Here is a 57,671-nt window from a genome sequence, read left to right on the forward strand (position 1 = left end):
AATGACGGCCACGCCGCGCGCGACCGGCCCCATCGCCGCGACGCACGCAAGCAGACAGTCATTGTTGAACTGATGCGCGTTGCCCTGCGTGACCACGACGCGGTCGATGCCGAGCCATTCCATCACCTGCCGGTAGTCGTCCGGACCCGGCGTGCCCTCGGGCACCGGTGGCCCGCCGGCTTCGGCCGGATAGTCCGGCAGGTAGAGGTGCATCTGGGTGTCGGTGGCACCCTTCGGCAGCACGGTCTTCGGCGTGTCGCCGGAAAGCTTACGGACCAGCATCGGCGTTCCTATTTGAGGGCATATTCGGCAAGCGCGTCGCGATTGATCTCGATGCCAAGTCCCGGGCGGTCGGGAATGACGACGACGCCGTTCTCATGCTCGATCGGTTCAGTTACCACCGCCTGCCGGAACGGATTATGCGTGCGGTCGAATTCCAGGATCGGCTCGATCGGATCGCGGCGCGGCGGATTGGGCGGAAGTGCCGCCATGAACTGGAGGCTCGCGGCGATCTGGACGGCGGTGCCCCATACATGCGGCACGAGGCGCACGCCGTGGATCGCCGCGAGATCGGCCACCTTGCGCATTTCGGTGAAGCCGCCTGTGCCGCAGATATCCGGCTGGATGATATCGACGGCGCGGGTTTCCAGCGGTTCTCGCATGGCGTAGCGGCCGTGCCAGGTCTCGCCGCCGGCGACCGGGATAGGCTGGCCGGCGCGCACTGCGTGATATGAGCCGATCTGCTCCGGCAGCACGGGCTCCTCGAACCAGTCGATACCGTAATCCGCCGCCCGGTTGCCCAGTTCGACCGCCTCCAGCACGTCATAGCCGTGATTGGCGTCGATCATCAGCCGCATGTCGTCGCCGATGGCCTCGCGCACGGCGGCAATGACCGCAAGGTCTTCCTCGACATTAAAGCCGATCTTGATCTTGGCCGCGTGGAAGCCTTCCTTGCGATAACCCGCGACCTCGGCCGCAATGTCGGCGACACGGTCGACACCCTCCTTGCGGAAAGAGCCTGTGGCATAGGCTTTCACGCTGTCACGCCAGCGCCCGCCGAGCAAAATGGAAACGGGTACGCCGAAGCGCTTGCCCTTGATATCCCACAAGGCGATGTCGATGCCGCTGAGCGCGGTGACGGTCAGCCCGCGCTGCCCCTGATCGCGTAGGGCGTTGTAAAGCTCAAGCCAGATCTTTTCGGTTTCCAGCGGGTCGCGGCCGAGAAGCCATTTCTCGTAGGCCTTGACCACCGCGGCATTGGGCAGGGCAGGGCCCAGGCACTCGCCCCAGCCCGTGGTGCCATCGTCGCAGACGATCTCCACCAGGCAGTGCTGTCGGCGGTCGAAATACATCGACGCGCTTTCGAACACCTGATCCAGCGGATGGTCCAGCACATGCGTGCGAACGGCGGCGATCTTCATGGGAGGTACGGCTCGATCAGCCTGGCGAGCATGGCGGTTTCCTCAGCGGTCAGGTCGACGAGGGGTGCGCGCACCGGTCCGGCATCGAAGCCGATGAGGCGCACGCCGGCCTTGATGGCGGAAACCGCGTAGCCCTTGTTGCGGTTGCGGATCTTCATGAATGGATAGAAGAAGTCCTTGAGGATCGCTTCCGTGCGCTCCTTCTTGCCGGCGCGCAGGGCCGTGTAGAATTCCTGGGCCAGGGCGGGCACGAAATTGAACACCGCCGAGGAATAGGTGGTAACGCCCGCGCCGAGATAGGCATCGGCGAACAGCTCGGCGGTCGGCATGCCGCCGAGGTAGGTCAGCCTGTCGCCCATGGTCGCCGTGATCTGGCGGACGAGGCCGATATCGCCTGAACCGTCCTTGAAGCCGACGAGGTTCGGGCAGGCTTCGCAGAGGCGGGCCAGCGTATCGGCCTGAATGATCGAATTGTCGCGGTTATAGACCATGACGCCGATGGATACCGCGTCGCAGACCGCCTTGATATGCGCGTAGAGCCCGTCTTGCGGCGCATCGATAAGGTAATGCGGCAGGAGCAGCAGGCCGTCGGCGCCGGCCTTTTCGCTGGCGCGGGCAAGCTCGACGGCGATCTTCGTGCCGTAACCGCAGCCGGCCACGATCGGGGTATCGCCGGCCGATGCCTTCGCCACCCGCACGATTTCCGGCACCTCCTCAGGCGCCAGCGAGAAGAACTCGCCCGTGCCGCCGGCAGCGAACAGCACGCTTGCCTTGAAGCCCGACAGCCAGCCGACATGCTCCGAATAGGCTTTCGGATTGAATCTGTCGGCCTTGTCGAAAGGCGTGACGGGGAAGGACAGAAGGCCGGCGCCGAGCGCGACTTTCAGGGCTTCGGGTTGCAGGGGGGCTGGCATGGGTTTCGCGATCCTGAATCTTGGGCCTGATGCCCTTGACGGGCAATGCTTTTCATTGGCGGATGGCTGGTCGGGGTGCCGCCGCGACGGGCCGCCCCCGACCCTGATGGGGCCATGTGAAACGTGCCGCCATCTTAGCCATCGTCATACGTAAGTCAATAAGTTGTATGATAACTTTGAGGTCTAGCCGCGGCGCAGCATGGTGCGGTAGCGCTGTTGGCTGCCTTTCAGATGAATGCGCATGGCCTCCTGGGCCGCTGTCTCGTCCTGTGCCGAGATGGCGTCGGCGATTCGCCGGTGCTCCGCCTGGATGCGGGCAAGATAGTCGCCGGGCGTGTGTTCCACGTCGCTGTCCTGCAGGGACGTGCGCGGAATAACGTTCCTGCCCATCACTTCGAGGAATTCGCGAAAGCGCGGATTGTTGGTCGCGTCGGCGATTGCCAGGTGAAAGGCGAAGTCCGCCTCGATGGTCGGCTCGCCGCGGGCGATGTGCTGACCGATCTCCGACAGCCGCTCGTGGATCGCTTCGTCCTGTGCGGGAGAGCGGCGGGCGGCAGCAAGGGACGCGGCTTCCACCTCGACGGCGGTGCGCAGCTCAAGTACCTCAATAATTGAGGAAATTCGCGCTGGATCGAAAGAGCGGAACGGCTGGCTGGCCGATGGCTGGTTGGAAATGACGAAGACGCCCGCACCCTGCCGGGCTTCGACGAGACCATCCGCGCGCAGCGACGCGATCGCCTCGCGAATGACCGTGCGGCTGACCTCGTATTGCCGCGTCAGGCCCGCCTCGCTGGGCAGTCTTTCGCCGGCCAGGATTTCTCCGGCCAGGATCGCGCGCCGCAACTCGCCGCTGACCTTGGCGACGAGATTCGTGCGCCCGCGCGTCTTAGCCTGCGCCGGCCTCTCGTCCTGTTTCGTCGCTGAATGTTCCAAGACCTGCTTCACCGCCTTGTTCTTGCTCGTTCCGCCAATGGTCCCGCGCCCCTGCCAACTGTCAATACAAGTCACGCCAGGCAGCACGATCGTCTGTTGACGGGGTGTCGACAACATGTAATATGACATTCGCATTTACATATGACAAGATGATGCGGCGGCGCGGTCATGCTGCCGAACTTGTCGCGACAATCCGCGTTTTCGCATCTGGGAGGAGAGAGAAATGCGACTAGAAAAGCTGCTGCGCGTAACTGCGCTCGCCGGGACCCTCGTGGCGCTCGCCGGCGCGTCGGCGATTGCCGCGGACTGGCGCGGCTGGAACATCCATCCGGAAGGCTATCCGAACACCGTCGCCCTCGAGCAGTTCGCCAAGGACGTGGCGGAGAAGACCGATGGCCGGGTAACCCCGACCGTCTATAACGGCGGCGTGCTCGGTTCGCAGCCGGACGCCATCGAGCAGACGCGCAACGGCGCGCTCGACTTTGCCAACTTCAACCTCGGACCCATGGGCCCCATCGTTCCGGCCACCAACGTCCTGTCGCTTCCCTTCCTCTTCACCGGCGTCGACCAGATGCACAAGGTGATGGACGGCGAAATCGGCCAGCGCTTCTCCGATGCCATGGCAGAACAGGGACTGGTGGCGCTTGCCTGGTACGATTCCGGCTCGCGCAGCTTCTACAACACCCGGCAGCCGATCCAGACCCCCGCCGATCTCGCCGGTATGAAGGTGCGGGTGATGAACAACGATCTCTACGTGCAGATGATCGACCAGCTTGGGGGGAACGCCACGCCGATGGCCTATGGCGAAGTCTATCAGTCGCTGAAGACCGGCGTGATCGACGGCGCGGAGAACAATTACCCCTCGTTCGAATCGAGCAACCACTACGAGGTCGCCAAGTTCTATTCGATCACCGACCACCTGATCATTCCGGAATGCGTCTGCATCGCCAAGGCGAGTTGGGACAAGCTTTCTCCGGAAGACCAGGAGATCGTGCGCCAGGCCGCCATCGACTCCGCCACCCTTCAGCGCAAGCTTTGGGAGGAGCGTTCGGTCGCCAGCCGCCAGAAGGTCGAGGAATCCGGCGTCAAGGTGAACGAGGTGCAGGACAAGAAGGCCTTCCAGGAAAAAATGGCTCCGGTCTATGCCGCCTTCATCAAGGCCAATCCGGACCTCGAGGAGTGGATCACCGCGATCCAGTCCACCAATTAAGCAGCCTTCCACTCAACTGGCCCGGGAGCGTCGCTTCCGGGCCTTTCTTTCCTGTCGGAGTTTGCCTTGAGCGTATCTCAGGAGGCCGGCGATGCCGGTCCGAAGATAGATGCCCGGCCGGCAGCCGAGAAAGTGCTCGACTGGCTTACCTGGGCATGCATGGTCGTCGCCGGAACCTTGCTCGTAATTCTGGTTGCGATCTTCGGCTGGCTGGTCTTCGGCCGCTATGTGCTGAACAGCACGCCGACATGGGTGGAACAATGGTCGCTGATCATCGTCGCCTATGTCACTTTCCTTGGGGCGGCCGTCGGTATTCGCAGAGGCACCCATCTCAGCATCGATTTCGTGCGTGAGGCGATGCCGGGTGCCGTTCGCATCCCGCTGCATCTCCTCAGCGATCTGATGATGATCGTCTTCGGCGCCTTCATGGGCTGGCAGGGCTGGCTGCTCGTCGCCACCAACGTCAACCGTATCGTGCCGCTGATCAACATCTCCGAAAGCTGGCGCGCCGCTCCGGTGATGGTCTGCGGCATCCTTATCGTCCTCTTTGCCTCATTCGACATGCTGGCGCGCATTCAGCGCGGCATCTCGCGCGGAGTTTGACTTACATGGGGCTTCTCATCCTGTTCGGCCTCTTCTTCGGCGCCATGATCGCCGGCGTACCGGTCGCCTTCGCGCTCGGCATCGCGACGGTCGCGGGCTTCCTTTACGAAGGTCTGCCGCTCTTCGTCGCGTTCCAGCGCATCCTGTCCGGCATATCCGTCTTCTCGCTGCTGGCCATTCCCTTTTTCATCTTCGCCGGCGAACTGATGCTGCAGGGCGGCATCGCCAACCGGTTGGTGCGGTTGGCTGCCGCCGCCGTCGGCAGCCTGCGCGGCGGCCTCGGCATCGTAAACGTGGCCTCGTCGATGCTCTTCGGCGGCATCTCCGGTTCGGCGGTGGCGGATACGTCGGCGCTGGGTTCGATCCTGATGCCGGTGATGAAGGACAAGGGCTACGATGCCGACTATGCGGTCAACGTCACGGTGACGTCGTCAATCGCCGGCGTCGTCATCCCGCCGAGCCACAACATGATCCTGTTCGCGGTGGCCGCCGGCGGCGTGTCGGTTTCCAAGCTCTTCATCGCGGGCATCGTACCGGGCGTGCTGATGTGCCTGTGCCTCGGCGTCGCCGCCTATATCGTGGCCGTCAAGCGCGGCTACGGTTCAGAACCCTTCCCGGGCTTCACGGTGCTCGCCGGCAGCTTCATCGTCGCGCTGCCGGGTCTCTTCACGGCGGTGATCATCGTTGGCGGCGTGTTGTCCGGTATCATGACGGTGACGGAATCGGGTGCCTTCGGCGCGATCTATGCCCTGGCCGTGACCGCGCTCGTCTATCGCGAGCTGAGCTGGGAAGGCTTCAAGGCGGCGGTGGCCGGCGCCGTGCGCACCACGTCCCTGGTGATGATCCTCGTCGGCTGCGCCTCTGCCTTCGCCTATCTGCTGGCGCTCTACAGGGTGCCGGAACTGCTGGCCAGTGCGCTCACTTTCGTCTCCAGCGAGCCCGTGGTCATCCTGCTGATGCTCAACCTGATCCTGCTGGCACTTGGCATGATCATGGACATGGCCGCGCTCATTCTGATCTGCACGCCGATCTTCCTGCCGGTGCTGCGCGATCTCGGCATGGACCCGGTGCAGTTCGGCATCATCATGATGATGAACCTCGGGCTTGGCCTGTGCACGCCGCCGGTCGGCGCCTGCCTTTTCGTCGGCTGCGTCATAGGCGGTGTGAAGATAGAGAACGCGGTCAAGACGATCTGGCCCTTCTATCTGGCGATTTTCGTGGCATTGATGTTGACCACCTACGTGCCGGCGATATCCCTGACGCTACCCGGACTGTTCGAATGAGGAATGACGATGTTGAAACGACTGCTGATCACCGGCGCAAATGGCGGGCTGGGCAGGATGGCGCGTGAGCGCCTCGGCCATATCGCCGAGACGATCCGGCTGTCGGATATCGTGGCGCCCGCGCCGGCGGGTGAAAGGGAGGAGGTCGTCGTCTGCGATCTGGGAGACATGGATGCCGTGATGAGCCTGGTGGAGGGCTGCGACGGCATCCTGCATCTGGGCGGAATTTCGGTCGAGGACACGTTCGACAAGATCCTCAATGCCAATATTGTCGGCGTGCACAACCTCTACGAGGCGGCCCGCAAGACCGGCAAGCCGCGTATCTTCTTCGCAAGCTCCAACCACGCCATCGGCTTCCATCGCCAGGACGAGTACCTGGACGCCTCCGCCAACCTGCAGCCCGACGGGCTCTACGGCGTTTCCAAATGCTACGGCGAGGCGATGGCCTCGCTCTACCACAACAAGTTCGGCATCGAGACGGCGATCGTGCGCATCGGCTCCTGCTTCCCGGAGCCGGTCGACCACCGGATGCTGGCGACCTGGCTGTCGTTCGACGATTTCGTCTCGCTCGTTGAATGCATCTTCCGCGCGCCGCGTCTCGGCTGCCCGATCATCTACGGGGCGTCGGACAACGATCTATCCTGGTGGGACAACAAGGCGGCGCGCTATCTGGGCTGGCGGCCGAAGGACAATTCCTCCCGCTTCCGCGACAAGATCGAGAAGACGGTGGCAAAACCACCCGCCGATGCTGTGCAGTCGGTCTATCAGGGCGGCAAGTTCGTGGCCGATCCGATCTTCGAATGAGGCGGATCGTCGAATAATCTGATATAAGGATGCCATCTTCGTTCGAGGAGATCGAAATGGTATCCGATCCCGGCACGCCGACCCTGGATCAGCTCCAGGTCCTTCTGGCTGTCGTCGACGCGGGAAGTTTCGCAGGAGCGGCACGCAGCCTCAACCGCGCGACGTCGGTCATCAGCTATTCCATCGCCAATCTGGAAGCACAGCTCGGGCTGACGCTTTTCGACCGGGAGACGACGCGCAAGCCGCGGCTGACGGACGCGGGGCGCATGATGGTGGCCGAGGCGCGGACCGTCGCCAACGGCGTCGACAATCTGCGGGCAAAAGCGAGGGGCATCCTGCAAGGGCTCGAAACCGAGTTGCACCTGGCGCTTGACGTGCTGATGCCGGAAGACAGGGTCGTGGATGCCCTGACCAATTTTCGCGAACAGTTCCCCACGGTGACGCTGCATCTGCATACCGAGGCGCTGGGGGCGGTGACCAAGCTGGTTCTCGACGGCGTGGCGCGGCTTGGCGTCAGCGGACCTCTGGAAACGGTGGATCGGATCGAGAGGATCGGCATCGGAGGCGTACGGTTGATCCCCGTTGCAGCGCCGCAACATCCCCTGGCACTGGCCGGCCGAAACCCGCCCGGTGCCGGGCGGGAGGAAGTCCAGCTTGTTCTGACCGACCGCTCGGATCTGACGGCGGGCCGGGATTTCGCGGTTTTCAGCACCCGAACCTGGCGACTCGCAGACCTCAGTTCCAAGCATATGCTGCTGAAAGCCGGCATCGGCTGGGGCTACATGCCGGAACCGATGGTGAGGGAAGACCTGAAGACGGGTCGGCTGGTCGCGCTCGACATGCCTGAGGGCAAGGGGCGGGACTATGTCTTCAACGCGATCTACCGGATGGATACCCCACCGGGGCCGGCGGGCTTGTGGCTCATCGAAAGGTTTCTCGGTCAGGAAGCGTGACCCGCCGAAAGCTCACAGGCTCCCGGGAAAATGCCCGGGGAGCCTGTGGAGATGGCGAGGCAGGCGAGGGGCCGCCTTTCCGTCAGGTCAGGCGCCTGTCAGGTCAGGCGCGGCGGGCGTCGAGGCTCAGCCGTCCGGCGCCGAAGGCGACGATCTGCAACAGGCCGCCGGCGATCGAGATATTCTTGAAGAAGTGGATGAACTGGTTCTGGTCGCTAAGATCGAAGTGGAAGGCGAAGGCCGCTGCCAGGGTGAACAGCGCCATGATCGCCGCGACAGCGCGTGTCCGGTAACCGGCAATTAGCGCAAGGCTTCCGATGATCTCCACCGCCAGCGCTGCGATATAACCGAGCGTCGCAAAGGGCAGGCCGGCCGATTCAATATAGGCGATCGTTCCGGCGGGGGCCTGAAGCTTCGAAATGCCGGAGAGCAGGAACAGGCCAGCGATCAGCACGCGGCCGGCCAGCGGCACGATGCCGTCGAGCGTCCTTGAGATTGCCGTTTCGGTGCCATGGGAGTGAGCGAGAGCGCCTGAATTTGCCATTTCGATATCTCCTCTGAATGAGCGCCCGTCCCGGGCCGCTTCGATGAGGGAAATATGGCATCGCCATGCTTTGCGAAAAACAGGGATAATATCTTCCGTTTCGTTCGAAAAAATAGAAAAGAAAATAAAATATCTGCTGGTGCTAGCGAGCCCCGCCCGCTTGCGGCAGGAGCTGTACTGATCCTCAGCTCTTTGTGCTATCGAGGTTCCAGTAGGAGCCTTCCTTGCGGCCGATATGGCTGATCATGATGTCGATGACGGGATCGATCTTGCCCTCGGCAATAGCTTCGGCCATTTCGACATGCTCGCGATACGACTTGTCCATATGGTCCGGATGGCGGCCGAGCCGGTTCCTGAGCGCAGCCATCTTGGCGGATATTGTCTGGTAGGCATCGTCGAGGAAGCTGTTGCCCGCGTGGTCGAATAGCTTCTGATGGAAATCCGTGTCGAGCTGTAAATAGAGCCGGTCGTCGCCGGCCGAACGCGCCTTGGTCATGTCGTTCACGACCCTGGCAAGGCTCTTGGCCAGGCCTTTCGGGTCGCGCTCCATAGCCTTGCGAAAGGCGGTGGTTTCCAGGCTGACGCGGACGTCGCAGATGTCGAACAGCGCATCCCGGTCGAGCTTGAAGACATAGGTGCCGCGCTGTGGCTCGGTGTGGACAAGGCCTTCCAGTTCCAGCCGCGCGAAGGCCTCGCGCACGGGCGTGCGGCTTACGCCGAGCCGGCTGGCGATCTTCGATTCCGAAAGCGCCTCGCCCATATCGAGATCGCCGTTGACGATCTCATCCCGCAGGACATCGGCAACCTGCTCGCTCAATGACTTCGGTCGTTGAATTTTCAGCATTTTCCCCGGCCCGTTCAATTCAGCACGCTTATAGCGCCGATCGTTCCTCAATCACAGCATTCTACTCTATTGACACACTGTATGCCAGTATGTCAGTTAAATGACCGCTAACAAGGCGGGCCGGAAGAACGCCCGTCGATCCTCGGGAGGGGTGGATGAGGCGCATCGAAGAAGCGCTGGTTACGGTCAACAGGGCGCTCGTCGCCGCAGCACTTGCGGCGATATTCGCCATCGTCTTCGTCAACGTGATCGGCCGCTATGTGTTCGGGTCTTCGCTTTCCTGGGGCGAGGAAGTGGCGCGCTTCCTGATGATCTTCGGCGCTTTCGCTGGCGCGGGACTCGCGCTGCGTGAGGGACGGCTGGTCGAGATCGACCTGTTCGTCTCGGTGTTTCCCGAGAGGCTCAACACGATGATCCGCTGGGGCGCGGTCGTCGTCATGGGGCTCTTCATGGCGCTCGTCTTCTGGTTCGGCGCGCGCTTTGTCGCCTTCGGCTGGCCAAAAGAGACCATGGCGACGGGGATTTCGCGCGGCATTCCCTATCTCGCCATCCCGACCGGTGCGGCACTCTTCCTTTGTCATCTCTTCTTCTTCGCCCGGCGTTTCGTCTCGCGCGACTTCGAGAGCGACGGCGATTATCCCGGTCAGGACGGGTGAGCGGGATGGCGAAGGTTCTGATCCTGCTGTTCTTCGCGACGCTTGCGCTCGGCATCCCCGTCGCCTTCACCATGGGTATCGCCGGCATGGCGGCGATCCTTGTCGACGGCGCGCTCAATCCGCTGATCATTCCCCAGCGCATGTATGGCGGTATCGACTCCTTCCCGTTGATGGCGGTCCCGTTCTTCATCCTCGCATCGGAACTGATGACGGCCTGCGGCCTGACGACGGCGCTGCTGCGTTTCGCCAACGATCTCGTCGGTCATATCCGTGGCGGCCTCGGCCATGTGAACGTGCTGGTCTCGATGCTGTTCGCCGGTATTTCCGGATCCGCGCTTGCGGATGCGGCCGGTCCCTCGGCCATCGTCATGCGCATGATGCGCCGGGCGGGATACGAGGCGAACTATGCCGGTGCGCTGTCTGCGGCGACCGCCACAATCGGCCCGATCATTCCACCGTCGATCCTGATGGTCGTCTATGCCATCGCCGACAGTCGCGTGACAGTAGCGGGCCTGTTCCTAGCCGGGATCCTGCCCGGGCTGCTGCTCGGTCTCAGCCTTGCCGCAGCCAATCATTTCGTCTCCGTTCGCCACGACTATCGTGGAAGAACCCACCGGGCATCCGCATCGGAGATCCTGTCGAGCGGTATCGCGGCGGGACCTGCGATCCTGATGCCGGCGATCATCCTGGGCGGCATCCTCGCAGGCGTCTTCACGCCGACGGAGGCCGGAGCCGTTGCGACCGCCTATGCGCTGGTGCTCGGGCTCGGTCGCCGCACGCTGTCGATGTCCGCTCTCTACCGGGTGCTGGTGCGCGCTGCGGTGACGACGTCGTCGGTGCTGATCATCGTTGCCATGGCCTCGATCTTCGGCTGGCTTCTGACCTATGCGCAGATCCCCCAGACTCTGGCCGGCGCCATTTCCGGACTGACGCAGGAACCGCTTGCCGTGCTCTTCCTCCTCGCCGGATTTGCGCTCGTCTGCGGCCTGTTCATCGACACCCTGCCGGCTCTGATCATCCTGACGCCGGTACTGAGCCCGATTGCGGCGCAGTTCGGCATCGACCCGCTGCAATTCGCGATGATGCTCGTGCTCAACCTGACGATCGGCATGATCACGCCGCCGGTCGGCCCCGTCCTCTTCGTCATCGCGACCGTGGGGCGCCTTCGCCTTGAAGGCCTGTCGCGCGCCGTCCTGCCGCTGCTTGCGGCGGAACTCATCGTCCTGCTGCTGGTCATTCTCATGCCGGCGGTGAGCACGGTGGTGCCCCGGTTCTTCGGATTTGCCAACTGACCCATCAGGGAGGAGAAACTGATGAGAAACCTGTCGAAATTCCTGAGCGCGACGGCAGCGCTCGCCATTGCCGCCTCAACGGCGGCGGCGCAGGCCAAGGAGCTGAAATACGCTCACTTCCAGGCGGCCGACCTGGCATCGCCCAAGCAGGCCGCCGCACTTGCCTTCGAAACCTGCGTGGAAGGCAAGACCTCCGGCGGCATCGACGTTCAGGTCTATCCCGCCTCGCAGCTCGGCGACGGCAGCCAGGTGATCGAGGGGCTGCAGCTTGGCACCATCCAGATGGGCGTCGTCCATGACGGCCCGATCTCGGCTGTCTACAAGCCCTTCGCCGTGCTCGCCATGCCCTATGTCTTCGACGACCAGGCGATGGCCTGGGCGATCATGGATGGCGCCTTCGGCAAGGAAATGTTCGAGGACATGCGCAAGGAGACCGGCATTCGCGTGCTGGGCGTGGCCGACAACGGCGTGCGCAACTTCACCAATTCCAAGCGTCCGGTCGCCGAACCCGACGATATGAAGGGCCTGAAAATCCGCGTCCAGACGGCGCCGGTGTGGACGAGGCTCGTGGAGTCCCTCGGCGCATCCGCCACGCCGGTTCCCTGGCCCGAGCTTCCAGGCGCGCTGCAGCAGGGTGTCGTGGACGGGCAGGAAAACGGCGTCACCAATATCGTCGACGCGTCGCTCTACCAGCACCAGAAATACGTTTCCCTCGACGGGCACGTGTTCTCCTGGCACGCCTACATGATCGCTGACGCGTTCTACGAAGGCCTGACTGATGCCGAAAAGACGGCGGTCAACCAGTGCGTGGAGATCGCCAAGGTCATCCATCGCGGCATGACTGCGGCCCAGGACGCCAACGCGGCGACGATCCTCGCCGCCAAGGGCATGGAAGTGGTGCCCGTCAGCCCCGAGCAGAAGGCGAAGTTCCGCGAGCTTTCCCAGCCGGCGGTGCGGGAGTTCATCGTCGGCGAGATCGGCGAGGACTGGCCGAACAAGCTCGACGCGGCCGTCGCAGCCTATCGGGACCAGTAAGATGCGGGCGGAGACCGATATCCTTCAGAAGGTGCCCGTGGCCGCCGTGCTGGAGCCCGGCTATGCGGACTATTCGACCGAAAGGGCGACCCTTCGTCCCTTCGGCGCGGATATTCTGGCGGTGGCCAGGGATCAGGATGCGGTCTCCACCCTCAAGGATCGCAACGTCTTTGCGGTGCTCGTTCGCGAGCGCCGTATCGACCGGGCTTTCTACGAGGATTTCCCGAGCCTTCGGCTGATCGTCCGTTACGGGGTCGGCGTCGACAATGTCGATGTCAAGCGGGCGTCCGAACGCGGCATCTACGTCGCCAACATCCCCGACTATGGCGCCGAGAACGAGGTGAGCGACCACGCTGTGGCGCTCTACCTCGCAGTCGCCCGGCGCGTCGTCAGCCGGGATGCCGAGGTGAGGGCGGGAGCGTGGGGCGTCGCGCAGGCAAAGCCGGTGCCCGGCCATCGCGGGGCGACGCTCGGGCTGATCGGCTTCGGACGGATCGCCAGGGCAGCCTGCACAAGGTTCAGGGCGCTCGGCTTTTCGCGGGTGCTCGTCAGCGATCCTCATCTGGATGCGGAAACCGCCCTCGCATGGGAAGTGGAGAGCGTCGATCTCGGCGACCTGTGCCGGGAGGCCGACGTCGTCAGCCTTCACACGCCACTGACGACGGAAACCCGACATATCCTTGATGCGGCACGCATCGCGTCGATGAAACAGGACGCCATCGTGCTCAATGTTTCGCGCGGCGGGCTGATCGACGAGGCGGCGCTCGCCGATGCCTTGATCTCCGGCCGGCTGTTCGGCGCCGGGCTCGACGTCTTCGAGCAGGAGCCGCCGGCACCAACCAATCCATTGTTCAAGGCACCCAACACGGTGCTCAGCGACCATTGCGGCTGGTATTCGGAAGCCTCCGTCAGGGAGCTCCAGACCAAGGCCGCGGAGGAATTGGCGCGCGTGCTTTCAGGGCATGCGCCGCGCAACTGGGTCAATCCCTGGTGAGCAGGGCCTGACCTTCAATCCGCACGCCAATCGGGCGGACAATCGGGAGAAAGCGAAGATGGAGCTCAACGAGCTGATCGCGGGTTTCCGCGAAACAGCGACGGCATCGGTTGCCGATGCGGTCGACAAGATCACCGGCAAGAAGGGATATCTCGACCAGGCGATCAAGCCGCGGATCAACGACAAGAAGGTCGTCGGCCCGGCCGTAACGGTGCTTGAGGGACCGACCGACGAATTCGTACCGCCGCAGCATGCGCTGGACGCGATCGATGAATCCGAACCGGGTTCGGTGATCGTGATCTCGATCTCCGGCGAGGCGAATGTCGCCGTCTGGGGTGGCCTGATGACGGCTGGAGCGGTCGCCAACAAGCACGAGGGCGCGGTGCTCGACGGCGCGGTGCGCGACATTACCGAAATCCGCCGCGACTACGACTTCCCCGTCTTCGCCCGTTCCGCCTCGCCCGGCACCACGCTCGGCCGCCACAAGACGCTGGCCGCCAACGTCGCCGTACCGATGGGAGATGTCATCGTGCGGCCGGGCGACATCGTCGTCGGCGATATCGACGGCGTGGTGGTGGTGCCGCGTACCCACGCCGAGGAAGTGCTTGCCATGGCGCGCGAGATCGATGCGCGCGAGCTGGAGCAGGCCAGGTTGATCATCAAGGTGGGCTCGTTGCGCGAGGGATTGGCCAAGTACGGGCGGATCTAGAACTGGCGGCAAGAGGGAGGAGAAGATGAGGAAGATTGCCATGCAGGCCATCGCGCTTGCCCTGCTGACGGGCGGCGCGATGGCGGAGGAGAAGGCGCCGGATCTCGAGATCGTCGCCGAGTGGAACAGCCTTCCCTACAAGGTCGAGGATGCCAACATCCGCAGGGCCTGGGAGGAAAGCGATATCCACGGCAAGGCGCTGATTCAGGGCGTGAAGCTCGACAGCGCCGGGAACATGTACGTTTCGACGGCCCGTTGGGGCGGCGCGGCCATTCCCGCGACCCTGTCGAAGCTGGTGAGGGAGGGTGACGGCTGGGCGCTGCAGCCCTTCCCCTCGGAGGCGATGAACGCGGTTGAAAATGCCGCTGGCCTCAAGGCCGTGCTCGGATTCGAGATCGACCGCAACGACGTGATGTGGATCCTCGACCAGGGCCATGTCGCGGGCAAGATGAGCGAGGGCGACGCGAAGCTGGTGCTGTGGGACCTGAAGGCCGGCAAGGAAATCGGCCGGTATGTCTTTCCCGCCGACCAGGCCGATCCGAAATGCTCGTTCCTCAACGACCTCGCGGTCGATAACGACACGGGCTTCGCCTACATCACGGATAGCGGCATCTTCTGCAATCCGTTGCATGGCGGGCTTATCGTCTATGACAGCAACACGAACTCCGCGCGGCGCATCCTTGACCAGTCGAAATTTACCAACAACGAGCCGAATTTCTTCTTCAATATCGACGATCGCACGGTGCTGAAGAATGGAGGCATGCAGACAGGCGCCGACGGTATCGCGCTGTCGGGCGACAAGGATACGCTCTACTGGACGAACCTTACGGGCAACACGCTCTACAGCCTCGATACGGACCTCCTGCGCGATTTCTCCACCTCCGAAACGGTGCTCGAAAACGCGGTGAAGACCGTCACCAGCCTGCCTTCAAACACGGACGGCATGACGGCCGACCGGGACGGCAATGTCTACATGACCGCGCTGACGCTCGACGGGCTGATGAAGCTCGACGGCAAGACCGGACAGTTGTCCCGTCTCGTCCATCATCCGGAGATGAACTGGCCCGACACGCTGGCCTGGGGGCCGGATGGAGCACTCTATGCCGTCTCCAACCATCTTCATGTCTGGGTCGACGGCGACATGAATTTCGACGATCCGGCCATACCGAACTTCCGGATCTGGAAGATCCCGCATGTCGGGGAAAGCTACACGAAGCCGTAACCTCCCAAGCAAACTGGCCGCGCCTGTTGAGGTGTTTCTCGGGCGCGGCCGCCTTTTGAAACGGGACCACCGATGACACCTGAAATCGTCTGCCTCGGCGAGCCGATGCTCGAATTCAACCAGCAGCCGGACGGGCGCTATCTGCCCGGCCATGGCGGCGACACTTCGAACTGCGCGATTGCCGCAGCGCGCCAGGGTGCGCGCGTCGGCTACCTGACGCGGATCGGGCAGGACGCCTTCGGCGACGAATTCATGAGGCTCTGGGAGGACGAGGGCGTCGATACCGTCTGCGTGGAACGGGACGAGAGCGCGCATACCGGCATCTATTTCGTGACGCATACCCGGGACGGTCACGCCTTCAGCTATTTTCGCGCCGGCTCGGCGGCAAGCCTTATGACGCCGCAATGGCTGCCGTCCGACTACGTCGCCTCGGCTCGCGTTCTGCATGTGTCCGGCATCAGCCAGGCGATCTCCGAAACCGCCGCGGACACAGTCTTTGCGGCGATAGAAGCGGCGAAGGCGGCGGGCACGCTCGTCTCCTACGATACCAATCTCCGGCTCAAGCTCTGGCCGCTCGACCGTGCGCGTGCAGTGATCCATGCCGCGATGAGCTGCGCGGATATTGCCCTGCCGGGCCACGACGATGCGCGGCAACTCACCGGGCTGGATGCGCCGGAGGACATTGCGGAGTTCTATCTGCGTCTCGGGGTTGGCATCGTGGCACTGACGCTCGGTTCTGAAGGAACTCTCATCGCCACGCCGGAGGAACGGCGGCGCATTCCCGCAAGAAAGGTCAAGCCGGTCGATGCGACCGCTGCGGGTGACACATTCGACGGCGCGTTCCTCGCCGAACTGGTGCGAGGGGCCGACCCGTTCGAGGCGGCGCGTTATGCGAATGCGGCGGCCGCTCTTTCGACGCAGGGCTATGGCGCGGTCGCACCGATGCCGCGCCGGGCTGAAGTGGAAGCCTTTCTGGCGGAAGGAGACGCATCGTGAGCAGGGTCTGCATCGTCACCGGCGGCACGCGGGGTATTGGCGCCGGAGTGGCAAGGACGCTGGCGGCCAAGGGTTGGCAGGTGGTGGCCACCGGGGTTAGCCGCGAGGAGGTGGAAGGTTTTCTCGCCGGCCTCGATGCCGATTTGCGCAATAGCGTGACGGCACGCGTCCTCGACGTGACGAACGATCTCGACGTGCGGAACTTCTTCGCCGATCAGGCGCGTGTTGATGGCCTGGTTAATTGCGCGGGCATCCTGCGGCGCGGCGAGGAATACGATCTGGAGGTTTTCCGTCAGGTCGTCGAAGTCAACCTGACGGGAACGATGCGCATGTGCGTCGCGGCCCATCCCTTCCTTGCCGAAACGGGCGGCGCGATCGTCAACACAGCCTCCATGCTGAGCTACTTCGGCGGGCCGCAGGTGCCGGCCTATTCGGCGTCCAAGGGCGGCGTGGCGCAACTGACCAAGGCGCTGGCCGTGAAGTGGGCGGCGGACGGCATCCGCGTCAATGCGGTGGCACCCGGCTGGATCGAAACGGAGATGACGCGAGGCCTGCGCGAAGACAAGGCGCGGGAAGCCGGCATCCTGTCGCGCACCCCGCTTGGTAGGTGGGGACAGGCGGGTGAGGTCGGCGCGCTCGTCGCATGGCTCCTGAGCGAAGAGGCAAGCTTCGTGTCAGGCGCCATCTATCCCGTCGATGGCGGATACGCCGCCGCTTGAGATTTGCATCCGCGAAGAAGTGGAGGGTGACATGCCACTGACGGACAAGGACGAAAATCCCCGCATTCCGTACCAATTGCCGTTTCCGGCGGATGCGCAACAGGAAATAGTGGTGCCGCAGGCGATCCCCGAAGACGACCGTGTCTGGGTGCCGCAGGCCGAAAACGTCTGGTTCCGTCCGCTTTGCCTGAACCGGAGCCAGGGCTACTGGGTGAACCTCCTGAAGGTGCGGAAGGCCGGCGCGCTTTCCCGCCACCGCCACCCCAACCCGGTGCACGGTTTCGTGCTGAAAGGCAGATGGCACTATCTGGAGCACGACTGGACGGCCGAGGCGGGCGGTTACGTCTACGAGCCGCCGGGCGAGACGCATACGCTGGTCGTGCCCGACGACGTGGAGGAAATGATCACGCTCTTTCAGGTCAATGGCGTGATGTATTACGTCGATCCGTGGGGAAAGCATCTCGGTTACGAGGACGTCTTCACCAAGATCGACATGTGCCGGAAGCACTATGAAGCGATCGGCCTCGGCCGCGATTACGTCGACCGGTTCATCCGGTAAGGCTGTGAGAAGGGAGCGCGGCCCTGATGGTTCAAACCATGGGCAGGGCCGCGCGCCGGAGTCTAGGGTTAGAATCCATCAATTTGGCTGAAATGGTCGAAGCGGATTTGTGCGGATACGAGGAGCAAGCCCGCAGGAAGGCTAAAGCCTTTCAAGGGTTTGCGACAAAGTAGTCCGTGCGGATCCGTCCGATCCAAAGGACGATCGAGCTGACTTCGAGCTGCCGCGTCAAAGCCCTCGACCGGGGGAATAACCCCGCTCTTCGAGCTTTTCCTTCCATCTCTCGTCATCTCGAACGCCATTCCAGTCAAATTTATGAGTCCTGACCCTAGCGGCCGCCCATGCTGGCCTTGATCTGGGCTTCGATCTTGCTGAGATTGAAGGAACCCGGTGTCTGGCTGGGCGGATAGTCGTTCATCGTCTGCAGGAACCTTCCCGCCAGCACCTGAAGCGGCGCGAGCACGAAGACCCGGTCGAGGAACCAGTCGTTATAGGTCGTGGCGTTGTGCTGCGCCCGCTCGAACGGGTCGCGCCGCAGGTTGAACAGAAGCGGCACGCGCAGTTCGGTAAAGGGCTCGCGCCACACGCCGAAGGCCTGACCGCGGTTTTCCAGGAAGACTGCCTTCCAGGCATCGTAACGGGCCGCGACGACCTGGCCGTCGTCATTGACGTACCAGAACTCGTGGCGAGGCGATGCCTCGACGCCGCCGGTGAGATAATCGAGCTGGTTGTAGCCGTCGATATAGTTGCGATACTGGCGACCGTTCAGTTCGGTGCCTTCCGCCAGTTGCTGCTTGATTTCCTCATTGCCGGCGATCGCGGCGAATGTCGGCAGCCAGTCCTCATGGGCGACGATACCATTCAGCGTCTTGCCCGCCGGGAACTGGCCGGGCCAGCGGATGAAGGCGGGAACCCGGTAGGCGCCTTCCCAGTTCGAGTTCTTCTCGCTGCGGAACGGCGTCGTGCCTGCGTCCGGCCAGGTGTTGTAGTGCGGGCCGTTGTCCGTGGAATAGAAGACGATCGTGTTTTCGGCGATGCCCAGGTCGTCGAGCTGCTGCAAGAGCTCGCCCACCATCATGTCATGCTCGACCATGCCGTCATGGTATTCGTCGCCGTCCGGCCCCGCGATGCCGGTGTGCTCGTCCTTGACGTGAGTGCGGAAGTGCATGCGCGTCGCATTCCACCAGACGAAGAACGGTGTGTCGGCGTCGTGCTGGCGCTGGATGAAGTCCTTGGCGGCGGCAAGCGTTTCCTCGTCCACCGTTTCCATGCGCTTCTTCGTCAGCGGGCCCGTATCCTCGATGCGCTGGGTGCCGTCGCCGTTCGCCCAGGTATGCAGCACGCCGCGTGGGCCGAACTGCTCCCGGAAGGTCTTGCCGTTCGCCAGCACCATGTCGCCGGGATAGTCGCGGTTCTCCGGTTCCTCCTCGGCATTGAGGTGATAGAGATTGCCCAGGAACTCGTCGAAACCGTGCATGGTCGGCAGATGCTCGTCGCGGTCGCCTTGGTGGTTCTTGCCGAACTGGCCGGTGGCATAGCCGAGGCTCTTCAAAACGGTGGCCATCGTGACGTCGCTTGCCTGCCAGCCTTCGGCGGCGCCCGGCAGGCCAACCTTGGTCATGCCGGTGCGGACCGGCACGTTGCCGCCGATAAAGGCGGCGCGCCCGGCGGTACAGCTCTGTTGGCCGTAATAGTCGGTGAAGGAGAGGCCTTCGCTCGCGATGCGGTCGATATTTGGCGTGTTGTAGCCCATCATGCCGCGGTTGTTGAAGCTGATGTTCCAGGTGCCGATATCGTCGCCCCAGATCACGAGGATGTTCGGCTTCGCCTGATCCTGGGCATGGGCGGTGCCGGCAAGCGCCAGCGCCAGCCCACAGGCTCCAAGGAGCCTTGGCAGAAAACGCATAACAACGACCTCCCGTTGATAAATTGATCAAATGGGAAAATGCCCGGTAGCGCCGGGGTGTTTTTATCTACGGGGTCGATGCTAGCATATTGAGGACGTTGGGGCAGATTAGTTTGCGGCCGGGAAGAGGAACGTGACCGTGAAGCGGGCGCCGAGCCCCTCCGGGCCACTGGCGGGGCTGTCGGCCCAATAGCGGAGGCCGCCCTGCAGGCTGACCGGCTGTTCGCCGAAGCGTACGATCTTGCTCACCATGGCGTTGAGCGGGATGGACCATGCGTCGCTTTCCCAGTCATAGGTCGATTCCGTGTTCAGCGTGAACGTCCAGGCATCCGGCGTGGTGTAGGAGAGGAAGGGCTGCAGGTAGGTCGAGTTCACGTCGCTGCGCGAACTGTCGCCGGCGAAGGACCAGATCTGGTTAGCCAGCATGCCGACCGTCCAGGGACCGGACTGCTTCAACACCACGCCGGTGGGGCCGGCCCCCCATTTTTCCGAACTCAGGAGGCTGTCGGTTCCCGTCGGCAGCAGCAAGACCGGGCCAAGACCCCAGATGATGCCGCCGGGTCCCGGCTCCTTGGGGGAAAGAAAGAAGCTCTGCGTTGTGTCGCCGAGACCGAACTGGGTCCCCGACAGGCCGGCGATATCATTCTGCCAGACCACCGGCAGGATGGTGCGCGAAATGATGTTCCAGTCCTCGTTGATCGAAATCGGTATGACGGGTTGAATGTTGAGGGCCGCCTTGTCCCCGTCATTCGGTCCGTAACCGGTGTCGTAATTGAACTGGAAGGGAACGCTGATCAGTGAGGCGACCGGGTTGGAAAGCTTCTTTGCAAGATCCGCATCCTGCGCCATCGATGCGGCGCTACAAACGCAAAGCCCGGCCAAAGCGATAAAAGACTTAAGCAAAATCCTGTCCATCCGCGCTGCTCCATCATGCCCGCACTTGCCGGCACCAGATTGCATCGTTCAGTTGTGTCGCTTCGCCGCAATATTACGTAGCGTTATCATGACGGAATCGCGACGTGATTTGCGGAAGTCGTCATGGAATCCGACGCTTGATGGTTTTTTTGGGCCGACGTGTAACGGTTTTGCCGCACTTGTTTTGCGGTCGCTTATCCATTGTAGATTGTTGGCAGTCGGCAGGTTGGAGGGGCAGATGGCGGCTGGGGCGGGTGAGTGGATCGAGAAGTTCGCAGGTCTGAAACGACTTCCTCAGGACCTGAAGGACGATCTGGTCGACGGCAGCCAGGTTGTCAGCGTGCCGGCCGGTACGCAGATCTTCGCCCCCGGCCAGTCGGCGGACAATCTGCTCCTCCTGCTCGATGGCACGGTGCGCGTGCAGCAGCGCTCGGAGACGGGGCGCGAAGTGTTCCTCTACCGCGTGCATGCGGGGGAAAGCTGCGTGCTGACGACCGCATGCATGCTGGCCTTCGAGGACTATTCCGCCGACGGTCTCGCCGAGACGGACGTGACGGCCGTCGCCATCCCGCGCAAGACCTTCGACGACCTCGCGGCGCGCTCCGCCGTCTTTCGCGAGTTCATCTTCAAGGCCTATTCCCGGCGCATCACCGATCTCTTCACCCTCATCGACGACATCGTCTTCCAGCGCATGGACGTGCGCCTTGCCGCAAGGCTGCTGGAACTGGCGGGCGACCAGGACACCGTCAAGGCGACGCACCAGTTTCTCGCAACGGAACTTGGGACGGCGCGCGAGGTCATCTCCCGCATCCTTTCCGAGTTCCAGCGCCGGGGCTGGGTGGAGCAGGCGAGGGGCGAGGTCCGCCTCGTCGGGCGGGTCGGACTCGAGCGTCTCGCGAAATCCGCCGGAGAACGGTGACCATGTCACCGTCGGATTGCCCTGCCATGTGAGAAACTCCGTCATCTCGGTTCCGTAAGGAGGGCAAGATGACTGTGAACATGGGAAAGGCCGATCGCAGCATCCGTCTGGTGGTGGCGGCCGTATTGCTGGTTGCGGCATTCACGTCCGAAGTCGCGTCGAGCGGCGCGCTTCACTGGCTGGCCATCGCGGTCGCGGCGGTTTTCGCGCTGACCGCGCTTGTCGGCAACTGCCCTCTCTACAGCCTCGTTGGCATCAGGACCTGCCGGGTTTCCTGAAGCCGGCCCCGAAAGCCGGGAACCTTTCGGGCGCAAGTCGTTTCAAGAAAACAGCCGTCGGGCGCAGGCGCAGGGCCTTTGACCCTCGCGGCCCCGCGTGGCTGCGGATCAGGAGGAAACTCACATGAGCTACGTTACCCACCCCGAGGTGAAACCCGAAGTCACCGGCTTCTTCGATCCGGCGACCAATACGATCTCTTATGTGGTCAAGGATCCGGCTTCGAAGTCCTGCGCGATCGTCGACAGCGTCATGGATATAGACTATGCGGCCGGCCGCATCAGCTATCAGCACGCCGACGAGATCATCGAGTTCGTGCGCAGGAACGACCTCAAGGTCGAATGGCTGATCGAGACCCACGTCCATGCGGATCATCTTTCTGCTGCGCCCTACATCCAGCAGAAGGTTGGCGGCAAGCTTGGCATCGGGCGCAACATCACCATCGTGCAGAACACCTTCGGCAAGATCTTCAACGAGGGCACAGAATTCCAGCGCGACGGTAGCCAGTTCGACCGTCTGTTCGACGACGGCGACACGTACAAGGTCGGTTCGATGGAGTGCCTGGCCATCCACACGCCCGGCCACACGCCGGCCTGCGTCACGCATGTGATGGGAGACGCGGCATTCGTCGGCGACACGCTGTTCATGCCGGATGGCGGATCGGCACGGGCGGATTTCCCGGGCGGCGATGCAGGAACGCTTTACGATTCTATTCAGAAGATCCTGAGCCTGCCGGACGAAACGCGCCTGTTCATGTGCCACGACTACGGCCCGAATGGCCGCGATATCCAGTGGGAGACGACGGTCGGCGACGAAAAGGCGCACAACATCCACGTTGGCGGCGGCAAGACCAAGGAAGAGTTCGTGAAGTTCCGCACCGAGCGTGACGCCACACTCGACATGCCGAAACTCATCATCCCGTCCCTGCAGGTGAACATGCGCGCCGGCGAACTGCCGCCGCCGGATTCCGATGGCAAGCGCTACCTGAAAGTGCCGGTGAATGCGCTTTGAGCGAGCTTTCCGGGCGGTTGAACTGCCCGGATCGCCTTTCAGCCGGCGTTGAGGAGGAACGCACAATGGACGTGAAGAAGATTTCCGAAGCGCTTTCCGTAAGCGCTCAGCTTAGCGCGGCCGACCTTTCGGCGGCGAAGCTGGCAGGCTTCCGGGCGATCATCTGCAACCGCCCCGACGCCGAGGGTTCCGACCAGCCGGGCCATGAGGAAATGGCCGAAGCCGCAAAGGCGGCCGGTCTCGAATTCGTCTACCTGCCGGTAACGCCCGGCATTGTGCTGGACGAGACGGCGGAGGCATTCGGGCGGGCGCTTGCCGAGCTTCCGGGACCGGTTCTGGCCTATTGCCGGACGGGCACGCGCTCGGCGACGCTCTGGTCCCTCAGCGAGGCGCGCCGCCGCCCGCTGCCGGAAATCCTGGCCGCAACCAAGGCGGCGGGCTACGACATGAATGGCGTCGCGCGGCGCATCGCCAATGGAGGCAGGACGCCAACGGATACGGGCGACGCGAAGTTCGAGGTCGTGATCGTCGGGGCGGGCGCCGGCGGTATCGCCGTTGCGGCGAGCCTCAAGGCGCGCAGGCCGCGTCTGGAAATCGCGGTGATCGACCCTGCCGACATCCACTACTACCAGCCCGGCTGGACGATGGTCGGCGGCGGCGTCTTCGAGGCGCAGGACACCGCCAAGACGATGGGAAGCCTGATCCCGAAGGACGTGCACTGGATCAAGGCAGCCGTCGCCGCCTTCGAACCGAAGGACAACGCCATCGTGCTCGACGGTTGCAGGGTGGTGAAATACGACCGGCTGGTCGTCTGCCCCGGCCTGAAGCTCGACTGGGCCAGGGTCGAGGGCCTGGTGGAAACGCTCGGTCGCAATGGCGTGACGTCGAATTATCGTTACGATCTGGCGCCTTACACCTGGGAGCTCGTGCAGCGTATGAATTCGGGCACGGCGATATTCACCCAGCCGCCGATGCCGATCAAATGCGCGGGCGCGCCGCAAAAGGCGATGTATCTTTCCGCCGATGCCTGGCATCGCCGCGGCGTCCTGAAGAACATCGACATCGAGTTCAACAATGCCGGCGGCGTTCTGTTTGGCGTCAAGGACTACGTGCCGGCGCTGGAACAATACGTCCAGAAATACGGCGCGAGGCTGAATTTCTTCACCAACCTGATCGCGGTGGACGGTCCGGCAAAACGGGCGCTGTTCGAAGTGAAGAAGCCCGACAGCGAGCCGACGACCATCGAGATGGGCTTCGACATGATGCATGTCTGTCCGCCGCAGACGGCGCCGGACTTCATTCGCGTGTCGCCGCTCGCCGATGCGGTCGGCTGGGTCGATGTCGATCAGGCGACGCTGCGCCACAAGACCTTCGACAATATCTGGAGCCTCGGCGACGTAATGAATGCGCCGAACGCCAAGACGGCGGCGGCGGCGCGGGTTCAGGCGCCGGTGGTGGCGGAGAACATCGTAGCGGATATCGAAGGCCGTTCGCCGGTTGCCCAGTATGACGGTTACGGCTCCTGTCCGCTCACCGTCGAGCGCGGCAAGATCGTGCTCGCCGAATTCGGCTATGGCGGCGCGCTGAAGCCGACCTTCCCGAAATGGCTGATCGACGGAACCAGGCCCTCGCGCGCTGCCTGGCTGCTGAAGGAGAAGATGCTGCCGCCGATCTACTGGCGCGGCATGCTCCGCGGCAAGGAATGGTTCGCCAAGCCGGAAAAGATCGTCGTTTCGCCGAAATAGGTAGCGGCTTCCCGTTTCTTCGGACCGTATGAAAGCGGGCGGGGCCGTCGGGTCTCGCCCGCGATTTCAGGAATTTGCCTCATGATCAGACGCATTGCTAGCTATATGCCCGTCCTCGATTGGGGGCGCGCCTATTCGAGCGAGACCTTTTCCAGCGACCTGATCGCGGCGGTGATCGTCACGATCATGCTGATCCCCCAGTCACTCGCCTATGCGTTGCTGGCGGGCCTGCCGCCGGAAGCCGGCATCTATGCCTCCATCGCGCCGATCGTGCTTTATGCGGTCTTCGGCACCAGCCGCGCCCTGGCCGTCGGTCCTGTTGCGGTCGTCTCGCTGATGACGGCGGCCGCGGTGGGACAGGTCGCAGATCAGGGCTCCATGGGCTATGCGCTGGCCGCCCTGACGCTGGCCATGCTGTCGGGCGCCATCCTGCTCCTGATGGGCGTCTTCCGGCTTGGCTTTCTGGCGAACTTCCTCAGCCATCCGGTCATTATGGGCTTCATCACCGCGAGCGGCATCCTGATCGCGGCAAGCCAGCTCAAGCATATTCTTGGTGTGCCGGCGCATGGCGAGGCGCTGATCGGCATGCTGGCGTCGCTTGCCGAGCATTTGGGCGAGACGCAATTGCCGACGCTGGTTATCGGCGTTTCGGCAACGGCGTTTCTCTTTTGGGTGCGCAAGGGCCTGAAGCCGGCGCTGCGCAAACTCGGCCTTTCGGGCAAGGTCTCCGACATTGTCGCCAAGGCCGGGCCCGTCGCGGCTATCGTGATCAGCACGCTGGCGGTTCGGCAACTGGGGCTGGCCGATGGAGGCGTGAAGATCGTTGGCGAGGTGCCGCAGAGCCTGCCGCCGCTTACGATGCCTTCCTTCTCGGCCGATCTCCTCGGCATGCTTTTCATACCCGCGCTGCTGATTTCCATCATCGGCTTCGTGGAGTCTATCTCCGTCGCGCAAACGCTGGCGGCGAAGAAGCGCCAGCGCATCGATCCCGACCAGGAACTGATTGGCCTTGGTGCCGCCAATCTCGGGGCCGCCTTCACGGGCGGCTATCCCGTTACCGGCGGCTTCGCCCGGTCGGTGGTGAATTTCGATGCCGGCGCGGCAACGCCCGCCGCCGGTGCCTTCACTGCGCTGGGGCTTGCCATCGCCGCCGTCGCCCTGACGCCGTTGATCTATTTCCTGCCCAAGGCGACGCTGGCGGCAACGATCATCGTCGCCGTTCTCAGCCTGGTGGATTTCTCGATCCTGAAAAAAACCTGGGCTTATTCGAAATCGGATTTCAGCGCCGTCGCGGCGACGATCGCTCTGACCCTGGGCTTAGGCGTGGAAGTCGGCGTTTCAGCCGGCGTGCTGCTTTCCATCGGCCTGCATCTCTACAAAACCTGCCGGCCGCATGTCGCGGAGGTTGGGCTGGTGCCGGACAGCCAGCATTTCAGAAACGTCAATCGCCACAGGGTGGAAACCGATGCCGGCCTGCTGACCCTGCGCGTGGACGAAAGCCTCTACTTCGTCAATGCGCGCTTCATCGAGGATCTCATCCAGGATCGGATCAGCCGCGACAAGTCCATCCGCGACGTCGTGCTGATGTGCTCCGCCGTCAACGAGATCGATTATTCGGCGCTGGAAAGCCTCGAGGAGATCAATCGCCGGCTCGGCGAACTCGGGATCGGCTTTCACCTGTCCGAAGTGAAGGGGCCGGTGATGGACCGGCTGGAAAGTACCCATTTCCTGGATCAACTGACCGGACGCGTGTTCCTGTCCCAGTTCGACGCCTGGAAGGCGCTCGTCGAAGCGCCGCGCATCCCGGAGGCCGCGGAATAGGGGCGCCGCGTCGCATCAGGGGGCGATTACACCTTTCTTCAGGATGATGTTGCCATAGAGACGGGTTTCGCCGGTCTGGACGATGGCATAGGCGGCGCGCGCCCGATCGTAGAAGGTAAAGCGTTCGATGCCTGAAATCCTGGCCGGGTGGTCTGCCATGCGGTCGACGATCGCCTGAAACTCTCCGACGATTTCCGGTACCGCTTCCGGATCGCCTACAACCTGCATGGTATGGGCCGGATCGGGAACGAAGGTGTCGAGCGGCATCAGGGTCAGGATCGCCTCCAGCGCCTCGGTTGCCGGTATGCCATCGAGCCTGACGCAGCGCTGTCCCATGCTCTCGGCCGGGAAATTGGCGTCGACAATGGCGATATCGTCGCCATGGCCCATGGCGCGCAGGATATGCAGGAGATCGGGGGAGAGGATCGGCGGGATATTGCGCAGCACGACGGGCCTCGCTTGCATTGGCAGGACTGGTCGATTTCAGATGTCGCCGAGCCCGTAAAAGGACGACGCGGTTCTCCAGAACACCCGTTCACGGGCTGCTTCGTCAAGCGCGGCCGTTAGCTCCCGCGCGCAGGCAAGCCAGCCCGCGTAATCTCCGGCAAGTTCCAGCACCGGCCAGTCGCTCCCCCACATCACACGCTGCGGCCCGAAGGCGCCAAGCACGTGATCGGAGACGGGGGCGAGCGTCTCCGTTTGCCAGCCTGGGCCATGCTCGGTCGCAAGGCCCGACAGCTTGCAATGGATCTGCTCGTATTCGGCAAGGGCGGAGATCCCGTCGCGCCAGCGATTGCCCGGGTCCATGCCGTCTCGGATGACCGGTTTGGCACAATGGTCTATCACGATTGGCAGAGCGGGAAAGCGTCGGGCCACCTCAAGCATGACATCGAGGTGGCGGGGCTGGATCAGGGCATCGAAGCGCAAGCCGGCGGCCTGCACCAGTTCCAACCCCCGTAGGACCGGCGGCCGCAGGATCCAGTTCGTCTCGGCGATATCCTGCAACATTGGCCGGATACCCTTGAGCTTCGGATTTCTCCCCAGTCTGTCGATCGTCGACGCGAGATCGGATGCTTCAAGGTCGGCCCAGCCGACCACGCCGCGCACCAGTGGGCTTTTTGCGGCGAGATCCAACAGGAAATCCGTCTCGGCGACGGTCGGCGCGGCCTGCACAAGCACGCTGCCCGTGACGCCCAGGGCGGGCGCGAAACGCTCCAGATCGGCGGGCAGTATGTCGCGGCGGATCGGTGCCACATCGTCGGTCATCCAGAAATAGTCGCCACGCGAGACCTTCCAGAAATGCTGATGGGCATCGATGATCATCGGTTGTTATCCGCGTTGCCTGCCTAAGTGGATGGTAAGCCAGAACCTTCTCCTCCAGCAATTTTCCACGTGCTACCGCGACATGCTTCCGCAGCGTCTTTTTACGTTTGCTGGTGCAGATTGAAGAGAGCGGTTGAAGGGCAGGGGAGCCGGGTCTATCTGTCAGCCCAACAGGAGGACTCTCATGGAAAAGCGCAAGATCGGCGGAACCGGGCTCGAAGTCACGTCACTGAGCTTCGGCGGTGCTTCGCTCGGCAACATGCCCGACACGTACGGCTATCCGGTCAGCGAGGAGCAGGCGCAGGCGACGGTGCGCGAGGTCTTCGCCAGCCCCGTCAATATGCTCGACAGTTCCCGCAACTACGGTTTCGGCCGCAGCGAGGAGAGGATCGGTACGGTGATCCGCGAGCGGGGCGGCCTGCCGGAAGGCTTCGTGATCTCCACCAAGCTCGACCGCGACATGCCGACCGGCCGTTTCGACGCCGCGCAGGCACGCAGGTCGCTGGAGGAAAGCCTCGAAGCTCTGTCGCTCGACCGCATACCGATGCTGCATCTGCACGATCCCGAGCACTCCGCCGACCTGGAGGAAATCCGCGGCAAAGACGGGGCTCTGGACGAGCTGTTCAGGATGAAGGAGGAGGGCCTCGCGCAGGCGGTCGGCCTCGCCATGGGCCGGCTCGACATGATGATGCCGCTCCTGAAGGACTGGCCCTTCGACGTGCTGATCAACCACAATCGCTTCACGGTTTTGAACCGCAGCGCCGATGAGATGTATTCCTTCGCGCACGAAGCGGGCATCGCGATCATCAATGCGGCGCCCTTTGCCGGCGGCATTCTGGCCAGAGGCAGCGCGCAGACCAATCGCATTGCCTATCAGGAGACGGATGAGGGCGGCCTTGCCCCCGTGCGTGCCTTCGAGGCGCTTTGCGGCAGGCACGCTGTCGAGCCTGGAGCGGCGGCGTTGCAGTTTTCCATGCGCGACCCCAGGATCACCACCACTCTTGCCGGCGTTTCCTCGCCGCAAAGCATCGCGCAGAACCTTGCCTGGGCGGATGCCGCAATACCGGTCTCGTTCTGGGAAGAACTGGAGGATTTGCCCTATTCGATGAAAGATCCGGAGGCAAACCGCGTTTATCGTCCGGGCTGAGGCCACTGCCTGAACGGACCGCAAAAAAGGGCCCGCCGGATGGCGGGCCCTTTTTTGCGGTCGCTGCTGGCCGGCCGGTCACCGCATTGCACGCGTGACAGTTACCGGAACCGGGCGGCAAACCGTGTTGCAGACCGGCGAATGCTGTTGTGCGTAGGACATCAAGTCTTCGAGTTCCTCGTCACTGCAATCCGCCTTGACGTGCATGACGATATCGATGCGCTCGTAACCCGGCGGCACGCTGTCATCGAGGCCGAGCAAGCCCTGCAGGTCGATATTGCCCTTCAATTCCGTCGACAGTTCCTGAATCGCGATGCCGCGTGCCATGGCATGCAGGACGAAGGTCGTCGTCACGCAGCCCGCGAGGGCATGCAGCAGAAACTCGACTGGATTGGCGCCTTCATTATTGCCAAGCAGCACCGGCGGTTCGCCATTGGTGAAGGTGAACGCCGCCGCGCGTGAGGTGTCCTCCATGCCGGCACCAAAGAAGTCGCGGATCGTCGAGCGGTTTTCGCCGCCGCTGACCCACTCGTTCGTTGCCCGGAACTGGAACTTCGCGAGGCTCTTGTCGTTTTTGATGGCCGCGATCGTATCGGCGGCGGCCTTCGTATCGATGCCGTTCAGATAGGTTGTCTTGCCGACTACGGCAGATTGGGCAGTCATATTCGGTCTCCATCCTTCGGATAGCGGCGGAACCGGGGATCGGCGCCGCCATGACCCTAAATTAAGGATGGACAGGTAGGGCTATCAGCGCGATTTTGGCCGAATTCGATCCTTTCGTGCCAGTATTGCGACTGCCATGGAGCGACATCGAACCGAAGCCGTCGACGCACTCATACTCGCCTTGCCCGAGACGGCCGGATCCGCGCTCTATGGCATGGTTGATGTGCTTGCGGCCACGGGGACGCTCTGGCGCGAACTTTCGGGTGAAGGACCCGGCGAGCGGCTTATTGAGCCGCATGTCGTTTCATTGTCGCGCAAGCCGTTTCGCTGCGGGAATGGTATCCCGGTCAATCCTGATATTTCGATCAAGGACGCGGATGCGCCCGAAATCCTGATCCTGCCGGAGCTATGGCTGGCGCCGACCGACGACCTGCATGAGCGCTATGCCGGGCTGAAAGACTGGATCCGTAATTGCTACCGGCAGGGAAGCACCATCTATACGGCATGCTCAGGGTCGGTACTCCTGGCTGCGACCGGGTTGCTGGATGGCCGCGAAGCGACGTCCCATTGGGGTTATGAGGATCTCTTCCGACGGAACTTTCCGGCAGTCCGCTTTAACCCCGCGCCCAACCTCGTCATCGCGGACCCGTCGGGACGGATCGTCACGGCCGGCGGCGCGACGTCGTGGCACGACCTTGCGCTTCATATCATTGCCCGCCATTGCAGCCCGGGCGAGGCGCTCCGCATAGCCAAGGTTTATCTGCTGAAATGGCATGGCGAAGGTCAGTTGCCGTTTGCAAGCCTCGTGCGGCGGCAACCGCACGCCGACTCCGTGGTCCGGCGCGCGGAGGACTGGCTTGCCTCCCACTTTCGCGAAGAGCGCGCCGTGGCCGGCGTTGTCGCCGATTGCAGAATTCCGGAGCGAAGCCTGAAGCGCCGGTTCAAGCAGGCTACCGGCGCCTCGCTAATGGATTACGTGCAGAATCTGCGCATTGAGGAGGCGAAGCGGCTGCTCGAAAACGACAGCGTGTCCGCAGAGCGGATCGCTTCCGTGGTCGGTTACGGGAATCCGGCCTTCTTCCGCCGGCTGTTCAAACGATGCACTGGCCTGACACCCGGCGCCTATCGTCGGATGTTCCATCAATTCCAGAGCTGAGCCAGACCACGCCTGCCGGCTTTTCCTCGCCGCAAAGCATCGCGCATGATCCGCACTGGCCGGAGGCCGCCATAGAGGCTGCTTTCTGAATAGAGCCGGAGGATTTTGCGATGCGATGGAAGATCCGAAGGCAAATTGTGTCTATCGTCCGGGCTGACAAACCTCCGCCGCTCCGGTTGCCCGGAGCGGCGGCGATGTGAAGTCATGCGCACGTTGACGTTACTGCGTCGGCGTGCCCTCGTTTGGGGCCGGAGCGGGAACAGTTGCCGGTTCGGTTTGCTGCCGTTCCGCTTCCCTCTGCATTCGCTCCAGTTCCTCGGCTTCGCGCACAGCGGCCAGGGTCATGAACTCCGGCGCGTTCTCCAGCTGATCGGACGAAGCTGCCAGCAACAGCCGAGGCGTGCCGCTGCCATCCTCGATGCGTACGAGCGCATCGAACGGCAGAGCGACGATTTTCTCGCCGATACCCAGAAAGCCGCCGATGCTGACCAGCGCTCCGGTGACCTCGCCATTGGGTCCGATCAGCAGATCGGCCACGTCACCCAGCACTTCCTGCTCGGAATTGGTCACCGGCTGGCCGATATAGCTATTGGCGAGCCACTGGCCGTTTTCCTGCTGCGTCAGGAAGCCCAGATCCTGCATCTGCGCGGCAGTTGCCGCCTGTGGCGAAGCCGTTGCGGCTTCGGCAGGGCCAGTGCCCTGCTGCATGGGAGTCGTTTCTTCCGCAAAGGCCGGAGCTACGGCAAATGCCAAAGAGACGACGCTTGTCAGAAACATCTGCCTCATCATGACCATGCTCCTTTTTAATATTCGGAGGGAATTAGCCATCGACAAAAGCTAATTCCTCGATCAAGGTCATATGATAATAAGAAACGTTGTCTTTTTTGTGGAAAACATGCGACTATATATGTAATACTACAATTTTGATTACATAAATCTATTTCGTAAATATTTCCTCCTTCAAGCAGGTCGCGACTCTTAGTCAAGGGGCAGGGGTGGTCCATAGAGCGTCCGGGCACCTGCCGCATCGCCGGCTTGCGGGGTGCGAAAGTCTTCCGAGTAGCGGAACGACATAAGGTTTCCGTCACGGCGATAGTGGTCCAGGCCGATTGCGTGACCGATTTCGTGCGCGAACGTATATCGCAGGTCGTAGACATCGGCATTTCCGTCGAAGCCGATTTTCCACGGGCGTTCCGGATTGAGGCAGATGGTGGATCGTTCTATCGCGGTAACGGGGCGGTCCCGATCGATAGGCGGAAGAGGCTCAGGCAGCGCTCTTTCGCCAAAGCCCCGGCTATTGTTCGACCCTCCTGGTTTCGTGGCCAGTTCCTGGTCCTTCAAACGCACATTGGCGAACGCATGGCCCCGCGGCTGCATTTGCTGGCCGATCAGGATATCGGCCTCCTCCTCGGATCGGGCTTCGGCGAAGGTCACGCCCGCGACGTCTTCCCAAAGCCGGAATGCCGCTTCCGCTTCGCGCTTGATATCTTCGGGCTTGAGGCCGGACCGGCGGGCGAGGTCGTCGAGCCGATCGACAGCCTTGCAGTTGCGGGCGCTCCCATCGCGCAGCGGCGATGTTACGAACGCGTAGGTAATCCGGGCTGGAGCGTTGAGGTTTGATTTTCCCCATTTGACGACGTGGCCATCAAGCTGCAGGAGCATGAAACCGTCAGAAGAAGCTGCAGGAGTTGCAAATCCGGTCAGCGCGCACACAAGTATCAACAGAAACGTTCTGTTCAAGAAGCCCCCCGACCGTATCGCAAACAGAGAATTCTAGATGCTTGTGTGATGCAATTTCTCGAATGTCAAACAGGCAATGCCGGAAATTCTGGGATTTTCAGCCTCCATAATTATCCGAAGCCCTGAGAAAGTCTGATAGATGGGTCGTTTTTGTAAGGACTTAGCTATCCGCGCGTTGCAGCAACAAGCGGATCTGCGTATTTCCCCAGATGGCCGGAATGGCCGCGCAGCCGGCCAATGCAGCGGCGATGACAATATAGAACGGCATGCGGATGTCGATGCTCATCAGGTCGCCGCCGATCAGCGACATGACGCCAGCGATGAAGGTGAAGACAGCGACCGTAATGCCCATCACCCAGCCCTGTTCCTCGTCGCTTACGCTGGCGGCAAATACGGCGAGGAAAGTCGAATAGGAAATGCCGAAGACGAAATAGAAGATGAAGATCGGCACGAAGCAGAAAGCGGCGGCGGGCGACAGGATGAAGGCTGCGGCACAGGCGGCCCAGATCAACAGGTTGGCGATGATGATGGTTTGCTTGTCGAAGTGCTTTTGCGCAGGCACCACGAAGAAGGTGCTGGAGAGCGCAAGCGCCACGCCGATCGTCAGCATCGCCATGCTGCCGCCGAACTCGCCATAGCCGAAGCGGCTCGTCAGGTAGTTGTCGACGAAGATGTAGAACGTGACATTGGCGACGTGAAAGAAGAACAGCACCGCCGTCAGGCGCATGACGACCGGATATTCGCGCACGCGCCACAGGATCCCGAAGACTTCCAGCGGCCGCAAGACCAGGGGCTCGCGCTCCTGCCTCGCATCCTCGAAGAAGACCACGATCAGCACGATCACCAGCGCGACCAGCACGAATGAGGCATAGAAGGGAAGCTGCAGGCTGGCGAAGCGGCCCATGACCTCCGGATCTGAGAGAAAGCCGCCGATTATGGGGCCGCCGACCAGACCGAAGCTGATGCCGGTAATGATGTAGCCCATATTCCGGGCCCGGTCGGTCTCGTCGACGCTGCCGTCGATCATGGCCGCCTGGGCGATCGGCTGGTTGCCGGCAGTGAAACCGGTGATCGCCCGTCCGACGACCAGCAGGGCCAGGCTGTCGGCATAGAGAGACGCAATCGTGATCGCGTAGCCCGCCAGCGCGCCGAACAGGCAGATCAGGATCGCGTTCTTCCGCCCGATCATGTCCGAAAGCCGGGAGATGTACGGTCCGCCCAAAAACCAGGCGAGGAAGAATATGCCAATGACGATGCCATAGCTCAGATGGCGGCTGGTGTCGGATGTATCGGCCGGCAGGAAACCGGAAGTCGGCTCCATGACGAGGGAATTGATGATCGGAAAGACCAGTCCCTGGCCGAGCAGGTCCACGAAGACGACGAGCATGAGCGATAGCTTCGCAAGTCGTGTCATGCCGGTCTCCGATCCTGACGCTATGTGCGGTTGGCGAGGACGTGGTCGCGGCAAAGGTCGGTATCTTAAGCGACGTTCTCGTCGCCCTGCCGCAACCTGTCCGCTTTTCCGATCCTGTCCCATACAGTCTGCAGGGTTTCGGCTTCCAAGGTAATGCCGATCCTCGTGGTGAGAGTTTCGGCAAAGTCGTCGAAACCCTCGAATTCACGGCGACGCTGGCCGGCGGTCGTCTCCACCGTGACACCCAGATCGAACACGCCGATACGCTCGCTGCCGTCGTAGCCGTTGAGCATCAGATGGTCGCGGAACGGCGCGCCGGGCCAGGTCGCGCACAGGTAGTTCGCAGCGACGACGTCCATATCGCCCACGAAGGCTTCATCGAAACCATAGAGCGCGAACCAGCCCGTGTCCGTCCTGCGTTCGACGACGCTCTCGCCGGAATGGGGATCCCTGACGATCCTGTATGAGCCGTTCGGCGCTACTTGTTCCTCTTGTGTATCCAGCGCCAGCGGGACCTTCGATCCCGGACCGCCGAAGCCGGCGTCCGCAAGGTAGCGATGCCCATCAATTTCCGTCAGGAGCAGGAGATGGCTTCTCGGGCCGCCGCTTGCCGCCCCCATGCGCACCCGCGCCAGTGAACGTCGTACTGGGAAGCCCAAGGCCAACATCGCTGCTTCGAGAAGCGTGTTCAGCTCGAAGCAATAGCCGCCCCGCCCAAGCAGGACAGTCTTCCGGAATATCGAGGACAGTTCGAGGTCTGGGACCACGCCGAGCAGCGGATCCAGGTTTTCGAACGGAATGGACGCAAGCTGGCCTTCCTGAAGTGCGAACAGACCGTCTTTGTCGCAAGCGATTTCCGCCTGCCCGATACGTTTCAGATATGCAAACAGATCGAATGGCATTACGCCATTTCCTTTCCAGACGATGCTGCCGTCGCCCGTGCGGTTTTTCCGGTCGTCCGCATTCGGCGGGTCATTCAAACCGCATTACGAGCGTGCGATGGGGCGGCGGGTCTAAAGCTTCCTAAGGGGAAGAAGAGAAAATCCGAAGAAATGCCCGGTGGCAAGCATGCTTTGGCTCGATCCTGTCAATCGACGCCGGTTTGCGCTCGCTCTGCTTTCCATCGCGCATATCTCATACGCGTCCGGCGGTGGCACGAAGAGCCGTCCTGCTCGTCTGACGTGGTCCGAAGTGTCCAGCCGGAGCATTTGCCGCGGATCGGGGTAGTGACCCTCTCGTTTGGTGCATGCTGTTTCACACGCGCGATTTCCTGCCCGGTTGGGTAGGCAACTAAAATAATTCCAGGATACAAAAAATAAAAAAGCTCAACCTAGGCGGTATTTACAATAATCAAAGTCTAAAAAATTAGTTACGTTAAGTTTGCTGCAAATGATTTCAAGTTGATTTTCGATATTTTTCGGGCTTGGGGGGTGTTTCATGGATATCTATGAAAAGGCGGGGCTTTTGCGCCTCGATGTCGAGAAGCTCCGCAAGGGCCACCGGGTTTCCGGAAGGGTTTCGGTCGATGGGATAGATGTCTTCCGCAAGATTTTCGGCTCCGGGCTGACCGATGAGCAGCGCAAGGCGTTTTCCGCGAACACACCCGCAGACGAGCATATGGGCTCCCTGATGGCGGGGCTTATGGATCATGTCTTCGGGACTGGCGACCTGACCGATGAGCTGAAAAGCTACGCCGGCAAGCTGTTTCCGGTCGAGGTCGATCTGGTGGCGGAAACGACGCACACGATATCGGCCGACGTGAAAGTGGGGCCGAAGGCGGCTCCCTACGCGATCCTGACCGATACCCTGATCATCGACGGCGGGTCGCTGACGGTCGAGACGACCGCACTTACGGTCCAGGCAAAGACTTTGCTGATCAAGGCCGGCAGCCCGAAAGTCAGCTATCACATCGGCATCATGGGCTCGACAGGCGAGCCGGTTTCGGTAGCCGGTCCGGGTCAGCCATACAAGGATGCCGCCAAGGCCGGCCACAATGCCAGCGCACCGACACCCGGTATCTGCACCGGGGCATCGAATGGCGGCGCGGGCGATCCCGGATTGAAGGGGCACACCGGGGACCCAGGCAATCCCGGCAACGACGGCGGCGCTAGCCTGCCTGCCAACATCACGATTGCGGCCTTCGACGCGTCGAGCACGGCGCCGCTCGTCGTCGCCACCCAGTCGGGCGCGGGCGGCAAAGGCGGCAAGGGCGGAAAAGGCGGCACGGGACAGACCGGCGGCGCAGGCGGCCACGGCTGTGACTCCGGCTGCGAGGGTACTGACGGCGGTCACGGCGGTCAGGCGGGCGAAGGTGGCGACGGCGGCCCGGGCGGCCCGGGCGGCTCCGGCGTTCCGGGGCATGCCATAGCGATTGCTTTTCCTCTCGCCAGCAAGGCGATGCTGCAGATCGTGTCGACGACAGCGCTTCGGGGCGGTGGCGGCGACGGCGGCGATCCCGGTTCGGCGGGGACGCCGGGTGGCGGCGGGAAAGGCGGCAAGCACAAGTCCGATGGCAGAACCGGAGGCGGAAACAAGGACGGACAGCAGGGCAAGGCCGGGTCGAAAGGCCAGTCGGACGGTGCGCCCGGCTCGATCTCCTACAACTGGACGTCCTGACGCGCGAGGGCTGGCACGATGTCGGCTGATCTCGCGACCGCCGCCGCAATCGGGAAGGCCGTTTCTCTCCCGGAGGCCGACGGGGAAGAGGGCTGGGCACGGATTGTCGCCCGCGCGCGGCATCTCGACGGGCCGTTGCCCGCGCGGCTCTCCGACATGCCCTGGGGCGTCTCCTACGTGCTGGTGCCGGATCTGGCGACCGCGCGAGAACTCCTCGGACCGCGTTCCGATGCGCTGCGGCGCAGGCGGGGGAAGGTCTTTTTCGAGTCACGCACCTATCGCCTGCGCAACCGGCTTCGCCTCGGCATGCACGATCGCGGCGAGGCCTACGCCTTCGCCGATCTGCCGCTGGAAGAGCGCGACGGAGAGGGGCAGGCTCGCCATCTGCCGCTGCATCTGAAGGTAATCCGGCTCAAGGCGCTGCGGCTGGCACCAGGCCAGATATTGGACATCACATCCCATCATGGCACCTGGCCGGGCCTACACTTCCGCGAGGAGCTCTATGTCGCGCTCGTGGTCGACAGGGTGATCGCCGGACCGGGTTCGGCGATCGAAGTGCGCGGCAACGTTGCGGTCATCGATATTGGAAGGCTTGAGTTGCCAGCCGGGGGAGAAGCCGGGATCCGCATTCTTGGGACGGATCACCCGGCTTTCAGCAGCGCACGAACTTTCGAGGCGAAGAAGGGAAGGGACGGCTTGCCGGGGATGGATGGTGCCGCCGGGCGCCCGCCGACGGTCCGCGCAAGCTTTCTCGGGCCACAATTGGCCGATCCGGGTGCGCCGGATGGCCATGCGGGGGCTCCGGGAGAGGCGGGTGCTGCGGGAACCGACGGGCAGAATGGCGGATTGGCCATGCTCGCCGATATCCGCATCGCGGCTCTTCAAGGCTTGCGGCCCGGCGGGCTTTGCATCGTAGGAGCGGCTGGCGCGGGCCGGCCCGGAGGGGCGGGGGGAGGTGGCGGTGCCGGAGGAAAGGGCGGCGATGCCGCAGCCGTTCCACAAGGCCTCGATATGGCGCAGGGCGTCCCCGGTCCAGGTGGTCGCGGCGGCGATGGCGGTGCCGGCGGTCGAGGGGGAAGCGGCGGGCTTGGATCGAACATCTTCGTCACTGCGCCACGGCAGTTCCACGGATCGATCGCTCTGCAATCGCAACCTGGCCGCGGCGGGCCCGGCGGTCGAGGCGGCGCGGCTGGCCCCGGCGGTGCGGGCGGGCGCGATCATGCCGGCGTTAGTTCAGGCCTGACGGGGCAGGCGGGAACGGCCGGCGCCGATGGATCGAACGGAAAGACCCGCGAGGGACCGCCAATGTGGGTCTTCGCGCCGGACAGCGACGACAGCTGAGTGGAGGAACATCCGAATGGCCAGGCAACCGAAACCGATTTCGCCGAACTTCTTCTCCGCGAGCAAGGAGTTCGTGCTTACGAACGGGCCGGGTGGCACCACATTCGGAAACAGCGTCGTGGACTATCAGATCCACAGGCGCCGGGACGTCAGGAACCTTGGCAGCAGCCTCGGCTATCTCCTGACGCTCAAGCAGCGGATCATCATTCCCAACCAGAACGGCTATCAGGCCGGGCCGACATCGAACACAAGCTACGATGACTACCCCGCGATCCTCGTGAATTCCGTCGACCTGAAGGTGAACAACAAGGGATCGATCGTCCTGCAGCGCATCTTTCCAAGAACGCTGAATTCCGCCGTATCCACCTCCCAGAGTTCCGACATTAACAAAACCTCGTCCGCGTCGCAGGAAACGTCGAGCGGTTCGTCCAATACGAACGTAAATACCTTCGGTGTCGCGCTGAGCGGCGGCTTTTTCGGCGAATTGCCGATGGGGTCTCTGACGCTCGACTACAGCCACACTTGGGAAAACAGCACCTTCGGCTCCCATTCCGACAGCACCGGCACCGGAACGATGCAGGGTGCGACGGCGGGCGACAGCATGAGCGTCAAGGACTGGAGCGCCTATGGTTTTCTCGATGCGGCGGCGGTCAATCCCACCTGGATCTGGGGCCAGAGCTACCCCTGGGACGTCATCCAGTACAACCAGACCAATGGCACCACGATCAACCTGCCGAACTTCGTCGTCGACAGGCTGATGAACGGCTCGCTGGTGCTGCCTCCCAGCCAGCTTTCGCTGTTCGGGCTCGATTTCACCATGACGGCCGGCTGGCTGATCGATTTCCCGGACGGCGTCACGGAAGACGAGACGATCCAGCTGACCCATACGACGATGAGCTTCACGGCCAGCCATTCGCTGTCTTCGGGCAATATCTCCGCCACGCTCCAATCGCAGACGGCTGCGAATGCGGCGCAATATTCGTCAGGCGTGCTGGATCTGTCGATCTATTCGATCATTCCGCTGAATGGCGCGGGGCCCGGCAACGGCGCCGCAATCGGCTTTACGGCGACCCCTTTCACGATCGCCCCGACCAAGCCCAGCGATACGTTCAAGATCCTTTCGCCGGCCAACACGCTTCAGGTCACGGGATCGGGCTTCGACAGTGTGATGACAAGCAAGTTCACCGCAAATCCGAAGATGATATTCACCTTCAAGATATCTGACTACAATATTGAATACGCTTTGATGTTGATGCACTGGATCGGCGAAAACAGCGGAGCTTGCAAGGTCAACTGGACCGTCAACAAGAAAAATTCCGGAACATTGTTCGTCGATAGCCCGGAGGGTGAGGGCGGCCAGGGCAACGTCAGTTCGATCGAACTCAGGAACCTCGATTTCACGTCGATCAATTTCCACGACTACCTCGTCATCGGCACCAATACGGTCGAGGTCGAAGTGACGCCCGTCAATCCAGGTATCGCGAACGAATACACGCTGTTTGCAGCGACGGTCGGAGAAGCCTAGTGCCAATCGAAACATGCATCCCGTGGCGGCGCTTGCGTGAGCAAATGCCGGAACCAGGAGCGCCTTTGGGAAGCACATGGCTCGAATGGAGTTCCCGAATTCTCCATTTGAGTTCGAGCCTCGCCGCTGCCAGGGCCCGGTTGGCAAGTTCGCTCTACCAGCCGAAGAGGGCGTGGGATGCCGAAGCACAATAACTTCTCGGCCAAGAAGAAAACCAGCCTTCCCGGCATCAGCAAGAAGAAGGGCAAGGGAAGCCGGGAAAGGATCAGCCGCACCGAGGGCGATGCGCGCTTCTTTCGCTATGGCAGGCGGATCCGCAAGACATTCGACAGGAAGCGGAAAATCCCCAGCTACGACTTTTCGGATGAAGCCCGCCCCGATGTTCTTGAGCGCTTCGTGGACAAGAAGCGCAAGTTGAGGTCGAACGCCGCAGTCAACCGGGTGTTCCGGGCCGCCTGGAAAAGGATGGACGAGACCTTTTCGACGGCCTCCACGCGGGAGCTGGTACGCGGCATTCTCGACGAGGAGGGCGTGGATGAGCTGTCCGACAAGGAATGGGACTATCTGGTCGAGTTGATCGACGTCCTTTCGAACATCCGCCTCAAGACCGAATATACCGGCTTTTCCACCAAGGATGCGGTCATGCAGCATCCGGCAAACCGGGCCAAGGCCGTTTTCGCCGATCCCTATGCCACGGCAAGCGAACATGCGGAGATGGATAGCGAACGGCGGGACTATGTCATCCGCGCCATCGATGCGGCCATCGACGATGGTGCGGATGCACGGGAGATCGTCGTCGCCGGAGCGAGGGCCGCGATAGAATTCACGCTGAATTATTTCGCCGCTCCCGTAACCGCGTCGAACGTGCAGCCTTTTTCCCGCCGGGCGAATACCAAGCGGACCGATCCCGTTAACCAGGAGCAGCTCGCCGGGCGGGAGCGCCTGAAGGGGATTTACGAGCAGCTTGGAGGGACGTTGAGCCCGCTCGACGAGCCGGAAACCCAGGCGGAGGCGCAAACGCGCCCCTGGCAGCTGAACCTGCCCGACGATATTGACGTCGACGAAGACCCGTATCCCTTCGCGCCGCCAAGCCCGAGGCGCCAGGTCGAGGGATATTTGTAGGACGTTGGTCCCGAATGCGGGATCTGCCCTCTACATACTGCGCTCGTCGATCAGGGGGTTCGGCTTTGCCAGCCTTTCGAGCGCCTCGATGTCGCTGAAACGTATCGTCGAGCCGTCGACTTCGACGCCGTAGGGCTTCAGCGTGTTGAAGGCGCGCGACAGGTTTTCCGGAGTCATTCCGAGCATGGAGGAAATCGTCCGCTTGTCGTAGGGAAGCTCGACCGTACCGTTGCCGCCCTGGTCGCGGTGGTATCGCAGGAGCCGGTTTGCCAGCCTTTCGACCGACGTGCGCAGCTTCATATCCTTGTGCTCCTTGACCACGCCGCGATAGCAGCCGGCAAGTTCGAGCACGATAGCGCGGGCGAAGGCTTCATCCTTCTCGAATGTGTCCCGCACATTTTCCGAAGGGATCAGCAGGATTTTCGACTTCTGAAAGGTGCGGGCGGACATGAGGTAGACGGCATCCCGCAGGACAGCCGCCAGGATGAAGGTGCCGATCGGGCGGATCATCCCCATGGTCGATTCCCTGCCGTTCGAGCGGGCGTAGAGTTCCACGCAACCTTCGACTACGACGTAGAGGAAATCGGCCGGATCTCCTTCCGAAATCAGATCCAATTGGGCGGGAAATGTCTGCAGATAGGCTGCTTGCATGAGAGCCTCGAAGTTCGACTCGCTCATGCTTTCGAACAGGCGCAGGGATCGTATTTGCGGTAGATCAGCTGTGCGCACGTCGGCTCCTCTTGATAATTATCAAGCCTGATTTTGATTTTGTTAGCAGCCCGGTTTTCGCCTTTCAACTTGAAGCCTTGATGCAGTGCAAACGCGACTTTGTTGATTGTTACGCTGCGGCTTATTTCTCTCCGGCCCGGGCAAGCCGTTGATTTGGATCAACTTCCATAGCTCTCCACCAATTGTAACTGCCTCCTGCGAGTTTTGAAAATGGCGGAACCCCCGTCTTTCAGGAGAGGGCAGGATCGATGCATTCGCTTGAAGGAGTAACCCGCTCGGACCAATACCGGGCACTGGGGCTCAGTACGTTCGCATTCACGGTCTGCTTCGCCGTGTGGACGATTTTCTCCATTATCGGCGTGAAAATCAAAAGCGATCTGGGCCTGTCTGACACGCAATTCGGCCTGCTCGTGGGTACGCCGATCCTCACTGGATCGCTTTCGCGCATCTTCCTCGGCATCTGGACGGATCAGTACGGCGGACGCATCGTCTATGTGCTGACCATGCTGGCGGCGGCTGGCGCGACCTTCCTGCTATCCCATGCGACGACCTATGAGGCCATGCTGGTGGCCGCGCTTGGTGTCGGGCTGGCGGGCGGTTCGTTTGCCGTTGGCGTTGCCTATGTATCCAAATGGTATCCCGCAAACCAGCAGGGGACCGCGCTTGGCATATTCGGCGTCGGCAATGTCGGGGCGGCGGTGACCAAGTTTGTCGCCCCTTTTGTCATGGTTGCCTTCGGCTGGACGGCGGTCGCCCAGGTATGGGCGGCGATCCTGGCGGTGATGGCTGTCGTCTTCTGGTTCACCACCAAGGATGACCCCGATCTCTTGGCACGCCGCGCGAAAGGGGAGCGGGCCAAGGGGACGTTCATGCAACTGACGCCGCTTGCCAAGCTGCAGGTCTGGCGCTTCTCGCTCTACTATTTCTTCGTCTTCGGCGCCTTCGTGGCCTTGGCGCTGTGGCTGCCGCGCTATCTTGTCGGCGTCTATCAGCTCGACATCAAGAGCGCGGGCATGATCGCCGCCTTCTATTCGATCCCGGCGTCGATCTTCCGCGCCTATGGCGGCCGCCTGTCCGACAAATACGGCGCGCGCACCATCATGTACTGGACTTTCGGCACGTCGGTCGTCCTGACCTTCATGCTGTCCTACCCGAACACCGATTACATCATTCACGGCATTCAGGGGCCGATCACCTTCTCGACCAGCATGAGCCTCGTGCCCTTCGTGGTCACGATCTTCGTGCTCGGCTTCTTCATGTCGCTCGGCAAGGCCGCCGTCTACAAGCACATCCCAGTCTACTATCCCGACCACGTCGGGGCCGTGGGTGGACTGGTCGGAATGATCGGCGGCCTCGGTGGTTTTGTCCTGCCGATCGCCTTTGGCGTCCTGCTGGACCTCACCGGCGTCTGGACAAGCTGCTTCATGCTGCTTTTCGCCATCGTCGCCGTGGCGCTGGTCTGGATGCACGTTTCCATCCGGATCATGGAGCGCGCCGCCCTGCCGGCCGAGCTCCAGGCGCTGCCGGAACTGCCCGAGATGCAGGACGTGCATGGTGCGGCGCAAAAAGGCGCGCTTGCCGGCGTGATCGAGGACTGGCGGCCTGAGGACGCCGAGTTCTGGGCAACGGAGGGCAGGAAGATCGCCCGCCGCAACCTCTGGATCTCGATCCCGGCGCTGCTGCTTGCCTTCTCGGTCTGGATGGTGTGGAGCGTGGTCGTGGCCAAGCTGCCGACCATCGGTTTCACCTACACCACCGATCAGCTGTTTTGGCTCGCCGCGTTGCCCGGCCTGTCGGGTGCGACGTTGCGCATCTTCTATTCCTTCATGGTGCCGATCTTCGGCGGGCGTCTGTGGACGACCATCACCACCGCGTCGCTGCTCATTCCCGCCTTCGGGATCGGCTATGCGGTGCAGAACCCGGAGACGCCTTACCTGATCTTCCTGGTGCTGGCGCTGCTGTGCGGCCTGGGCGGTGGCAACTTCGCCTCCTCCATGTCCAACATCTCCTTCTTCTTCCCCAAGCGGGAGAAGGGCAACGCGCTCGCCCTCAATGCCGGGCTCGGCAATCTGGGCGTCAGCGTCATGCAGTTCCTGGTTCCGCTGGTGATTACCGCCAGTGTGTTCGGAGCGCTTGGCGGCGAACCGCAGGCGACGGCCGAAGGTGCCGGCCTTTGGCTGCAGAATGCCGGCTTCATCTGGGTGCCGTTCCTGATCATCTCCACCGTGCTGGCATGGTTCGGCATGAACGACATCGCGTCGGCGCGGGCGTCCTTCGCCGAGCAGTCGGTGATCTTCAGCCGCAGCCACAACTGGATCATGTGCTGGCTCTATACCGGCACCTTCGGCTCCTTCATCGGCTATTCGGCGGGCTTCCCGCTGCTGGCGAAGACCCAGTTCCCGGAAGTGAACTCGCTGCAGTTCGTCTTCCTCGGGCCGCTCGTCGGCGCCCTGTCGCGGGCCGCGACGGGCTGGGTCTCGGACAAGTATGGCGGCGGCCGGGTCACCTTCTGGACCTTCCTGCTGATGATCGCGGCGGTCGGCGGTGTGCTGTTCTTCCTTGGCATCAAGGAACAGCCGGGCGCTTTCTGGGGCTTCTTCGCGATGTTCATGGTGCTGTTCTTCGCCACCGGCGTCGGCAACGCCTCGACCTTCCAGATGATCCCGGTGATCATGCGCAAGGAAGTCGACCGGCTGATGCCCGCGCTCTCGCCGGCGGAGCGCCTTCGCCAGGCGGAAAAGGAGTCGGCGGCCATCATCGGCTTCACCTCCGCGATCGCCGCCTACGGCGCCTTCTTCATCCCGAAGTCCTACGGTTCGTCGATCGCCATGACGGGCGGGCCGGAGGCCGCGCTTTGGGGCTTCCTGGTCTTCTATGTGAGCTGCGCGGTCATCACCTGGTTCGTCTACACCCGTAGCGGTGGCCTGCTCCACGACATCGAGCATCGCCGTGCCGCGACGACCCTCCAGGCAACTTCGGCTGAATGACGCGAGAAAGGGACGCAACATGAGCCATCTTCTCGACCGCCTGAACTTCCTTGCCAGGAAGAACACGGGCACCTTCGCCGACGGGCACGGCGTCACGACCAACGAAAATCGGGACTGGGAGGACGCCTACCGCAAGCGCTGGCAGCACGACAAGATCGTGCGGTCCACGCACGGGGCAAACTGCACCGGTTCCTGCTCGTGGAAGATCTACGTCAAGGGCGGCATCGTCACCTGGGAAACCCAGCAGACGGACTATCCCCGCACGCGGCCCGACCTTCCCAACCACGAACCGCGCGGTTGCTCGCGCGGGGCGAGCTACAGCTGGTACATGTACTCGGCCAACCGGGTGAAATACCCGTTGATCCGTTCGCGCCTGCTGAAGCTGTGGCGCAAGGAGAGGGCGGTGAAGACCCCCATCGGAGCGTGGACCGCGATCCAGGAGGATCCCGCCAAGCGCGCCGACTATATCAAGGTGCGCGGCCTCGGCGGCTTCGTGCGGGCAAGCTGGGACGAGGTCAACGAGATCATCGCCGCCGCCAATGCCTACACCGCCCGCAAATGGGGTCCGGACCGGGTGATCGGCTTCTCGCCGATCCCGGCGATGTCGATGGTCTCCTACGCGGCCGGGTCGCGCTACCTGTCGCTGCTTGGCGGCGTCTGCATGTCCTTCTACGACTGGTACTGCGACCTGCCGCCGGCCTCGCCGATGACCTGGGGCGAGCAGACGGACGTGCCGGAATCGGCCGACTGGTACAATTCCGGCTTCCTGATGCTGTGGGGGTCGAACGTGCCGCAGACGCGCACGCCCGACGCTCATTTCTATACGGAGGTGCGCTACAAGGGCGCCAAGTCGGTCGTCGTGTCGCCGGACTATTCCGAGGCCGCGAAATTTTCCGATCTCTGGCTCCATCCCAAGCAGGGAACGGATGCCGCGCTCGCCATGGCGATGGGCCATGTGATCCTGCGCGAGTTCCATCTCGACCGGCAGGCGGAATATTTCGAGGATTACTGCCGCCGCTACACCGACATGCCGATGCTGGTGCGTCTGGTGGCAAAGAACGGCCACTATGTGCCGGATCGGCTGCTGCGGGCGTCCGACTTCAAGGGCGGGCTCGGCGAGAAGAACAATCCGGAATGGAAGACGGTTGCCATCGATGGCCAGACGAAGAAGATCGTCGTGCCGCAGGGCTCAGTCGGCTTCCGCTGGGGCGAGCAGGGCAAGTGGAACCTCGAGGCAAAAGACGGCAAGGGCCAGGATGTCGAGCTCGGCATGAGCCTGATCCTGGACGAGGATCACGATCAGGTGGCGACCGTGGCCTTCCCCTATTTCGGCAACCGCGAGCACGATCACTTCAAGGGTACCGATCATCCAAGCGTGCTGATGCGCTCCGTCCCCGCAAAGACGGTCAAGCTCGCCGATGGGGAGGCTCTTGTCGCGACGGTCTTCGACCTCTTCGCCGCGAATTACGGGCTCGATCGGGGGTTGGGCGATGCAAGCTGCGCCTATTCCTACGATGACGAGCAGCCCTACACGCCTGCCTGGGCGGAAAAGATCACCGGCGTGCCGCGCGACCACATCATAACGGTCGCCCGCGAGTTTGCCGCCAATGCGGAGAAGACCAAAGGGCGTTCCATGGTCATTCTCGGCGCTGGCCTCAACCACTGGTACCACATGGACATGAACTACCGGGGGATCATCAATCTCCTGGTCATGTGCGGCTGCGTCGGCCAGTCGGGCGGCGGCTGGAGCCACTATGTCGGGCAGGAAAAGCTGCGGCCGCAAACCGGCTGGCTGCCGCTCGCCTTCGCGCTGGACTGGAACCGCCCACCGCGGCAGATGAACTCGACCTCCTTCTTCTACGCCCATACCGACCAGTGGCGCTACGAGACGCTGAAGGTCGACGAGATCCTGTCGCCGACGGCGCCGGAAGGGCCGTGGGACGGCTCTCTCATCGACTACAACATCCGCGCCGAACGCATGGGGTGGCTGCCGTCCGCGCCGCAGCTCCAGATCAATCCTCTTGAGGTCGCGAAGGCCGCCGAGGCGGCCGGGAAGGACGCGAAGGACTACGTCGCCGGCCAGTTGAAGAGCGGCGAGCTGCACATGTCCTGCGAGGATCCGGACCACGAGGCCAACTGGCCGCGCAATCTCTTCGTCTGGCGCTCGAACCTGCTCGGTTCCTCGGGCAAGGGGCACGAGTATTTCCTGAAGCACCTGCTCGGCACCTCGCATGGCGTGCTCGGCAAGGACCTCGGCGAGGAGGGCCGCGAGCGCGGCACCGACGTCGTCTGGCACGACAAGGCGCCGGAAGGGAAGCTGGACCTGCTGGTCACGCTCGACTTCCGCATGTCCACGACCTGCGTCTATTCCGACATCGTTCTGCCGACGGCCACCTGGTACGAGAAGAACGACCTCAATACCTCCGACATGCATCCCTTCATCCATCCGCTGACGAGCGCGGCGGATCCGGCCTGGGAGGCGAAGAGCGACTGGGAGATCTTTAAGGGGATCGCCCGCAAGTTCTCGGAGGTCGCCCCGGAAATCCTTGGCGTGGAGAAGGACGTCGTCCTCGTGCCGATCCTGCACGACACGCCGGGCGAACTCGCCCAGCCGCTGGACGTCAGGGACTGGAAGAAGGGGGAAATCGACCCCGTGCCCGGCAAGACGATGCCGGCGGTTGCCGTCGTCGAGCGGGACTATCCGAACCTCTACAAGCGCTTCACCGCGCTCGGGCCGCTGATGGACAAGCTCGGCAATGGCGGCAAGGGCATCTCCTGGAACACCGAGCATGAGGTGGAACTGCTTGGCCGCCTGAACGGCGTCGTGACGGAGGAGGGGGTGACCAAGGGCCGTCCGCGTATCGACAGCGATATCGATGCGACGGAGGTGATCCTTTCGCTCGCCCCGGAAACCAACGGCGAAGTTGCGGTCAAGGCCTGGGAGGCGCTCTCGAAGAACACCGGCCGGGATCATTCGCATCTGGCCGTTCCGAAAGAGGACGAGAAAATCCGTTTCCGGGACGTGGTGGCCCAGCCGCGCAAGATCATCTCGTCGCCGACATGGTCGGGGCTGGAGTCGGAGAAGGTCTGTTACAACGCCGGCTACACCAACGTCCACGAACTGATCCCCTGGCGCACGCTTACCGGCCGCCAGCAGCTCTATCAGGATCATTTGTGGATGCGGGCCTTCGGCGAGGCTTTCTGCGTGTACCGGCCGCCGATCGACACCAAGTCGATCAATCCGGTGATCGAGGCCAAGTCGGACGGCAGGCCGCAGGTGGTGCTGAACTTCATCACCCCGCATCAGAAATGGGGCATTCACTCCACCTATTCCGACAACCTGCTGATGCTGACGCTGAACCGTGGCGGACCGGTCGTCTGGCTATCGGAAAAGGATGCGGCGAAGGCGGGCCTGGTCGACAACGACTGGGTGGAAGTCTTCAACTCCAACGGCGCCATTGTTGCCCGCGCCGTCGTCTCCCAGCGCATGAAGGAAGGCACGATCTTCATGTATCACGCGCAGGAGAAGATCGTGAACACGCCGGGATCGCAGATCACCGGACAGCGCGGCGGCATCCACAATTCCGTCACGCGGGCGATCACCAAGCCGACGCATATGATCGGCGGTTACGCCCAGCAATCCTACGGCTTCAACTACTACGGCACGGTCGGTTCCAACCGCGACGAGTTCGTCGTCGTGCACAAGCTGGAAGCGGTCGACTGGATGGAAGGTCCGTTCGGCGAACCCGTTGCTCGGAAGGAGGCGGCAGAATGAAGATCCGCGCCCAAATCGGCATGGTGCTGAATCTCGACAAATGCATCGGGTGCCACACCTGTTCCGTAACCTGCAAGAACGTCTGGACCAACCGCGAAGGCGTCGAATACGCTTGGTTCAACAATGTCGAGACGAAGCCCGGCGTCGGCTATCCCAAGGAGTGGGAGAACCAGAAGAAGTGGAACGGCGGCTGGACCCGCAAGGCCAATGGCAAGATCGAGCCGAAGATGGGCTCCAAGTGGCGCATTCTGGCCAAGATCTTCGCCAATCCGGACCTGCCGGAAATCGATGACTATTACGAGCCGTTCGACTTCGACTACGGCCACCTGCAGACGGCCGGCGAGAGCCAGGCGTCGCCCACCGCCCGTCCGCGCTCACTGATCAGCGGCGAGCGTATGGAGAAGATCGAATGGGGCCCCAACTGGGAGGAGATCCTGGGCGGCGAATTCTCCAAGCGATCGAAGGACTACAACTTCGAAGGCGTCGAGAAGGAGATCTACGGCGAGTTCGAAAACACCTTCATGATGTATCTGCCGAGGCTTTGCGAACACTGCCTCAACCCGACCTGCGTGGCGGCCTGCCCGTCGGGCGCGATCTACAAGCGAGAGGATGACGGCATTGTCCTGATCGACCAGGAGAAATGCCGCGGCTGGCGCATGTGCGTCTCCGGCTGCCCCTACAAGAAGATCTATTACAACTGGTCTTCCGGCAAATCCGAGAAATGCGTCTTCTGCTATCCGCGCATCGAGGCCGGCCAGCCGACCGTCTGTTCGGAAACCTGCGTCGGTCGCATCCGCTATCTCGGCGTGGTGCTTTACGACGCGGACCGCATTCATGAGGCGGCGTCGACGGCGGACGAGCGCGATCTCTATGAGGAGCAGCTCAAGATCTTCCTCGATCCGAGCGATCCAAAGGTGATCGAGCAGGCGCGCAAGGATGGCGTGCCGGATGCATGGCTGGAGGCGGCGAAGAAGTCTCCCGTCTACAAGATGGCGATGGAATGGAAGGTCGCCTTTCCGCTGCATCCCGAATATCGCACCCTGCCGATGGTCTGGTACATCCCGCCGCTTTCCCCGCTTCAGTCGGCGGCGGAAGCCGGCAAGCTTGGCATGGACGGCGCGATGCCGGACGTCCGTTCGTTGCGCATCCCGGTCCGCTATCTGGCGAACCTCCTGACGGCAGGCAAGGAAGCGCCGGTCGTCTCCGCGCTCGAACGCATGCTCGCCATGCGGGCCTATATGCGGGCGAAGACGATCGACGGCGTCATCGACGAGGTGACGGCGGAGAAGGTCGGCATGACTGGCCAGATGATCGAGGAGATGTACCACGTGATGGCGATCGCCAATTACGAGGACCGCTTCGTCATCCCGACCTCGCATCGCGAGATCTCCGAGGACGCCTACGACGTGCGCGGCTCCTGCGGCTTCTCCTTCGGCAATGGCTGCTCGGGCGGCTCTTCCACGACCGACCTGTTCGGCGCGAAACGCCCGCGCACGGTGCAGACGCCGACCGACATTTTCAAGGAGCAGGTGTGATGAACAAGGCACTGAAAATCATTTCCCTGCTCCTGTCCTACCCGACGCCGGAGATCAGGGCAGGATTGCCGGACCTCAAAAGCGCGCTGGGCGAAACGGAGCTCGGCGGGCGCGAGGCCAGGCTGCTTGTCCGCCTTGTCGACGATATCGCGTCACTTGACGGCATGGAGGCCGAGGAGCGGTATGTCTTCCTGTTCGACAGGACGCGGTCGCTGTCGCTCCACCTCTTCGAGCATGTCCACGGCGAAAGCCGCGATCGCGGTCAGGCCATGGTCGACCTTCTGGCCATGTACGAAGCCGACGGCTTCGAGATCGGCGCGAGGGAACTGCCCGACTACCTGCCGATGTTCCTGGAGTTCCTTTCCACGAAGGAGCCTGCGGAGGCGGCGGAACTACTCGGCCAGATCGCCCATATCCTCGCTGCGATCCGCGAGCGGCTGAAGAAGCGCGGCTCGATCTACGTCAACGCCTTCGCCGTGCTGGAGGTTCTGGCGAAGGGAAAGCCTGATGCGGCCCTCCTTCGCGACCTGCTGAATGCCGAGGACGACGACCCGGCCGATCTCGCCGCGCTCGACCGCGTCTGGGAGGAAGAGGTCGTCACCTTCGGCGGTAATGCGGGCGAGGGCGCCTGCGGACCCGATCGCCTGCAGCGCCAGATCCGCGCGGCCAACCGCCGCCCGGATGGCATCGGCAGCGCACCGAACGCCTGAGGAGACGCATCATGTCCGATTTTCTCAATACGCTTTTGTTCGGAATCTATCCCTATATCGCGCTGGCGGTGCTGATCCTCGGTACGATCGTGCGCTATGACCGCGAGCCCTATAGCTGGCGTTCAGGTTCGTCCCAGCTCCTGCGCCGCAAGCAACTGGTCTGGGGATCGGTGCTCTTCCATGTCGGCGTGCTGATCATCTTCTTCGGGCATCTGATCGGCCTGCTGACGCCCATCGCCATTTTCGACGCAATCGGCATCAGCCATGGCGCCAAGCAGCTGCTGGCGATCGTGGCCGGCGGCATTGCCGGCATCATGGCGATCGTCGGTGCCACCATGCTGATCCACCGCCGGCTGTTCGATGCGCGCGTGCGGGCCGCGTCGAGCAACGCCGACACGATGATCATCATCCTGCTGTGGGTGCAGATCGCCCTCGGGCTGATGACGATCCCGATTTCGCTCCAGCATCTCGACGGCCACGAGATGGTGCGTTTCATGACCTGGGCGCAGGGCATCTTCGTCTTCAACGGCGATGCGGCGAGTTATGTTGCAGGCGCTTCCATCATTTTCAAGCTGCATATCTTCCTGGGCCTGACGATCCTGCTCGTCTTCCCCTTCACCCGTCTCGTACACATGCTGAGCGTGCCGGTGCGCTATCTCTGGCGACCGGGCTATCAGGTCGTGCGTGAGCGTAACCGCCGCACGGCCCCCTTGCGCACCCCGGCGGAGTAGTGGCCATGGCAACCCTCTATCGCAACCCTTCCCTGAGTCAGCCGCCGCAGGGGGGCTCCGGCGACGGCTATACGACGAAGCAGGAAGTCGACACCCGTGTTCCGCCGAAGGCGGCACCCGTGCTGGCGGAGATTTCGGTGAACGGCGTTGCCATTCCCGAAAGCGACATTCTCGGCGAAGCGCAGAACCATCCGGCCAGGAACCCGGGCGAGGCCCTGCGGGCGGCCGCCGAGGCTCTCGTCGTCAGGGAGCTTCTGTGGCAGGAGGCGCAGCGGCTGAATATCGCCGTGGTACTCGCTTGCGACGAAACCGGCCGCTTCGAAACGGAGCGGGATGCGGCCATTCGTCTGCTGATCGAGGAGGCGGTGCATGTTCCCTCCGCGACTGAGGAGGAATGCCGGCGCTTCTACGACCGCAATCCGGAGAAGTTCCGCAGCGAGCCGCTCTACGAGGCGCGGCACATCCTGATCGCAGCGGCTCGGGAAGATAGCGAGACGCGGGCGAAGGCGCGTGAGCGCGCTGCCGGGCTCTGCCGCCTGCTTGGCGATCAGCCGGAACGCTTCGGCGAATTGGCGCAGGCGAATTCCGACTGTCCGTCGCGCGAACACGGCGGCAATCTCGGTCAATTGTCCCGGGGAAGCACGGTCGAGGAATTCGAAACGGCAGTGGCGGCCATGGCCGAGGGGGAAATCTCGGCCGCGCCGGTCGAAAGCCGCTTCGGCTTTCACGTGATCGCCCTCGACCGCAAGGTGGAGGGAAACCGGCTGCCCTTCGAGTTTGCAAGGGAGAGAATCTCCGCCTGGCTGGAGGCTTCCGCCTGGTCCAGGGCCGTCTCGCAATACATTTCGGTGCTGGCCGGGCGCGCCCGGATCGAAGGAATTTCCTTGAAAGGGGCGGATAGTCCTCTCGTTCAGTGAGGGAATGCCGATGCGCAGGAACCACGAGGCGCGCCGGGCGGCACTCGCAGCGCTGGCCGCCCGGCCGCCGGTCTCCGGGTTCAGTACGCCGCTCGATTATTTACTTGCCGAGCATCTCCGGCATCGAACGCTTTGCTGGCTGATCGACCGGATCGCGGAAAGCGGCGAGTCCGACGAGGAATGCATCGACGCGGTGTTGCTGTTCCTGCGGGGGGATTTCGGTCCGCATGTCGTCGACGAGGAGGAAGACCTTTTCCCGCTGCTTCGCCGCCGGGCAGGCCATGAAGACCGTATCGAGGAAGTGCTTGCCGGCCTGAGCAAGGAACATGCGGAAGATAGGCTCGACGCCACCGCGATCGTCGAAGGGCTTGAGAGGCAAAGGTGTGAGCGAAGCCTGCCCCAGACCCTGCGCATGCTCCTGCGCCGCTTCGCCGGCAACGAACGGCGTCACCTCATCGTGGAGAACGCGATTGTATTGCCGCTGGCCCGCGCGAGATTGACCGACGACGACCTTTGTAATCTTGGCCGCCGGATGGCCGCGCGCCGCGGCGTCGCATTCCCGGAGAACACCCATACCCATGCTGTCTGATCTGCTGGACCACAACATCCGCTGGGCAACGGCCAAGGTGAAGGAGGATCCGGATTATTTCCGCCGGCTCTCCGCGCTTCAGCGGCCCGAATATCTCTGGATCGGCTGTTCGGACAGCCGCGTGCCGGCCAATGTGATCACCGGCCTCGAACCCGGCGAGGTCTTCGTCCATCGCAACGTGGCCAACCTCGTCCATCGCGGCGATCTCAATCTCCTGTCCGTGCTGGAATTCGCGGTCGAGACGCTGGAGGTCAGGCATATCATCGTTTGCGGACACTACGGCTGCGGCGGCGTGCGCGCCGCCATGGACGGGCATCGCCACGGCATCATCGATCACTGGCTCCAGCCAGTGCGTGACGTTGCCGATCAGCACGCCGGAGACCTCGCGACCGTGCCCGATCCCGAAATCCGGCTCAACCGCCTCTGCGAACTGTCCATCGCCGCACAGGTCGAAAGCCTGTCGCGCACGCCCATCATCCAGTCGGCCTGGAAGCGCGGCAAGCCGCTGGCGATCCACGGCTGGGTCTATGGGTTGAACGACGGCCTCATCCGCGACCTGAAATGCGGCTGCTCCGGCAACGGCAAGGCGCAGTCCTTCGAGTGTTCGTAGCGGGGCTTCGCTCTTGAAACGGTCCTGACCCTAGAGCGCTTTCCACGAAAGCGGGATCGCTTTCGTGGATCAAGAAATCGCTCCAGGATCAATGCGCTGAGCATATCCTTATCGCCAAATCCGATCCGGATTTGACGGGATATACTCTAGATCACGAGATCCTTCGCATAGACGTTTCGGATCCAGCCGGGCAGGTGGGGCAAGGCAAAGACGAGGCGACCCTTGTCGAAGATGAGACACTGGGTTGGGGGCATGTTCAGTCTGGAGTTGTCGTAGACCATCGCACGGTCTGCCTTGAGGACTGCCGCCCGGATGAGGGCTTCGCCGCGCGCGTAGCGGGCGCGGATCTTCTCCTGTGGAACCGTATGGCCGCCTTCGTCGACGCGCGCCGAGACGCGGGCGACCGAAATCTCGGCGGACTCCACCCCGACATGCATGACGATGGTTGTGAACCCCGCCGCGCGCGCCCTGTCGATGAGGTCAAGCTTCGAGGGGTGCGAGAATACCGTCTCCGTTACGAAATCCAGGCCTTGGGCAAGGCAGTCGTCACGCCGTGCGGCGGCGATGCGGGCTGCCTCGTAGGACGCTTCGGGGGAGGGGGTGCGCAGCTCGTCGCGCTGGATGATGTCGGCATTGATGAAAGGACCCGCAAAGCGGGGGGCCACGCGGGTCTCGTAGAGGGTCGACTTGCCTGCGCCGTTGGGTCCGGCGAGCAGGATCATCGTCGGGTTCATGCCTTGGAACTGGTTTCCGCGCGAACCAGGTTGCCCGCCGCGTCAAGGCCGACGCCAAGGCCAAGCTGTCGCCGCCGCGCAAAAAAAGCCTCTTCTTCCGGTCCCGGTTGCGCCATTGCGTCGGTGAAACTGTCGAGCCAGACGTCCTTTTCCTCGTCCGTCAGCCCGGTGGTCCCGAGCTTTCCCGCCAGGGCCGCGCTGATCCGCGAGTGATCGAAATTGCCGGATTTCTCGATGGCGCGGCCGATGCGCAGCCAATGCGTGATCTGCCCCGCAACCGAACGGCTCTGCAACTCAGCCTCGCGGCGTACGAGCGCCATCACGTCGTCGCCAAGCTTCACTGACTGGGCCATTGCGCAAGCCTCCAAACTCCATATAGGTAGCAATTTGCTACCTTTTTGTCAATTTGGAGGGTTGGGAGGGGATGTCTTCCTATGTCTCGCGCGGGTGGCCAAGATCGAAACACGTTACGCAGGTTGACTGAGAATGACCCTGCCCGTTCGCATAGGGTCTACATCCTGTGCGATGGTTTCCGCCAAAATCTGGAGGAAGATCAGGGTCTCAGGTCAGGTCTTCGAGAACATCGCAGGTGCGGTTTTGGAAACCCGAAACTCCTCACCAGGAGTAAAAGAAGCGAGCCCGAAGGCTCGCTTCTTTTGTCAGTCAACAAGCTCGACCTCGCTCGGCCGCCAGCTCTTGTCGAAGAACGGCTCGAGCGGGCTGTAGAGGCGCAAAACGACGAACCAGCCCTTTTGCGGATCTGTCTGGATCCAGTTGCCGCGCGCTACGCCCTCCGGCTGCTTCGGCGCGAACCAGACCGTGGTCAAGCCGTCGGCGTCCGCCTCCGCGGCCGGCGACGGATAGCTCTGGCTACCGGCGCGGGGAAAGCGCTGCGGCGTGTCGAGCATGGAACGGGTCATGTTGTCATAGAGAGTGAGCGACCAGAAGTTGCCTTCCGGGATGCCTTTCGGCAGCGTTACCTTGTATTTCTTGGCGCCATCGAATGCGCGCTTGTCCGCATCCCGCATGGTCCACAGATAGGTCGAGCCGATATCTGTCAGCCGCATGGCCATGGCGGGCGTGATGCCGGTGACCCCATAAAAGAAGTTGCTGCGTGCGCTCATCGTCCGATAGCCGGTCGGCGGGAACGGCTTGACGCCATCGGCAGTGATTTCGGGGATCGGTGTTTCAAACTGGTAACCGGTCTGGAAGAGATAGTTGTTCCACGAAGAACCCGGGTAGTAGAACCAGCTCTCCTCCCGCGGAGCCATGAACAAGGTGCGCGCGGTCGCATTGGCGACCTTGATCGCCTCATTCATGATCCCCTTCAACCTTTCGTCGGGCGCGAAAGGCTTGCCCTTGACGATGCCCAGCGCCGCCACCGGCCCCATAAGTTCAGGGTCTAGAGATGTGGCGGGCTCACTTTGCACGACCTCATTGAGCATCTCGTAGTAGCTCCAGTCATTCGGCGGAATGGTATTCATCGCCTTGCCGCTGCCTTCGTGGAACAGGGTCGGCTGCGGTGGCGTGATGCGGCCGAGTCGCGCCTTGCCTGCGAGGAACTCGGCAATCGGCGTGCCGACGCCACCGACTTCGTAAGGATAGACTTTCGTGAAATTCTTAATCGTCTCAACGACCGGCTTGGGGTCGTTGCCATTCTCCAGGAAAGAGCGCCCAAACCACAGGATTGTATTGGTGCGCGCCTTGGCGGTGTAGAACCCGCCAGTCGGAAGCGGCCCGTCATAGTCCGGTCCCACAATCAGGTATTTACCGCCAACGCCGCGGTCCGGTCCGGGCAGCCCGATGTCGATTACCCAACGAAACCAGGCATCCTGCACCGCGCCAAGGAATTTTGGCGGCGTCTCCAGAACTACAGGCCCCTTGCTGAGGTCGAGATACCCCATGACGTAGACCGTGTCGGCATTGGCCGTGAGGAACAGCGACTTCGCGTCCATCAGCTCGGAGAAGACGAGTACCTCGTTCTCCTTCATGCCGATGTCCATCATGCCCTTCTTCAGGGCATGGATGCTCACCCCGCGCATGTTGTCCATGAATGTGCGATAGGCGTAGGTGAAGTCGAGGTTGTCGTAGAGCTTTTTCGCGGTCTCCTCGCTCGGAACACCGTCCTTGAATTCCAGCGCACCGATCGTCGTCTCGATTGCGTCAGGCGTTGAAATGGACTTCAGCGTGTCCTCAGACACCTGAGCATGAGCACCCGCGGCGCCTGATAGCAGCAAAACCACGCTACCCATGCAGCACATAAATCGATTGGAAATTATGTAACTCATCAAAATCGCTCCCTTTGCGTACAGCATGCGGAGGATGAAGTTACGTTGCGGAAAATTTGATGTCACCCGTATTCACATGGATATTCTGCGAAGATTCAATGGCAAGCGCGGAAAGGTATTGCCCGTTGCCGGCCTCAGGTTTCTGGCTTGGGAGCTAGCGCTCAAAATTTTCAGGAGATAGCGTGTTGTTAGAATTGACGCATCGTAAGAGGTGTTTTTACGTCGTAATTCGACGGCAGAAGTTCATCGATCTCGCTTTGTTTGTGGCCGTTTACGATAGCGGTCAATGTGGCTGCCAGATAGGTTTGCGGGTCAATCGCATTGAACTTGCAGGTCTCGATGAGTGAGGCGATCGCCACCCTGTTTTCAGCTCCCGCCTCATGACCTGAAAAGAGAGCGTTTTTCCTGTTGAGTGCGATGGGTCTGATGGTTCGTTCAACGGCGTTGTTGTCGATCTCCATCCGCCCGTCGGTCAGGAACAGGCAGAAGCCCGCCCAGTATTTGGCGATGTATTTGAGGGCCTCGCCCAGGGGCGATTTGGCAGCGACACGAGCGCGATGGCGCCAGCCATTTTTCCATATCGGTGTGGAGCCGGTTTGGGCGATTTCAACCAGCTTGCGGCGGGCATGTGCCCAGCAATAGGCCAGCCGGATATCCGGTCCTACCCGATCGGCTCGTCGCGCCCGGAAATTACACAAAAATACTTACGTAACGTCATTTTCTGATGTTAGGCTCCCGATATTCTACGGTTGCGAAATTAAATCGCTAATCAAAGGGGTGCCATAAATTGCAGTACTCAGTCTTTACAAGCGGGGGAGCGCTTGCGCTCCTTCTTTCGTCGATCCTGCTGACGAATGCTTCTGCGGAAACGCCAGCCTCGATCACCACGCCCGATACGGTCGAAACACACCTGGGGACTTTGACGTTCAAGGACGGCGCACCGGGCGCGGACACCGCCGCCAAGATCTACGACAATCTCGACTTCGTTTATGCCTTCCGCGCCTTCACCGATACCATCCAGGGCGTGAGCGTCGAGGCTGCACGACAGGGGTTCGAAAGCGCCGGGGTAAAGGACAACGAGGTCCTGATATTCTCGGAACTGATGGATTCCTCGTCACTGTTCCTCACTGCAAACGCGGACACGGTCTATTTCCTCGGCTTTCTCGATCTCTCAAATGGCCCGATGGTGGTCGAGACGCCGCCCGAGGCGCTCGGCACCTTCGATGACATGTGGTTCCGCTGGGTCATCGATTTTGGCCGGCCCGGTCCCGACAGGGGAGAGGGTGGCAAGTATTTGCTGGTAGGGCCGGGCTATGACGGCCCCATGCCCGAGGGCGGCTTCTATGTCGGCCACTCCCGCACAAACCGCGTCCTGATGCTTGGTCGGTCCTTCCTCAAGGACGATGACCCGGCCGCTCCGGTCGAGGTGATCAAGTCGACGACCAAGATATATCCCTACGTCCCCGGGGCGGTGGGGACCTCGATCGCACGCTTCCTTGAAGGCGGCATCGAACTGGCTGCGAACGCCGATCCCAAGACACCGGTGTTTCACGAAGGCACCGGACTTGTGATCAATACGATCCCGCCGAACGACTACAGCTACTACGAGATGCTCAACGACCTGGTGCAGGCCGAACCCGCCGAGGTCATCGACCCCGAGCTCATGGGGCCGATAGCCGCCATTGGCATCGAGAAGGGCAAGGAATTCGCACCCGATGACCGGATGAAGAAAATC

General features: G+C 62.4%; 53 protein-coding genes and 1 pseudogene (2 of these 54 cut by a window edge). 34 read left to right on the forward strand and 20 right to left on the reverse strand.

Features of this window, described 5'->3' with window-relative positions:
- From H2509_RS20040 to H2509_RS20055, 4 genes are all read right to left on the reverse strand, one after another.
- Window positions 1-282 carry the 5' end (the start) of an amidohydrolase family protein gene (locus H2509_RS20040; protein ID WP_182168245.1) on the reverse strand. Its footprint begins 573 nt before the window's first position, so the window shows 282 of its 855 coding nt (coding positions 1-282); its start codon is at window positions 280-282; the stop codon falls past the left edge of the window.
- Window positions 283-290: 8 nt separating this feature from the next.
- Complete coding sequence (locus H2509_RS20045) at window positions 291-1,421, reverse strand: mandelate racemase/muconate lactonizing enzyme family protein (protein WP_182168246.1); 1,131 nt, start codon at window positions 1,419-1,421, stop codon at window positions 291-293.
- A complete protein-coding gene (kdgD, locus tag H2509_RS20050) occupies window positions 1,418-2,323 on the reverse strand; it encodes a 5-dehydro-4-deoxyglucarate dehydratase (RefSeq protein ID WP_182168306.1) in 906 nt (301 codons plus the stop codon). The genes H2509_RS20045 and kdgD overlap by 4 nt, the downstream gene beginning before the upstream one ends.
- Window positions 2,324-2,518: 195 nt before the next feature.
- Window positions 2,519-3,268: a FadR/GntR family transcriptional regulator gene (locus H2509_RS20055; protein ID WP_235975131.1), complete on the reverse strand. Its 750-nt coding sequence runs from the start codon at window positions 3,266-3,268 to the stop codon at window positions 2,519-2,521.
- A gap of 223 nt (window positions 3,269-3,491) precedes the next feature.
- Between H2509_RS20055 and H2509_RS20060 the strand changes: the two genes are divergently transcribed.
- The 5 genes from H2509_RS20060 to H2509_RS20080 all read left to right on the forward strand — a co-directional run bounded on the left by H2509_RS20060 (window position 3,492) and on the right by H2509_RS20080 (window position 8,121).
- Window positions 3,492-4,478: a TRAP transporter substrate-binding protein gene (locus H2509_RS20060; RefSeq protein ID WP_182168248.1), complete on the forward strand. Its 987-nt coding sequence runs from the start codon at window positions 3,492-3,494 to the stop codon at window positions 4,476-4,478.
- A gap of 66 nt (window positions 4,479-4,544) precedes the next feature.
- On the forward strand, window positions 4,545-5,081 hold the full coding sequence (locus tag H2509_RS20065) for a TRAP transporter small permease (protein WP_235975133.1): 537 nt from the start codon (window positions 4,545-4,547) through the stop codon (window positions 5,079-5,081).
- Window positions 5,082-5,086: 5 nt separating this feature from the next.
- Window positions 5,087-6,364, forward strand: coding sequence for a TRAP transporter large permease (locus H2509_RS20070; RefSeq protein ID WP_182168249.1), 1,278 nt, complete (start codon window positions 5,087-5,089; stop codon window positions 6,362-6,364).
- A 12-nt stretch (window positions 6,365-6,376) separates the two neighbouring features.
- Entirely contained in the window at window positions 6,377-7,168 is a 792-nt protein-coding gene (locus H2509_RS20075) for an NAD-dependent epimerase/dehydratase family protein (RefSeq protein ID WP_209002117.1), read from the forward strand.
- A 56-nt stretch (window positions 7,169-7,224) separates the two neighbouring features.
- Window positions 7,225-8,121, forward strand: a complete 897-nt coding sequence (locus H2509_RS20080; protein WP_182168251.1) for a LysR family transcriptional regulator — start codon at window positions 7,225-7,227, stop codon at window positions 8,119-8,121.
- 103 nt (window positions 8,122-8,224) lie between these two features.
- Here the strand turns inward: H2509_RS20080 and H2509_RS20085 are convergent, their stop codons facing one another.
- The gene (locus H2509_RS20085) at window positions 8,225-8,665 is read right to left on the reverse strand and encodes a DoxX family protein (RefSeq protein WP_182168252.1); all 441 of its coding nucleotides are present in this window, start codon (window positions 8,663-8,665) and stop codon (window positions 8,225-8,227) included.
- A gap of 184 nt (window positions 8,666-8,849) precedes the next feature.
- Window positions 8,850-9,509, reverse strand: a complete 660-nt coding sequence (locus H2509_RS20090) for a GntR family transcriptional regulator (RefSeq protein ID WP_209002102.1) — start codon at window positions 9,507-9,509, stop codon at window positions 8,850-8,852.
- Window positions 9,510-9,664: 155 nt separating this feature from the next.
- Between H2509_RS20090 and H2509_RS20095 the strand changes: the two genes are divergently transcribed.
- From H2509_RS20095 to H2509_RS20135, 9 genes are all read left to right on the forward strand, one after another.
- The gene (locus H2509_RS20095; protein WP_182168254.1) at window positions 9,665-10,165 is read left to right on the forward strand and encodes a TRAP transporter small permease; all 501 of its coding nucleotides are present in this window, start codon (window positions 9,665-9,667) and stop codon (window positions 10,163-10,165) included.
- Window positions 10,166-10,170: 5 nt separating this feature from the next.
- A complete protein-coding gene (locus H2509_RS20100) occupies window positions 10,171-11,457 on the forward strand; it encodes a TRAP transporter large permease (protein ID WP_182168255.1) in 1,287 nt (428 codons plus the stop codon).
- Window positions 11,458-11,478: 21 nt separating this feature from the next.
- Window positions 11,479-12,492, forward strand: a complete 1,014-nt coding sequence (locus H2509_RS20105; protein ID WP_182168256.1) for a DctP family TRAP transporter solute-binding subunit — start codon at window positions 11,479-11,481, stop codon at window positions 12,490-12,492.
- Between the two features lies 1 nt (window position 12,493).
- A complete protein-coding gene (locus H2509_RS20110; RefSeq protein ID WP_182168257.1) occupies window positions 12,494-13,486 on the forward strand; it encodes a C-terminal binding protein in 993 nt (330 codons plus the stop codon).
- A 58-nt stretch (window positions 13,487-13,544) separates the two neighbouring features.
- Entirely contained in the window at window positions 13,545-14,195 is a 651-nt protein-coding gene (locus H2509_RS20115) for an RraA family protein (RefSeq protein WP_182168258.1), read from the forward strand.
- Between the two features lie 25 nt (window positions 14,196-14,220).
- Window positions 14,221-15,417: an L-dopachrome tautomerase-related protein gene (locus tag H2509_RS20120; protein WP_182168259.1), complete on the forward strand. Its 1,197-nt coding sequence runs from the start codon at window positions 14,221-14,223 to the stop codon at window positions 15,415-15,417.
- A gap of 72 nt (window positions 15,418-15,489) precedes the next feature.
- Window positions 15,490-16,413 (forward strand): sugar kinase, encoded by a 924-nt coding sequence (locus H2509_RS20125; protein WP_182168260.1) that lies wholly within the window; start codon window positions 15,490-15,492, stop codon window positions 16,411-16,413.
- The gene (locus tag H2509_RS20130; RefSeq protein WP_182168261.1) at window positions 16,410-17,132 is read left to right on the forward strand and encodes an SDR family NAD(P)-dependent oxidoreductase; all 723 of its coding nucleotides are present in this window, start codon (window positions 16,410-16,412) and stop codon (window positions 17,130-17,132) included. The genes H2509_RS20125 and H2509_RS20130 overlap by 4 nt, the downstream gene beginning before the upstream one ends.
- A 31-nt stretch (window positions 17,133-17,163) precedes the next feature.
- On the forward strand, window positions 17,164-17,691 hold the full coding sequence (locus tag H2509_RS20135; RefSeq protein ID WP_182168262.1) for a 2,4'-dihydroxyacetophenone dioxygenase family protein: 528 nt from the start codon (window positions 17,164-17,166) through the stop codon (window positions 17,689-17,691).
- Window positions 17,692-18,019: 328 nt separating this feature from the next.
- Here the strand turns inward: H2509_RS20135 and H2509_RS20140 are convergent, their stop codons facing one another.
- Complete coding sequence (locus H2509_RS20140; RefSeq protein WP_182168263.1) at window positions 18,020-19,597, reverse strand: arylsulfatase; 1,578 nt, start codon at window positions 19,595-19,597, stop codon at window positions 18,020-18,022.
- A 108-nt stretch (window positions 19,598-19,705) separates the two neighbouring features.
- Window positions 19,706-20,446, reverse strand: a complete 741-nt coding sequence (locus H2509_RS20145) for a transporter (RefSeq protein WP_235975135.1) — start codon at window positions 20,444-20,446, stop codon at window positions 19,706-19,708.
- A 304-nt stretch (window positions 20,447-20,750) separates the two neighbouring features.
- Between H2509_RS20145 and H2509_RS20150 the strand changes: the two genes are divergently transcribed.
- From H2509_RS20150 to H2509_RS20170, 5 genes are all read left to right on the forward strand, one after another.
- Complete coding sequence (locus H2509_RS20150; protein WP_182168265.1) at window positions 20,751-21,431, forward strand: Crp/Fnr family transcriptional regulator; 681 nt, start codon at window positions 20,751-20,753, stop codon at window positions 21,429-21,431.
- 68 nt (window positions 21,432-21,499) lie between these two features.
- Window positions 21,500-21,709 carry a YgaP family membrane protein gene (locus H2509_RS20155; protein WP_182168266.1) on the forward strand — a complete coding sequence of 70 codons (210 nt, stop codon included), beginning with the start codon at window positions 21,500-21,502 and terminating at the stop codon, window positions 21,707-21,709.
- A 124-nt stretch (window positions 21,710-21,833) separates the two neighbouring features.
- Window positions 21,834-22,718, forward strand: a complete 885-nt coding sequence (locus H2509_RS20160) for an MBL fold metallo-hydrolase (RefSeq protein ID WP_182168267.1) — start codon at window positions 21,834-21,836, stop codon at window positions 22,716-22,718.
- Between the two features lie 65 nt (window positions 22,719-22,783).
- Window positions 22,784-24,463 (forward strand): bifunctional protein tyrosine phosphatase family protein/NAD(P)/FAD-dependent oxidoreductase, encoded by a 1,680-nt coding sequence (locus H2509_RS20165; protein WP_182168268.1) that lies wholly within the window; start codon window positions 22,784-22,786, stop codon window positions 24,461-24,463.
- An 81-nt stretch (window positions 24,464-24,544) separates the two neighbouring features.
- Window positions 24,545-26,284, forward strand: coding sequence for a SulP family inorganic anion transporter (locus tag H2509_RS20170; RefSeq protein WP_182168269.1), 1,740 nt, complete (start codon window positions 24,545-24,547; stop codon window positions 26,282-26,284).
- 15 nt (window positions 26,285-26,299) lie between these two features.
- On the opposite strand, the gene H2509_RS20175 is transcribed toward H2509_RS20170, so the two are convergent.
- On the reverse strand, window positions 26,300-26,731 hold the full coding sequence (locus H2509_RS20175) for an RbsD/FucU family protein (RefSeq protein ID WP_182168270.1): 432 nt from the start codon (window positions 26,729-26,731) through the stop codon (window positions 26,300-26,302).
- Between the two features lie 36 nt (window positions 26,732-26,767).
- Entirely contained in the window at window positions 26,768-27,607 is an 840-nt protein-coding gene (locus tag H2509_RS20180; protein ID WP_182168271.1) for an amidohydrolase family protein, read from the reverse strand.
- A gap of 184 nt (window positions 27,608-27,791) precedes the next feature.
- Between H2509_RS20180 and H2509_RS20185 the strand changes: the two genes are divergently transcribed.
- Window positions 27,792-28,754: an aldo/keto reductase gene (locus tag H2509_RS20185; protein WP_182168272.1), complete on the forward strand. Its 963-nt coding sequence runs from the start codon at window positions 27,792-27,794 to the stop codon at window positions 28,752-28,754.
- 78 nt (window positions 28,755-28,832) lie between these two features.
- On the opposite strand, the gene H2509_RS20190 is transcribed toward H2509_RS20185, so the two are convergent.
- Window positions 28,833-29,417 (reverse strand): OsmC family protein, encoded by a 585-nt coding sequence (locus tag H2509_RS20190; RefSeq protein ID WP_182168273.1) that lies wholly within the window; start codon window positions 29,415-29,417, stop codon window positions 28,833-28,835.
- 136 nt (window positions 29,418-29,553) lie between these two features.
- On the opposite strand from H2509_RS20190, the gene H2509_RS20195 reads away from it, so the two are divergent.
- Window positions 29,554-30,573: a GlxA family transcriptional regulator gene (locus H2509_RS20195; protein ID WP_182168274.1), complete on the forward strand. Its 1,020-nt coding sequence runs from the start codon at window positions 29,554-29,556 to the stop codon at window positions 30,571-30,573.
- A gap of 219 nt (window positions 30,574-30,792) precedes the next feature.
- Here the strand turns inward: H2509_RS20195 and H2509_RS20200 are convergent, their stop codons facing one another.
- The 4 genes from H2509_RS20200 to H2509_RS20215 form a co-directional block, all read right to left on the reverse strand.
- Window positions 30,793-31,362, reverse strand: a complete 570-nt coding sequence (locus H2509_RS20200; protein WP_182168275.1) for a PRC-barrel domain-containing protein — start codon at window positions 31,360-31,362, stop codon at window positions 30,793-30,795.
- A gap of 189 nt (window positions 31,363-31,551) precedes the next feature.
- Complete coding sequence (locus tag H2509_RS20205) at window positions 31,552-32,286, reverse strand: matrixin family metalloprotease (protein WP_182168276.1); 735 nt, start codon at window positions 32,284-32,286, stop codon at window positions 31,552-31,554.
- Between the two features lie 187 nt (window positions 32,287-32,473).
- Window positions 32,474-33,727: an MFS transporter gene (locus tag H2509_RS20210; RefSeq protein WP_182168277.1), complete on the reverse strand. Its 1,254-nt coding sequence runs from the start codon at window positions 33,725-33,727 to the stop codon at window positions 32,474-32,476.
- Window positions 33,728-33,792: 65 nt separating this feature from the next.
- A complete protein-coding gene (locus H2509_RS20215) occupies window positions 33,793-34,629 on the reverse strand; it encodes an arylamine N-acetyltransferase family protein (protein ID WP_182168278.1) in 837 nt (278 codons plus the stop codon).
- Between the two features lie 535 nt (window positions 34,630-35,164).
- On the opposite strand from H2509_RS20215, the gene H2509_RS20220 reads away from it, so the two are divergent.
- From H2509_RS20220 to H2509_RS20235, 4 genes are all read left to right on the forward strand, one after another.
- Window positions 35,165-36,343 (forward strand): hypothetical protein, encoded by a 1,179-nt coding sequence (locus H2509_RS20220; RefSeq protein WP_182168279.1) that lies wholly within the window; start codon window positions 35,165-35,167, stop codon window positions 36,341-36,343.
- Window positions 36,344-36,361: 18 nt separating this feature from the next.
- Window positions 36,362-37,684, forward strand: coding sequence for a hypothetical protein (locus H2509_RS20225; RefSeq protein WP_182168280.1), 1,323 nt, complete (start codon window positions 36,362-36,364; stop codon window positions 37,682-37,684).
- Window positions 37,685-37,700: 16 nt separating this feature from the next.
- A complete protein-coding gene (locus tag H2509_RS20230; protein WP_182168281.1) occupies window positions 37,701-39,209 on the forward strand; it encodes a hypothetical protein in 1,509 nt (502 codons plus the stop codon).
- Between the two features lie 177 nt (window positions 39,210-39,386).
- Complete coding sequence (locus H2509_RS20235; RefSeq protein ID WP_182168282.1) at window positions 39,387-40,331, forward strand: hypothetical protein; 945 nt, start codon at window positions 39,387-39,389, stop codon at window positions 40,329-40,331.
- 30 nt (window positions 40,332-40,361) lie between these two features.
- On the opposite strand, the gene H2509_RS20240 is transcribed toward H2509_RS20235, so the two are convergent.
- Complete coding sequence (locus H2509_RS20240; RefSeq protein WP_182168283.1) at window positions 40,362-41,060, reverse strand: cyclic nucleotide-binding domain-containing protein; 699 nt, start codon at window positions 41,058-41,060, stop codon at window positions 40,362-40,364.
- Between the two features lie 248 nt (window positions 41,061-41,308).
- On the opposite strand from H2509_RS20240, the gene H2509_RS20245 reads away from it, so the two are divergent.
- Genes H2509_RS20245 through can form a run of 8 tightly spaced genes read left to right on the forward strand, consistent with a single transcriptional unit; the run spans window position 41,309 to window position 52,914 of the window.
- Window positions 41,309-44,047, forward strand: a complete 2,739-nt coding sequence (locus tag H2509_RS20245) for a nitrate/nitrite transporter (RefSeq protein WP_182168284.1) — start codon at window positions 41,309-41,311, stop codon at window positions 44,045-44,047.
- A gap of 19 nt (window positions 44,048-44,066) precedes the next feature.
- Window positions 44,067-47,822: a nitrate reductase subunit alpha gene (locus H2509_RS20250; protein WP_182168285.1), complete on the forward strand. Its 3,756-nt coding sequence runs from the start codon at window positions 44,067-44,069 to the stop codon at window positions 47,820-47,822.
- Entirely contained in the window at window positions 47,819-49,357 is a 1,539-nt protein-coding gene (narH, locus tag H2509_RS20255) for a nitrate reductase subunit beta (RefSeq protein ID WP_182168286.1), read from the forward strand. The genes H2509_RS20250 and narH overlap by 4 nt, the downstream gene beginning before the upstream one ends.
- Complete coding sequence (gene narJ, locus H2509_RS20260; RefSeq protein ID WP_182168287.1) at window positions 49,357-50,067, forward strand: nitrate reductase molybdenum cofactor assembly chaperone; 711 nt, start codon at window positions 49,357-49,359, stop codon at window positions 50,065-50,067. Before narH ends, narJ begins: the two co-directional genes overlap by 1 nt.
- Window positions 50,068-50,078: 11 nt before the next feature.
- Window positions 50,079-50,798, forward strand: a complete 720-nt coding sequence (gene narI / locus H2509_RS20265) for a respiratory nitrate reductase subunit gamma (RefSeq protein WP_182168288.1) — start codon at window positions 50,079-50,081, stop codon at window positions 50,796-50,798.
- Between the two features lie 5 nt (window positions 50,799-50,803).
- On the forward strand, window positions 50,804-51,715 hold the full coding sequence (locus tag H2509_RS20270; RefSeq protein WP_182168289.1) for a peptidylprolyl isomerase: 912 nt from the start codon (window positions 50,804-50,806) through the stop codon (window positions 51,713-51,715).
- A gap of 10 nt (window positions 51,716-51,725) precedes the next feature.
- A complete protein-coding gene (locus H2509_RS20275) occupies window positions 51,726-52,304 on the forward strand; it encodes a hemerythrin domain-containing protein (protein WP_182168290.1) in 579 nt (192 codons plus the stop codon).
- On the forward strand, window positions 52,294-52,914 hold the full coding sequence (gene can, locus H2509_RS20280; RefSeq protein WP_182168291.1) for a carbonate dehydratase: 621 nt from the start codon (window positions 52,294-52,296) through the stop codon (window positions 52,912-52,914). The genes H2509_RS20275 and can overlap by 11 nt, the downstream gene beginning before the upstream one ends.
- 146 nt (window positions 52,915-53,060) lie before the next feature.
- Here the strand turns inward: can and H2509_RS20285 are convergent, their stop codons facing one another.
- The 4 genes and pseudogenes from H2509_RS20285 to H2509_RS20300 all read right to left on the reverse strand — a co-directional run.
- Entirely contained in the window at window positions 53,061-53,648 is a 588-nt protein-coding gene (locus H2509_RS20285; protein ID WP_182168292.1) for a zeta toxin family protein, read from the reverse strand.
- The gene (locus tag H2509_RS20290; RefSeq protein ID WP_182168293.1) at window positions 53,645-54,001 is read right to left on the reverse strand and encodes a TA system antitoxin ParD family protein; all 357 of its coding nucleotides are present in this window, start codon (window positions 53,999-54,001) and stop codon (window positions 53,645-53,647) included. Before H2509_RS20290 ends, H2509_RS20285 begins: the two co-directional genes overlap by 4 nt.
- A 306-nt stretch (window positions 54,002-54,307) precedes the next feature.
- Window positions 54,308-55,909 carry a DUF1254 domain-containing protein gene (locus H2509_RS20295; RefSeq protein ID WP_182168308.1) on the reverse strand — a complete coding sequence of 534 codons (1,602 nt, stop codon included), beginning with the start codon at window positions 55,907-55,909 and terminating at the stop codon, window positions 54,308-54,310.
- Window positions 55,910-56,124: 215 nt separating this feature from the next.
- Window positions 56,125-56,607, reverse strand: a pseudogene (locus H2509_RS20300) (IS66 family transposase); the annotation flags it as partial.
- 116 nt (window positions 56,608-56,723) lie between these two features.
- Here H2509_RS20300 and H2509_RS20305 point away from each other — a divergent pair.
- Window positions 56,724-57,671 carry the 5' portion of a DUF1254 domain-containing protein gene (locus H2509_RS20305; RefSeq protein ID WP_182168294.1) on the forward strand. The gene runs 660 nt beyond the window's last position, so only the first 948 of its 1,608 coding nucleotides appear in the window; it begins with the start codon at window positions 56,724-56,726; its stop codon lies beyond the right edge, outside the window.

The organism is Stappia albiluteola (genome assembly GCF_014050225.1).
Lineage (GTDB): Bacteria > Pseudomonadota > Alphaproteobacteria > Rhizobiales > Stappiaceae > Hongsoonwoonella > Hongsoonwoonella albiluteola.

Coding starts and splice junctions, on each gene's coding strand:
- H2509_RS20295 (WP_182168308.1), bottom strand. CDS start 55,909: ATGTGCTGCATGGGTAGCGTGGTTTTGCTGCTATCAGGCGCCGCGGGT.
- H2509_RS20080 (WP_182168251.1), top strand. CDS start 7,225: ATGGTATCCGATCCCGGCACGCCGACCCTGGATCAGCTCCAGGTCCTT.
- H2509_RS20285 (WP_182168292.1), bottom strand. CDS start 53,648: ATGAACCCGACGATGATCCTGCTCGCCGGACCCAACGGCGCAGGCAAG.
- H2509_RS20275 (WP_182168290.1), top strand. CDS start 51,726: ATGCGCAGGAACCACGAGGCGCGCCGGGCGGCACTCGCAGCGCTGGCC.
- H2509_RS20215 (WP_182168278.1), bottom strand. CDS start 34,629: ATGCCATTCGATCTGTTTGCATATCTGAAACGTATCGGGCAGGCGGAA.
- narJ (WP_182168287.1), top strand. CDS start 49,357: ATGAACAAGGCACTGAAAATCATTTCCCTGCTCCTGTCCTACCCGACG.
- H2509_RS20220 (WP_182168279.1), top strand. CDS start 35,165: ATGGATATCTATGAAAAGGCGGGGCTTTTGCGCCTCGATGTCGAGAAG.
- H2509_RS20190 (WP_182168273.1), bottom strand. CDS start 29,417: ATGACTGCCCAATCTGCCGTAGTCGGCAAGACAACCTATCTGAACGGC.
- H2509_RS20290 (WP_182168293.1), bottom strand. CDS start 54,001: ATGGCCCAGTCAGTGAAGCTTGGCGACGACGTGATGGCGCTCGTACGC.
- H2509_RS20235 (WP_182168282.1), top strand. CDS start 39,387: ATGCCGAAGCACAATAACTTCTCGGCCAAGAAGAAAACCAGCCTTCCC.
- H2509_RS20120 (WP_182168259.1), top strand. CDS start 14,221: ATGAGGAAGATTGCCATGCAGGCCATCGCGCTTGCCCTGCTGACGGGC.
- H2509_RS20140 (WP_182168263.1), bottom strand. CDS start 19,597: ATGCGTTTTCTGCCAAGGCTCCTTGGAGCCTGTGGGCTGGCGCTGGCG.
- narH (WP_182168286.1), top strand. CDS start 47,819: ATGAAGATCCGCGCCCAAATCGGCATGGTGCTGAATCTCGACAAATGC.
- H2509_RS20070 (WP_182168249.1), top strand. CDS start 5,087: ATGGGGCTTCTCATCCTGTTCGGCCTCTTCTTCGGCGCCATGATCGCC.
- narI (WP_182168288.1), top strand. CDS start 50,079: ATGTCCGATTTTCTCAATACGCTTTTGTTCGGAATCTATCCCTATATC.
- H2509_RS20245 (WP_182168284.1), top strand. CDS start 41,309: ATGCATTCGCTTGAAGGAGTAACCCGCTCGGACCAATACCGGGCACTG.
- H2509_RS20060 (WP_182168248.1), top strand. CDS start 3,492: ATGCGACTAGAAAAGCTGCTGCGCGTAACTGCGCTCGCCGGGACCCTC.
- H2509_RS20225 (WP_182168280.1), top strand. CDS start 36,362: ATGTCGGCTGATCTCGCGACCGCCGCCGCAATCGGGAAGGCCGTTTCT.
- H2509_RS20125 (WP_182168260.1), top strand. CDS start 15,490: ATGACACCTGAAATCGTCTGCCTCGGCGAGCCGATGCTCGAATTCAAC.
- H2509_RS20170 (WP_182168269.1), top strand. CDS start 24,545: ATGATCAGACGCATTGCTAGCTATATGCCCGTCCTCGATTGGGGGCGC.
- H2509_RS20095 (WP_182168254.1), top strand. CDS start 9,665: ATGAGGCGCATCGAAGAAGCGCTGGTTACGGTCAACAGGGCGCTCGTC.
- H2509_RS20200 (WP_182168275.1), bottom strand. CDS start 31,362: ATGATGAGGCAGATGTTTCTGACAAGCGTCGTCTCTTTGGCATTTGCC.
- H2509_RS20160 (WP_182168267.1), top strand. CDS start 21,834: ATGAGCTACGTTACCCACCCCGAGGTGAAACCCGAAGTCACCGGCTTC.
- can (WP_182168291.1), top strand. CDS start 52,294: ATGCTGTCTGATCTGCTGGACCACAACATCCGCTGGGCAACGGCCAAG.
- H2509_RS20045 (WP_182168246.1), bottom strand. CDS start 1,421: ATGAAGATCGCCGCCGTTCGCACGCATGTGCTGGACCATCCGCTGGAT.
- H2509_RS20155 (WP_182168266.1), top strand. CDS start 21,500: ATGACTGTGAACATGGGAAAGGCCGATCGCAGCATCCGTCTGGTGGTG.
- H2509_RS20230 (WP_182168281.1), top strand. CDS start 37,701: ATGGCCAGGCAACCGAAACCGATTTCGCCGAACTTCTTCTCCGCGAGC.
- H2509_RS20150 (WP_182168265.1), top strand. CDS start 20,751: ATGGCGGCTGGGGCGGGTGAGTGGATCGAGAAGTTCGCAGGTCTGAAA.
- H2509_RS20270 (WP_182168289.1), top strand. CDS start 50,804: ATGGCAACCCTCTATCGCAACCCTTCCCTGAGTCAGCCGCCGCAGGGG.
- H2509_RS20115 (WP_182168258.1), top strand. CDS start 13,545: ATGGAGCTCAACGAGCTGATCGCGGGTTTCCGCGAAACAGCGACGGCA.
- H2509_RS20090 (WP_209002102.1), bottom strand. CDS start 9,509: ATGCTGAAAATTCAACGACCGAAGTCATTGAGCGAGCAGGTTGCCGAT.
- H2509_RS20195 (WP_182168274.1), top strand. CDS start 29,554: ATGGAGCGACATCGAACCGAAGCCGTCGACGCACTCATACTCGCCTTG.
- H2509_RS20100 (WP_182168255.1), top strand. CDS start 10,171: ATGGCGAAGGTTCTGATCCTGCTGTTCTTCGCGACGCTTGCGCTCGGC.
- H2509_RS20250 (WP_182168285.1), top strand. CDS start 44,067: ATGAGCCATCTTCTCGACCGCCTGAACTTCCTTGCCAGGAAGAACACG.
- H2509_RS20185 (WP_182168272.1), top strand. CDS start 27,792: ATGGAAAAGCGCAAGATCGGCGGAACCGGGCTCGAAGTCACGTCACTG.
- H2509_RS20180 (WP_182168271.1), bottom strand. CDS start 27,607: ATGATCATCGATGCCCATCAGCATTTCTGGAAGGTCTCGCGTGGCGAC.
- H2509_RS20210 (WP_182168277.1), bottom strand. CDS start 33,727: ATGACACGACTTGCGAAGCTATCGCTCATGCTCGTCGTCTTCGTGGAC.
- H2509_RS20105 (WP_182168256.1), top strand. CDS start 11,479: ATGAGAAACCTGTCGAAATTCCTGAGCGCGACGGCAGCGCTCGCCATT.
- H2509_RS20165 (WP_182168268.1), top strand. CDS start 22,784: ATGGACGTGAAGAAGATTTCCGAAGCGCTTTCCGTAAGCGCTCAGCTT.
- H2509_RS20110 (WP_182168257.1), top strand. CDS start 12,494: ATGCGGGCGGAGACCGATATCCTTCAGAAGGTGCCCGTGGCCGCCGTG.
- H2509_RS20085 (WP_182168252.1), bottom strand. CDS start 8,665: ATGGCAAATTCAGGCGCTCTCGCTCACTCCCATGGCACCGAAACGGCA.
- H2509_RS20135 (WP_182168262.1), top strand. CDS start 17,164: ATGCCACTGACGGACAAGGACGAAAATCCCCGCATTCCGTACCAATTG.
- H2509_RS20145 (WP_235975135.1), bottom strand. CDS start 20,446: ATGGCGCAGGATGCGGATCTTGCAAAGAAGCTTTCCAACCCGGTCGCC.